At 43.5% G+C, this 57,671-nt stretch carries 54 protein-coding genes (2 of these 54 only partly in view); 27 read left to right on the top strand and 27 right to left on the bottom strand.

The features are described 5' to 3' along the window. The 3 genes from trhO to ACGTN9_RS01670 form a co-directional block, all read left to right on the top strand. A protein-coding gene (gene trhO, locus ACGTN9_RS01680) for an oxygen-dependent tRNA uridine(34) hydroxylase TrhO (protein WP_499589895.1) crosses the window boundary here: on the top strand, positions 1–413 show its 3' portion. Its footprint begins 538 nt before the window's first position; 413 of the gene's 951 nt are visible here — the last part of the coding sequence; its start codon lies off the left edge, out of view; its stop codon occupies positions 411–413. A gap of 832 nt (positions 414–1,245) precedes the next feature. Continuing rightward, complete coding sequence (locus ACGTN9_RS01675) at positions 1,246–2,658, top strand: amidase (protein ID WP_499589893.1); 1,413 nt, start codon at positions 1,246–1,248, stop codon at positions 2,656–2,658. A gap of 79 nt (positions 2,659–2,737) precedes the next feature. Further along, positions 2,738–3,607: an SDR family oxidoreductase gene (locus ACGTN9_RS01670; protein ID WP_499589891.1), complete on the top strand. Its 870-nt coding sequence runs from the start codon at positions 2,738–2,740 to the stop codon at positions 3,605–3,607. A 52-nt stretch (positions 3,608–3,659) separates the two neighbouring features. Here ACGTN9_RS01670 and ACGTN9_RS01665 read toward each other — a convergent pair whose 3' ends face one another. Genes ACGTN9_RS01665 through ACGTN9_RS01655 form a run of 3 tightly spaced genes read right to left on the bottom strand, consistent with a single transcriptional unit; the run spans position 3,660 to position 6,564 of the window. Further along, complete coding sequence (locus tag ACGTN9_RS01665) at positions 3,660–4,493, bottom strand: ABC transporter ATP-binding protein (protein WP_499589889.1); 834 nt, start codon at positions 4,491–4,493, stop codon at positions 3,660–3,662. Positions 4,494–4,507: 14 nt separating this feature from the next. Continuing rightward, positions 4,508–5,563, bottom strand: a complete 1,056-nt coding sequence (locus tag ACGTN9_RS01660; RefSeq protein ID WP_499589887.1) for a FecCD family ABC transporter permease — start codon at positions 5,561–5,563, stop codon at positions 4,508–4,510. Continuing rightward, a complete protein-coding gene (locus ACGTN9_RS01655) occupies positions 5,560–6,564 on the bottom strand; it encodes a FecCD family ABC transporter permease (protein ID WP_499590500.1) in 1,005 nt (334 codons plus the stop codon). Before ACGTN9_RS01655 ends, ACGTN9_RS01660 begins: the two co-directional genes overlap by 4 nt. A 202-nt stretch (positions 6,565–6,766) precedes the next feature. Here ACGTN9_RS01655 and ACGTN9_RS01650 point away from each other — a divergent pair, with 202 nt between their 5' ends. Beyond that, complete coding sequence (locus ACGTN9_RS01650; RefSeq protein WP_499589885.1) at positions 6,767–7,756, top strand: ABC transporter substrate-binding protein; 990 nt, start codon at positions 6,767–6,769, stop codon at positions 7,754–7,756. Between the two features lie 266 nt (positions 7,757–8,022). On the opposite strand, the gene argH is transcribed toward ACGTN9_RS01650, so the two are convergent. The 3 genes from argH to thiD form a co-directional block, all read right to left on the bottom strand. Further along, positions 8,023–9,447, bottom strand: coding sequence for an argininosuccinate lyase (gene argH / locus ACGTN9_RS01645; protein ID WP_499589883.1), 1,425 nt, complete (start codon positions 9,445–9,447; stop codon positions 8,023–8,025). After that, positions 9,444–10,703, bottom strand: coding sequence for an argininosuccinate synthase (locus ACGTN9_RS01640; RefSeq protein WP_499589881.1), 1,260 nt, complete (start codon positions 10,701–10,703; stop codon positions 9,444–9,446). Before ACGTN9_RS01640 ends, argH begins: the two co-directional genes overlap by 4 nt. A gap of 167 nt (positions 10,704–10,870) precedes the next feature. Further along, entirely contained in the window at positions 10,871–11,674 is an 804-nt protein-coding gene (gene thiD / locus ACGTN9_RS01635) for a bifunctional hydroxymethylpyrimidine kinase/phosphomethylpyrimidine kinase (protein ID WP_499589879.1), read from the bottom strand. A 137-nt stretch (positions 11,675–11,811) separates the two neighbouring features. Between thiD and ACGTN9_RS01630 the strand changes: the two genes are divergently transcribed. The 6 genes from ACGTN9_RS01630 to ACGTN9_RS01605 all read left to right on the top strand — a co-directional run bounded on the left by ACGTN9_RS01630 (position 11,812) and on the right by ACGTN9_RS01605 (position 18,734). Then, positions 11,812–12,963: a conserved virulence factor C family protein gene (locus tag ACGTN9_RS01630; protein ID WP_499589877.1), complete on the top strand. Its 1,152-nt coding sequence runs from the start codon at positions 11,812–11,814 to the stop codon at positions 12,961–12,963. 94 nt (positions 12,964–13,057) lie between these two features. After that, positions 13,058–13,486, top strand: a complete 429-nt coding sequence (locus ACGTN9_RS01625; RefSeq protein WP_499589876.1) for a BrxA/BrxB family bacilliredoxin — start codon at positions 13,058–13,060, stop codon at positions 13,484–13,486. 338 nt (positions 13,487–13,824) lie between these two features. Continuing rightward, positions 13,825–14,763, top strand: a complete 939-nt coding sequence (locus tag ACGTN9_RS01620) for a PD-(D/E)XK nuclease family protein (protein WP_499589874.1) — start codon at positions 13,825–13,827, stop codon at positions 14,761–14,763. Positions 14,764–14,870: 107 nt separating this feature from the next. Continuing rightward, positions 14,871–16,547 (top strand): M4 family metallopeptidase, encoded by a 1,677-nt coding sequence (locus ACGTN9_RS01615; RefSeq protein ID WP_499589872.1) that lies wholly within the window; start codon positions 14,871–14,873, stop codon positions 16,545–16,547. Between the two features lie 264 nt (positions 16,548–16,811). Next, on the top strand, positions 16,812–18,332 hold the full coding sequence (gene adh / locus ACGTN9_RS01610) for an aldehyde dehydrogenase (RefSeq protein WP_093042579.1): 1,521 nt from the start codon (positions 16,812–16,814) through the stop codon (positions 18,330–18,332). Positions 18,333–18,365: 33 nt separating this feature from the next. After that, on the top strand, positions 18,366–18,734 hold the full coding sequence (locus ACGTN9_RS01605; RefSeq protein ID WP_093042577.1) for a DUF779 domain-containing protein: 369 nt from the start codon (positions 18,366–18,368) through the stop codon (positions 18,732–18,734). Positions 18,735–18,787: 53 nt separating this feature from the next. On the opposite strand, the gene hutH is transcribed toward ACGTN9_RS01605, so the two are convergent. Together hutH and hutP are read right to left on the bottom strand one after the other, a co-directional pair. Then, the gene (gene hutH, locus ACGTN9_RS01600) at positions 18,788–20,308 is read right to left on the bottom strand and encodes a histidine ammonia-lyase (RefSeq protein ID WP_499589869.1); all 1,521 of its coding nucleotides are present in this window, start codon (positions 20,306–20,308) and stop codon (positions 18,788–18,790) included. Positions 20,309–20,404: 96 nt separating this feature from the next. Continuing rightward, positions 20,405–20,842: a histidine utilization transcription antiterminator HutP gene (gene hutP, locus ACGTN9_RS01595; RefSeq protein ID WP_499589867.1), complete on the bottom strand. Its 438-nt coding sequence runs from the start codon at positions 20,840–20,842 to the stop codon at positions 20,405–20,407. A 197-nt stretch (positions 20,843–21,039) separates the two neighbouring features. On the opposite strand from hutP, the gene ACGTN9_RS01590 reads away from it, so the two are divergent. Continuing rightward, positions 21,040–21,219 (top strand): H-type small acid-soluble spore protein, encoded by a 180-nt coding sequence (locus tag ACGTN9_RS01590; protein WP_499589865.1) that lies wholly within the window; start codon positions 21,040–21,042, stop codon positions 21,217–21,219. Between the two features lie 84 nt (positions 21,220–21,303). Here ACGTN9_RS01590 and ACGTN9_RS01585 read toward each other — a convergent pair whose 3' ends face one another. Then, positions 21,304–22,737 carry a PAS domain S-box protein gene (locus ACGTN9_RS01585; RefSeq protein WP_499589863.1) on the bottom strand — a complete coding sequence of 478 codons (1,434 nt, stop codon included), beginning with the start codon at positions 22,735–22,737 and terminating at the stop codon, positions 21,304–21,306. A gap of 141 nt (positions 22,738–22,878) precedes the next feature. Then, on the bottom strand, positions 22,879–23,661 hold the full coding sequence (locus ACGTN9_RS01580; RefSeq protein WP_499589861.1) for a carbon-nitrogen family hydrolase: 783 nt from the start codon (positions 23,659–23,661) through the stop codon (positions 22,879–22,881). 112 nt (positions 23,662–23,773) lie between these two features. Here ACGTN9_RS01580 and ACGTN9_RS01575 point away from each other — a divergent pair, with 112 nt between their 5' ends. Next, positions 23,774–24,946, top strand: a complete 1,173-nt coding sequence (locus ACGTN9_RS01575) for a pyridoxal phosphate-dependent aminotransferase (protein WP_499589859.1) — start codon at positions 23,774–23,776, stop codon at positions 24,944–24,946. A gap of 112 nt (positions 24,947–25,058) precedes the next feature. Here ACGTN9_RS01575 and ACGTN9_RS01570 read toward each other — a convergent pair whose 3' ends face one another. The 3 genes from ACGTN9_RS01570 to ACGTN9_RS01560 all read right to left on the bottom strand — a co-directional run bounded on the left by ACGTN9_RS01570 (position 25,059) and on the right by ACGTN9_RS01560 (position 27,914). Further along, positions 25,059–25,211: a hypothetical protein gene (locus ACGTN9_RS01570; protein WP_499589857.1), complete on the bottom strand. Its 153-nt coding sequence runs from the start codon at positions 25,209–25,211 to the stop codon at positions 25,059–25,061. A gap of 14 nt (positions 25,212–25,225) precedes the next feature. Continuing rightward, entirely contained in the window at positions 25,226–26,245 is a 1,020-nt protein-coding gene (locus ACGTN9_RS01565) for an AimR family lysis-lysogeny pheromone receptor (RefSeq protein ID WP_499589855.1), read from the bottom strand. 781 nt (positions 26,246–27,026) lie between these two features. Beyond that, positions 27,027–27,914 (bottom strand): vanadium-dependent haloperoxidase, encoded by an 888-nt coding sequence (locus tag ACGTN9_RS01560; RefSeq protein ID WP_499589853.1) that lies wholly within the window; start codon positions 27,912–27,914, stop codon positions 27,027–27,029. 142 nt (positions 27,915–28,056) lie between these two features. Between ACGTN9_RS01560 and ACGTN9_RS01555 the strand changes: the two genes are divergently transcribed. After that, entirely contained in the window at positions 28,057–28,767 is a 711-nt protein-coding gene (locus tag ACGTN9_RS01555) for a nucleotidyltransferase domain-containing protein (RefSeq protein ID WP_499589851.1), read from the top strand. An 86-nt stretch (positions 28,768–28,853) separates the two neighbouring features. On the opposite strand, the gene ACGTN9_RS01550 is transcribed toward ACGTN9_RS01555, so the two are convergent. From ACGTN9_RS01550 to ACGTN9_RS01540, 3 genes are all read right to left on the bottom strand, one after another. Beyond that, a complete protein-coding gene (locus ACGTN9_RS01550; RefSeq protein ID WP_499589849.1) occupies positions 28,854–29,684 on the bottom strand; it encodes an STAS domain-containing protein in 831 nt (276 codons plus the stop codon). Between the two features lie 619 nt (positions 29,685–30,303). Further along, positions 30,304–30,705: an HIT family protein gene (locus ACGTN9_RS01545; protein ID WP_499589847.1), complete on the bottom strand. Its 402-nt coding sequence runs from the start codon at positions 30,703–30,705 to the stop codon at positions 30,304–30,306. Between the two features lie 310 nt (positions 30,706–31,015). After that, the gene (locus tag ACGTN9_RS01540) at positions 31,016–31,774 is read right to left on the bottom strand and encodes a TrmB family transcriptional regulator (RefSeq protein ID WP_499589845.1); all 759 of its coding nucleotides are present in this window, start codon (positions 31,772–31,774) and stop codon (positions 31,016–31,018) included. A gap of 135 nt (positions 31,775–31,909) precedes the next feature. On the opposite strand from ACGTN9_RS01540, the gene ACGTN9_RS01535 reads away from it, so the two are divergent. Next, positions 31,910–33,067, top strand: a complete 1,158-nt coding sequence (locus ACGTN9_RS01535; RefSeq protein WP_499589843.1) for an MFS transporter — start codon at positions 31,910–31,912, stop codon at positions 33,065–33,067. A gap of 22 nt (positions 33,068–33,089) precedes the next feature. Here the strand turns inward: ACGTN9_RS01535 and ACGTN9_RS01530 are convergent, their stop codons facing one another. After that, the gene (locus ACGTN9_RS01530) at positions 33,090–33,560 is read right to left on the bottom strand and encodes a DinB family protein (protein ID WP_499589841.1); all 471 of its coding nucleotides are present in this window, start codon (positions 33,558–33,560) and stop codon (positions 33,090–33,092) included. 126 nt (positions 33,561–33,686) lie between these two features. On the opposite strand from ACGTN9_RS01530, the gene ACGTN9_RS01525 reads away from it, so the two are divergent. The 3 genes from ACGTN9_RS01525 to ACGTN9_RS01515 all read left to right on the top strand — a co-directional run bounded on the left by ACGTN9_RS01525 (position 33,687) and on the right by ACGTN9_RS01515 (position 34,958). After that, complete coding sequence (locus ACGTN9_RS01525; RefSeq protein ID WP_499589839.1) at positions 33,687–34,298, top strand: peroxiredoxin; 612 nt, start codon at positions 33,687–33,689, stop codon at positions 34,296–34,298. Positions 34,299–34,473: 175 nt separating this feature from the next. Then, positions 34,474–34,794 carry a nucleoside deaminase gene (locus ACGTN9_RS01520; RefSeq protein ID WP_499589837.1) on the top strand — a complete coding sequence of 107 codons (321 nt, stop codon included), beginning with the start codon at positions 34,474–34,476 and terminating at the stop codon, positions 34,792–34,794. 11 nt (positions 34,795–34,805) lie between these two features. Further along, complete coding sequence (locus ACGTN9_RS01515; RefSeq protein WP_499589835.1) at positions 34,806–34,958, top strand: hypothetical protein; 153 nt, start codon at positions 34,806–34,808, stop codon at positions 34,956–34,958. A gap of 47 nt (positions 34,959–35,005) precedes the next feature. On the opposite strand, the gene nagE is transcribed toward ACGTN9_RS01515, so the two are convergent. The 6 genes from nagE to ACGTN9_RS01485 form a co-directional block, all read right to left on the bottom strand. After that, complete coding sequence (gene nagE / locus ACGTN9_RS01510) at positions 35,006–36,940, bottom strand: N-acetylglucosamine-specific PTS transporter subunit IIBC (RefSeq protein ID WP_499589833.1); 1,935 nt, start codon at positions 36,938–36,940, stop codon at positions 35,006–35,008. 250 nt (positions 36,941–37,190) lie between these two features. Further along, positions 37,191–38,702 (bottom strand): UDP-N-acetylmuramoyl-L-alanyl-D-glutamate--2,6-diaminopimelate ligase, encoded by a 1,512-nt coding sequence (locus tag ACGTN9_RS01505; protein WP_499589831.1) that lies wholly within the window; start codon positions 38,700–38,702, stop codon positions 37,191–37,193. A 138-nt stretch (positions 38,703–38,840) separates the two neighbouring features. After that, a complete protein-coding gene (pabB, locus tag ACGTN9_RS01500; protein WP_499589829.1) occupies positions 38,841–40,580 on the bottom strand; it encodes an aminodeoxychorismate synthase component I in 1,740 nt (579 codons plus the stop codon). 2 nt (positions 40,581–40,582) lie between these two features. After that, positions 40,583–41,185 (bottom strand): anthranilate synthase component II, encoded by a 603-nt coding sequence (locus ACGTN9_RS01495; protein WP_499590498.1) that lies wholly within the window; start codon positions 41,183–41,185, stop codon positions 40,583–40,585. Positions 41,186–41,301: 116 nt separating this feature from the next. Beyond that, positions 41,302–41,487 carry a YjzC family protein gene (locus tag ACGTN9_RS01490; protein ID WP_499589827.1) on the bottom strand — a complete coding sequence of 62 codons (186 nt, stop codon included), beginning with the start codon at positions 41,485–41,487 and terminating at the stop codon, positions 41,302–41,304. A 172-nt stretch (positions 41,488–41,659) separates the two neighbouring features. After that, positions 41,660–42,037: a DUF2512 family protein gene (locus ACGTN9_RS01485; protein ID WP_499589825.1), complete on the bottom strand. Its 378-nt coding sequence runs from the start codon at positions 42,035–42,037 to the stop codon at positions 41,660–41,662. Between the two features lie 354 nt (positions 42,038–42,391). Here ACGTN9_RS01485 and ACGTN9_RS01480 point away from each other — a divergent pair, with 354 nt between their 5' ends. The 10 genes from ACGTN9_RS01480 (at position 42,392) to ACGTN9_RS01435 (ending at position 55,400) form a co-directional block, all read left to right on the top strand. Continuing rightward, complete coding sequence (locus ACGTN9_RS01480) at positions 42,392–43,504, top strand: M14 family zinc carboxypeptidase (protein WP_499589823.1); 1,113 nt, start codon at positions 42,392–42,394, stop codon at positions 43,502–43,504. 93 nt (positions 43,505–43,597) lie between these two features. Continuing rightward, positions 43,598–44,680: a lipocalin-like domain-containing protein gene (locus tag ACGTN9_RS01475; RefSeq protein ID WP_499589821.1), complete on the top strand. Its 1,083-nt coding sequence runs from the start codon at positions 43,598–43,600 to the stop codon at positions 44,678–44,680. A gap of 246 nt (positions 44,681–44,926) precedes the next feature. Beyond that, a complete protein-coding gene (locus ACGTN9_RS01470) occupies positions 44,927–46,303 on the top strand; it encodes a M28 family peptidase (RefSeq protein ID WP_499589819.1) in 1,377 nt (458 codons plus the stop codon). 223 nt (positions 46,304–46,526) lie between these two features. After that, complete coding sequence (locus ACGTN9_RS01465) at positions 46,527–47,723, top strand: M20 metallopeptidase family protein (protein WP_499589817.1); 1,197 nt, start codon at positions 46,527–46,529, stop codon at positions 47,721–47,723. Between the two features lie 4 nt (positions 47,724–47,727). Beyond that, complete coding sequence (locus ACGTN9_RS01460; protein WP_499589815.1) at positions 47,728–49,026, top strand: amidohydrolase; 1,299 nt, start codon at positions 47,728–47,730, stop codon at positions 49,024–49,026. Then, on the top strand, positions 49,019–50,302 hold the full coding sequence (locus tag ACGTN9_RS01455; RefSeq protein ID WP_499589813.1) for a M20 family metallo-hydrolase: 1,284 nt from the start codon (positions 49,019–49,021) through the stop codon (positions 50,300–50,302). Before ACGTN9_RS01460 ends, ACGTN9_RS01455 begins: the two co-directional genes overlap by 8 nt. Next, entirely contained in the window at positions 50,232–51,572 is a 1,341-nt protein-coding gene (locus ACGTN9_RS01450; protein ID WP_499589811.1) for a hypothetical protein, read from the top strand. Before ACGTN9_RS01455 ends, ACGTN9_RS01450 begins: the two co-directional genes overlap by 71 nt. A 96-nt stretch (positions 51,573–51,668) precedes the next feature. Then, positions 51,669–53,192: an AbgT family transporter gene (locus ACGTN9_RS01445; protein ID WP_499589810.1), complete on the top strand. Its 1,524-nt coding sequence runs from the start codon at positions 51,669–51,671 to the stop codon at positions 53,190–53,192. Between the two features lie 171 nt (positions 53,193–53,363). Further along, the gene (locus ACGTN9_RS01440) at positions 53,364–54,971 is read left to right on the top strand and encodes a mechanosensitive ion channel (protein WP_499589808.1); all 1,608 of its coding nucleotides are present in this window, start codon (positions 53,364–53,366) and stop codon (positions 54,969–54,971) included. A gap of 147 nt (positions 54,972–55,118) precedes the next feature. Further along, positions 55,119–55,400, top strand: coding sequence for a hypothetical protein (locus ACGTN9_RS01435; RefSeq protein WP_499589806.1), 282 nt, complete (start codon positions 55,119–55,121; stop codon positions 55,398–55,400). A gap of 223 nt (positions 55,401–55,623) precedes the next feature. On the opposite strand, the gene ACGTN9_RS01430 is transcribed toward ACGTN9_RS01435, so the two are convergent. From ACGTN9_RS01430 to ACGTN9_RS01415, 4 genes are all read right to left on the bottom strand, one after another. Beyond that, positions 55,624–55,701 (bottom strand): putative holin-like toxin, encoded by a 78-nt coding sequence (locus ACGTN9_RS01430; protein WP_419177281.1) that lies wholly within the window; start codon positions 55,699–55,701, stop codon positions 55,624–55,626. 118 nt (positions 55,702–55,819) lie between these two features. After that, positions 55,820–56,866, bottom strand: a complete 1,047-nt coding sequence (locus tag ACGTN9_RS01425) for an ATP synthase beta subunit C-terminal domain-containing protein (protein WP_499589804.1) — start codon at positions 56,864–56,866, stop codon at positions 55,820–55,822. 122 nt (positions 56,867–56,988) lie between these two features. Next, positions 56,989–57,231 carry a hypothetical protein gene (locus tag ACGTN9_RS01420; protein WP_499589802.1) on the bottom strand — a complete coding sequence of 81 codons (243 nt, stop codon included), beginning with the start codon at positions 57,229–57,231 and terminating at the stop codon, positions 56,989–56,991. A gap of 94 nt (positions 57,232–57,325) precedes the next feature. Next, positions 57,326–57,671: the 3' portion of an aldo/keto reductase gene (locus ACGTN9_RS01415; protein ID WP_499589800.1), read on the bottom strand. Its footprint extends 479 nt past the window's final position; the window shows 346 of its 825 coding nt (coding positions 480–825); the start codon falls outside the window, past its right edge — the gene reads right to left on this strand; its stop codon occupies positions 57,326–57,328.

Here is a 57,671-nt window from a genome sequence, read left to right as displayed (position 1 = left end):
ACTGCACTGGCGGCATCCGCTGTGAGAAACTGACAGGTATCCTGATGAAAAATGGTGTGGAAGACGTCTACCAGTTAGATGGCGGTATCACGACTTACAGTAAGGATCCAGAAACAAAAGGTCGTTATTTTGACGGTAAAATGTATGTGTTTGATGAGCGGATCTCCGTGCCTGTCAACCACACAGAAGAAGAGACAGTCATCGCTGAATGTGAACACTGTGGTAAAAAAGAAGACCGCATGATCAACTGCAGCAATCCGATTTGCAACCGTCAGTATGTGTGCTGTGAAGAATGTGAAATTGAACAGCATGCCGCTTGCACTACGGAATGCCGCGAACATCCGGAAAACCGCTGGGACGTGGACAAACAGAAACAAATTGATAAATACGATCGAATCCAAACGCAAAACTAAATCACTACTTGAACACTTCTAACGACGTTGGTCTCTATCAGGCCAACGTTTTTTTATTTATAAGTGAAGTGATCGTTTCCCTTCCCCCTTTCCTGCAGGCTCCGTGTTGATTTTCCAAATAAGCTCCCTATTGCTGAAGACTCAGTTTCAAGATTGATGGGGCCGTTACCAGGAGAGGAAAGGGATGGGCTGGGAAACGACTCGCTTTCCTACGGGGGACCTGGCAAGCTTCCTCGGGCTAAAGCCCTGTGGGATCTTGCCTAGCCCCTTCTCCCGCGGGAGTCTCGCCGTTTCCCTGTCCCTCCAGCCAGATTTGTACTAAACGGACCCTTCAAGAAGAGAAAGAATGTACAACTGAAACCCTTCTTCTTGATGCATTTATAAAGGAACTAAAGTCTTTTTTCTATTATCATGTTCGGTTTCCACAAGTAAGATTTCGAGACCTTCCTATAGCAAGGTCCGGTGGGGAACGACGAGACTCCTCGAAAATGCTACGCATTTCCTTCGTGCGTGGGTTAAGTCAAGGAGCAAATTCAAAGTCCTGCGGGATGAAAATGACAGGTGAGACCCCAGAAGACGAAGTCTGAGGAGGCTCAGCGCATGCCCGCGGAAAGGGAGTCGTTCCCCACCGGACCCTTATTCAGACAAACATTTCTGAATCATTATACAGCCCTATTGTTAAATAATACTTTATGGAATATCAACAACTTTAACAGAGCCTTCCTGTAAAATAATGAATGGGACCTTTTCCTTTAACATTTGATAGTTGCTATATACACTTAGATAGGAAAGTCATTTATGTAATATGAATAGATTAAGGAGGTTTTGTTTGATGCTGGATATCGCTCACCTGGATGCTACAGCTCAAAAGCAATTAATAGAACTGAAAGAAATCACGGCTTATGAATTAACCGAGCATTACATAGAGAAAATTGAAAAGTTAAATCCTGAATTAAATGCTATCGTGCATACAATGTTCGATGAAGCACTTGAGCGGGCAAAACAGTATAAACCGAAGGCCACCTTGTTCGGTGGCCTCCCCTTCCTTATTAAAGACTTAAATAATATTAAAGATCACCCGACCAGCTCTGGTTCGAAACTGATGGACGGATTCATCGCTAAAGATGACGATATTTTTGTGAAACGTTACCGGGACGCTGGGTTAAATTTTCTCGGAAAAACCAATACTCCTGAATTCGGGTTTCTACCAACCACTGAACCGAACCACTTAGGATCCACAAAAAACCCATGGGCTTTGGACAGATCTGCCGGTGGTTCCAGTGGAGGTGCCGCAGCGGCGGTCGCTTCCGGAATGGCTCCTTTTGCTCATGGAAGTGACGGTGGCGGATCAATACGGATTCCTGCTTCCGCATGTGGGTTATTCGGTTATAAACCTTCACGAGGACAAGTACCCTTTGCCATATATATGAATAATTTCGGTGTCAACCATGCCCTTACCAAATCAGTCAGGGACAGCGCAGGACTGCTGGACATCATTAAAGGAGCAGGGCCGGGAGAAAGCTACCCTTCCCTTGCCAAGAACACCCCTCTTCTTTCTAATATTGATAAGGGTCCTGGGAAGCTTAGGATAGCAGTAGATCCTGATTGGCAGGGGCGCGTTTCTTTATCTCAGGAGGTCAGAAATGCGGTCGACCATGCCATTCGTCTGCTTGAATCTCTTGGTCACGAAATCGATTATCAGCCTTTGCCATTTGACTTTGAAGCTTTCGCGAACCACTTCATAACGAGCTGGATTGCCGGCGGCTCCCTGTTGATCAGACATATGTCTGAACTGGTAGCTACACATCCAACAAAAGATAATTTAGAGCCGATTTCATATCACGTCTACAATCTCGGGTCCAAATTTTCTGCTTCTGATTATGAAGAAGCAAGGGTCATGCTTATGCGGGAATCCCAAAAGATCCATCACTTCCATGAACAGTATGATATCCTGTTGACTCCTGTATTGAATGGATTACCGGCAAGTCTTGACACTTTTTCAAATGGGAATGATGCTACGAAAGATATGATGTATAACTTTACAGATATATGCAGCTTTACGCCGATTGCAAATGTAACCGGCCAGCCTTCGATGAGTGTCCCTTTATATTGGACAGAAAATGGACTCCCCATCGGGGTGCAGTTCACGGGCAGACTTGGTGAGGACGATAGGATGTTTCAACTGGCTGCTCAGCTGGAACGCTCACAGCCCTGGTCCCTCCGTTATAAAAGCTTGCAACTGTGATAATTTTCGCAGTTTGTTTACTGTATTCCTTTAAGTGGTAAAGTTCACTACCTGAGAAAAAATAAAGGAGGCAGTATTCATGAAACCGACAGATCGTCAAACAGAAGGACAACCGAAGCAGGTACAGGACAGACAGCCTGGCTTCCGGGAAGAAATGGATCCAAAACCGATTGTAGAAGATGATGATTATAAAGGCAGCGGAAAGCTGAAAGATAAAGTAGCATTAATTACAGGCGGAGACAGCGGCATAGGTCGTGCCGTGGCGATTGGATATGCCAAAGAAGGCGCCCACCTTGCTATTGTCTACCTCGATGAACATGAGGATGCGAAAAGCCTGAAAGAACGGGTAGAGCAAGAAGGCGTTAAGTGTCTCTTGATCTCTGGGGATGCCGGCGAAGAACAATTCGCCAAGGACGCCATTCAACAGACAATCGATGAATTCGGGAAACTGAACATTCTCGTCAATAATGTAGCGGAACAGCATCCCCAAGCCAGTCTGGAAGAAATTTCGACAGAGCAGATGGAGCGTACGTTCAAGACCAACTTTTATTCCTACTGGCATTTCACAAGAGCAGCTGTTCCTCATTTGAAGCAAGGGGACGCCATTATCAATACGACTTCGATCAATGCTTATCGAGGAAACAAAGAGTTGATCGACTATACGGCTACGAAGGGTGCTGTCGTCGGTTTCACACGCTCGATGGCACAGGTGTTGGTAGATAAAGGGATCCGTGTCAATATGGTAGCCCCTGGCCCAATCTGGACCCCTCTTATCCCGTCCAGCTTTGATGAGGATAAAGTAGAAGTATTTGGTACCAACACTCCGATGGACCGTCCTGGTCAGCCGGTCGAACATGTTGGCAGCTATGTTCTGTTAGCTTCTGATGATTCTTCTTACATGACTGGTCAGTGTATCCACATTAACGGCGGCCATTGGATGAGCAGCTAAAACAAAAATAATGCCCCAGGAGAACAGCTCGTTCTCCTGGGGTATTTACTGTTTATGATGAAATTTGGCTGGTTTGTTTTTGAGCTGCTGCTTTAATAAGACAGCGCCCTTTTCCGTGCGGGATACACATAGGTGTACCAAACAAAGGATCCTCCCTGACATCACAAGTCATTTCAAAAACATCCTGAACCATTTTACACGTTATAATATCCTCCGGCTTTCCTTGCGCATAGACTTTTTTATCCTTCAAAGCGACGATATGATCGGCATACCTGCTTGCAAGGTTGATATCATGTAATACCATCACAATCGTACGACCATGATCCTGATTTAAATCAAATAAAAGGTCCAGAATTTCAATTTGATGTGTCATATCCAGATACGTTGTAGGCTCATCCAGTAACAACGTGTCCGTGTTCTGGGCAAGTGTCATGGCAATCCATGCCCGCTGTCGTTGCCCGCCAGATAAAGAATCAACTGAACGTTCTTTCAGTTCAAGCATGTTCGTTGCTTCTAAAGCAGTCTGTACAGCTTCTTCATCCTGCTTTGACCATTGGCGCGCCCAGCTTTGGTATGGGTAGCGTCCCTGCTTCACCAATTGAAGCACAGTCAGTCCTTCTGGAGTAACGGGGCTTTGCGGCAAGATAGCCATCTTCTTTGCCACTTCCTTGGTGCGCATCTTTGAGATATCTTTATTATCAAGAACAATATGACCGGACTGCGGCTTTAGAAGTCTGGCTAATGAACGCAGCAATGTGGACTTTCCGCAGCCGTTTCCACCAATCAATACCGTTACTTCCCCTTTAGGTATCGAAATATCAAGGGAATCGATAATAAGATCTTCTCCGTATCCTAGCGACAAATCATTGGCAATCAGCGTTTTCATAATAATCTCTCCTTTTATGACTGCTTGCTTTTATATAGCAAAAAGATGAAGTAAGGCGCTCCGATCGCTGCTGTAAATACTCCAGCCGGGACTTCAAGCGGGGAAAATACCGTGCGTCCCACCAGGTCAGCACCCAGTACGACGATCGCACCTACTAATGCTGATACTGGTATCAAGGCGCCGTAAGACGAGCCTACCAAACGCCTGGCAATATGGGGAGCCATCAATCCGACGAAGCCAATTCCGCCAGCAAAGGCAACAGCAGCACCAGTCAATGCCGTGCACACTGCCAGGAAAATCAACCGGTCCCTTTGAAGATGGGCCCCAATGCCTGCAGCAGCTTCTTCCCCTAATTCCTGAGCATTGATTCTTCTTGAAATAATTAAAGAAACTATAAACAAAACAAGAACAACAGGAACCAATATTTTAACTTCTGCCCAATTGGAACCATATACACTTCCAGTCAGCCATATATTTGCCTGGGAAGCACGGAAGATAGGCCCCAGAATCATAAACGTCGTTATCAATGCCTGGGTCAACAAGGAAATACCTATCCCTATCAAAACCAGTGTCATGGGCGCAATACCATTTTTATAAGCAAGAATGTACACCATAAAACCGACAATGATAGCTCCAATGAAAGAAGCTAAAGGCAACCACTGAAGACTTACTGTCAATGCATTGTCCTCATTACTGAACATGGCCAGGAATGCGACAACAGCTACCCCTGCACCACCTGTGATTCCTATAATATCCGGTGATGCGAGTGGGTTTCTGATCATTCCTTGTAAAATTGCCCCACTGACCGATAACGCAATACCCACAAAAAGCGCGGTTAAAATTCTTGGCATACGGAATGAGTTGACTACCATCTGATTTATTTCATTTCCCTGCCCTATCAAAACTTTGATCACATCCAGAGGATGAACAAAGATTTCACCCAGAGCAGCTGAAAATAAAAACAACGTGACTAAAGTGAGAAGAAGCAGTGCGGATACGATCATCGACCTGGGATCGAAAAGAAACGAGATCCAATCATTTTTTGTACGAAATACGCGATATCTGCTCATGTGCTTTTCAATCCTTTACGGGCAATGTAGATAAAGAATGGTGTCCCGATAATTGCCGTCATGACACCCACCGGAACCTCCTCCGGCATAATGACATACCTTGCAGTGATATCGGCAGCCAATAATAAGATAGCTCCTAATATGCCTGCATAAGGGATTACCCAGCGATGATCCTGCCCTACGATCGATCTTGCAAAATGAGGAACCACGATTCCGATAAAGCCAATAGGTCCTGCAATCGCTACTGCTCCACCGGCTAACAGTACAATCAAAATACCTGCTACCGCTTTGATCCAGCCGGTCCTCTGACCCAGCCCCTGAGCTACATCCTCCCCCATAATCAAAATATTGATATGACGGGAAATGAGTAGCGCTCCAATCCATGCAGCTGCAAGATATGGAAATACGGAAGAAAGGTATTCCAGACTCCTCCCTTGAACAGAGCCGGCCAGCCAGAATAACACTTCATCCAGAGCCTTTTCATTCAAAACGAGCAGCCCCTGGGTAAAAGAAGAGAACAAAGCCGCAATGGCAGCACCGGCTAATGTAAGTCTTACTGGTGTTAAGCCTTGCTGGCCAACAGAGCCAATTACGTATACAGTGACAGCAGCAACTGCCGCACCTGCAAAGGACACCCAAGTCATCCCCTGGAGGGAAATGGTCTGAAAATAGGAGACTGCAAGCACAACGAACAAAGAAGCTCCGGCATTGATACCGAAAATCCCAGGAGATGCGAGCGGATTTCTTGTAAGTGCCTGCATTAATACTCCGGCAACCGCTAATGATGCTCCCACAACACTGGCAATCAGTGCCCTGGGCAACCGGACGTCTTTTATAATGATATGTTTATTAGTTTGTTCAAAATGAAAAAAAGCTTGGTATGCTTCATTTAGTGTTACGTCTGTATAACCTAAAACGATACTGCCGCAGATAAATAAGATAAGCAGCAGAAGTCCGGCAAGAATACCTGACCATCTCGCACCGGCTGTCCTCAACACCATAATTTTTAATCCTCTCATTATACAGAAACTAGTATATTCCTACACTTTCAAGTCTATTTGACCTATACTCAACTGTCAATGATTTTGAGAATCATTTTCATTTATGTCACAAAATGTTTCAAATTTCCGTTGACTAAGGGGGAAAGATTAGGTAAGCTACTAATTGTGAATGATAATCATAATCAATTAGGGAGTGGAAGGTATGTTTAGGAAATACTTACCTGCATTTATGTTAATGTTGGTTTTATCTCTTGTATTAGCAGCTTGTGGAGGGTCTTCTAACGAAGATACAAAAGAAGATCAAAGCAATAATAACGAGGGAAGCGAAAGCACGGGAGATTTTGAACCATATACCATAAAACATGCGATGGGCGAAACTACAATCGAAGAGAAACCTGAGCGTGTTGTTATACTTACGAACGAAGGTACAGAAGCTTTGCTGGCTCTTGGAGTTAAGCCAGTCGGAGCAGTAAAGTCCTGGACAGGCGACCCTTGGTATGACCACATCAGTGATCAAATGGAAGGTGTCGAAGTCGTTGGTGATGAATCAAACGTAAACATAGAAAAAATTCTTGAATTAAAGCCTGACCTGATCATTGGTAACAAAATGCGTCAGGAAGACATCTACGATAAGTTGAATAAAATTGCCCCTACCGTATTCGCGGAAACATTACGCGGAGAATGGCAGACAAACTTCATGACCTATTCCAAGGCATTGAATAAAGAAGAAGAAGGTCAGCAATTGATTGATGAATATGATCAGCGATTGGAAGATTTCGCAAACAAAGCCGGAGACAAGCTGGACCAGAAAGTATCGGTAGTACGTTTCATGCCTGATCATGTCCGTATTTACCATAAAGACTCTTTCTCAGGTGTCATCCTGGATCAAATCGGTTTCAAACGTCCTGAATCCCAGCAGGCTAATGACTTTATGGAAAAAGCAACAAAAGAGCGTATACCAGCCATGGATGGAGATGTTCTTTTCCATTTCACTTATGAAACAGGAGATGGGGCTGCAAATAAAGTAAAAGAAGAATGGATGACCGATCCATTATTCCAGAACCTTGAAGTGGTTAAGCAAGATAATGTCCACGAAGTAAGTGATGCAATCTGGAATACTGCTGGCGGATACCTCGCTGCTAACGAAATGGTCGATGACCTTGAAAAAGTATTTCTGGAAGAAGAAAAATAATGATTAATTAAAGGCTGCTCCCCTCAGGGCAGCCTTTCTTTATGGAATGGAATAAAGCATAAGAAAAACCGCCCTGCCGTATGCTGCCGGACAGGGCGGTTTTACTAGACAATTCTTTTAAGTTCTAGACACCAGTATGAGGTTACTGGACATTTTCGGAAAAATACTAGACATTAGGGAAGATTTATTAGACAAAACCGTGATTTTACTAGACACTTCCTGCAATTAACTAGACTAATCACCCGATTACCAGACAACCTTCACAGTCAGCCATCGAGCTTGACTGCAGACTGCAAGGACTGGACCCAGCTTAAGCTGGCTGTAATTGATTGTTCTGCATTTACAATCTGTTCTTGCACGCGGTTCTTCGCCGGACCGCCGGTAACATTCCGGGCTTCCACGACTGATTCAGGTGTCAGCGCTTCATAGATATCTTCTTCAATAGCATTAGAGAATTGATGGAATTCTTCCAATGATAGATCAAGAAGATAGCAGCCTTTATTGATACAGTGAAGCACCACCTGACCGACTACGGCATGGGCTTCACGAAAGGGCACATTCTTCCCTACCAGGTAATCAGCAAGGTCGGTAGCATTGGAGTAATCCTCTGCCACTGCTTTATACATCGCCTCTTTGTTGACATGCATCGTTTCAATCATCGGAGCAAACAATGCCAATGCTCCTTTCAAGGTTTCAGCTGTATCGAACATGCCCTCTTTATCTTCCTGCATATCTTTATTATAAGCGAGCGGCAGTGACTTCAGCGTCGTCAGCATGCCGATCAGGTTGCCATATACCCTGCCTGTTTTTCCGCGGACAAGCTCTGGAACATCCGGGTTTTTCTTTTGCGGCATCATACTGCTTCCCGTACAAAAGGCGTCATCCAGCTCAATGAAGTTGAATTCCGTGCTTGACCATTGGACAAGCTCCTCCGATAACCGGGACAGGTGCATCGAAATCATTGATGTGTTAGATAAAAATTCAATGACAAAATCACGGTCACTGACGGCATCCAGACTGTTTTCACAAAGACCGTCAAACTGCAGTTTATCTGCTACTTGCTGACGGTCAATCGGGAAGGTCGTGCCTGCAAGGGCTCCAGCACCAAGGGGCATCTGGTTGATGCGCTTGAAGCTGTCTTCCAAACGGTCGACATCACGCTGGAACATGAAGACATACGCCATCATATGATGGGCGAACGACACAGGCTGAGCCCGCTGCAGATGCGTATAGCCTGGAAGGATCGTATCCAGATTAGTTTTCGCTTGGGTAAGCAAGGCTTGCTGTAATTGAACAAGCTGTTCAACCATATCGACGACAACCTCACGCAGATAGAGTCGCATATCAAGAGCAACCTGATCGTTACGGCTTCTTCCGGTATGAAGCTTGCCGCTGAGCGGCCCGATTTCCTTGCTCAACAGCTGCTCGACGTTCATGTGAATGTCTTCATGTCCGACATCCAGCTCCACCTTGCCGCACTCGATTTTATAATCGACTTTATTCAGGCCTTCAATGATGATAGCCGCTTCCTGGTGGGTAAGAATCCCACAGGAAGCGAGCATATCTACATGTGCCATACTGCCGATAATATCGTAACGCGCAAGTTTTCGGTCGAAATTGATCGATGCTGTATATTCTTCTACGAGTTGATTGGTCGCTTTTGTGAAACGACCTCCCCATAATTTAGTCACGACTTAACCGCCTCTTTCAAGTCTAATTTAACTTTATCTAAAGAGCTGCCTGTAATTTTTTCACCCTGGGTGACCGATGCATGGACTTTCGTCGGCAGTCCCCACAGCTTGATGAAACCAAGTGCTGCTTCATGGTCGAAGGCGTCATCCGGATTGTAAGTGGCCAAATTGAAGTCATATAGAGAGAAGTCGGATTTACGTCCGATCACCTGTACCTGGCCTTTATACAACTTAACCTTCACTACGCCGGAGACGTGGGTCTGGGTCTCTTCAATGAAAGCCTTCAAGCCGTCCATCAATGGAGAATACCATAAGCCCTCGTATACCATTTGAGCGAATTTTTGTTCCACGATCGGCTTGAACTGCGCAACTTCACGAGGAAGTGTCAATGATTCTAATGCCTGATGGGACGTGATCAATGTCGTTGCGGCAGGAGTTTCATAGATTTCTCTTGATTTGATGCCGACAAGACGATTTTCCACATGGTCGATACGTCCGACACCATGCTTGCCTGCAATCTGGTTCAAGTTCAGAATCAAATCTTCCAATGGCTGCTGCTCGCCATTGATAGCAACAGGCATGCCTTTTACAAAAGTGATTTCCAATTCTTCCGGTTCATCCGGTGCGTTTTCTGGTGCAGTTGTTAAATCATAAGCTTCTTCCGGCGGCTGTGCCCAAGGATCTTCCAGTACGCCACATTCGTTACTTCTTCCCCACATATTCTGATCGATGCTGTACGGGTTATCGACATCGACTGGTACCGGAATACCATGTTCTTTCGCATAGGCGATCTCTTCATCTCTGGACATCGCCCATTCTCTGACAGGCGCAACGATTTCCAATTCTGGATTCAGTGCTGTAATCGCGACATCGAATCTGACCTGGTCGTTTCCTTTACCGGTGCAGCCGTGAGCGACAGCGACTGCCCCCTCTTTTTCAGCGATTTCAACGAGAACTTTCGCGATCAATGGACGCGACAACGCAGATACTAACGGGTACTGTCCTTCATACATGACGTTCGCCTTCAAAGCTGGCAACAGATAGTCTTCCGCGAATAAGGCCTTTGCATCTACGGTATAAGATTTCAATGCCCCGACGTCCAACGCTTTTTCCTTAACAAAATCAAGGTCTTTCCCTTCCCCTATATCCAATCCGACAGCGATAACTTCATAGTTATATTTATCCTGCAACCATTTCACCGCTACCGAAGTATCTAATCCACCTGAATATGCTAATACTACTTTTTGTTTTTCCATGAGTGTCAGCTCCCCTTTGCTGTTTGTTTTCCTCGTTCTTTTAAGATATGAATTATTATGCATTATTAAGTATATTAATTCAACAGTTAAACGTGATTTTTTTCAAAAACTTTTTAAGTGGCATAAAAAAAGCGCGCAGTGACGGGGTTCTGCGCGCTAAATTACATCTATTTAGTTTTATTCCGATAAGCAGCATGATTGGTAGACCCGATTCCCCGCTCGAAAGAAAGGGCATAACGGATCGCTTCGGTTACAAATTCTTTCGCGAGGCCGACTGCATCCTCTATTGAATTACCTTTAGCCAGTTCAGCCGTAATTGCTGCAGCATACGTGCATCCTGCTCCACTCGTATGGATGGTATTCACTCGTTCAGAACGGTATTCTGTAAAGTTTCCTCCGTCATATAAAATATCCACTGCCGGGTAATCAGCGAGAGCACCGCCTTTGACCAGTACATAACCCGGCCCTAATTGATGCAGCTCTTTAGCTGCCTGGTACATATCTTCAAGGGTTTCGATTTTATCCCACCCTAAAATCTTAGCTGCTTCCATTGTGTTAGGCGTGATAAGCTCAGCAATTGGAAAAAGATGATCTTTCATCGTGTTAATGGCATCATCCTTCAATAATTGCGATCCCATTTTCCCAATCATGACTGGATCGACTACAATATTGTCTACTTTTACTTCCTTTAATATAGCAGTGACATGCTCAATAATCTCTTTAGTAAACAGCATACCTGTTTTCAGCGCATCAACCCCTACATGCTCGAATCCCGCGTATATTTGTGCCTCAATCGCCTCGAGCGGTTGCGTGAATATCCCCTGCTCTGTTCTGGAATTATTAGCAACGATTGCAGTAATGGCACTCATACCATACACTCCCCGTTCCTGGAAGGTTTTCAAATCTGCCTGAAGCCCCGCGCTCCCTTGTGCGGCTGATCCAGCAATCGTCAATGTCCGAGCGATAGTCATAGTGAAAATCCTTTCTCATTTTTTCATTATCATACTACGCCTGCTGTTATAAACCAATGATGAGGCTCCGGTAATGGATAGCAGCGCTAATCTCTGTTAAAATCAACATTAGATTAATGTAAAAGGGGGACATAGATATGAAAATTGTGTCGATTGAACCGACGCCGAGTCCCAATTCGATGAAAATAAATTTGGATGAAGAGCTCCCGGCAGGCGACACCTATAATTTTAAGCAAGGTGATGATCTGCAGGAAGCACCAGATCATATAAAAGATCTCCTCGCTATCGAAGGCGTTAAAAGCCTGTACCATGTCATGGATTTTATCGCGCTGGATCGAAATCCACGCGCTTCGTGGGAAAATGTGCTGCCACAGGTAAGGGAAGCACTGGGTACCAAGGAAGAAAATGAGGGTCAGGAAAACACCCAGCAGCAAGCTGCACAAACAGAAGATGCATTTGGCGAAGTAAAAGTCTTCGTTCAGATGTTCCGAGGTATACCGATGCAAGTGAAGCTTGATGATGGTAATGAAGAGAAACGTGTCGGACTCCCGGAACTATTCAAAAATGCAGCGATGAAAGCTTCACCAGCTTCCCCTAATATGGTCATGGAACGAAAATGGGTTGAACAGAACCCTCGTTACGGCGATATGGAAGAAATCGGTCAGGAAGTCGCAGAGGAACTGGCTGCCAGCTATGATCAAGCACGTTTGGATGCACTTGTTGAACGTGCTTTCGAAGAAGGAACCGAAGAAAAAGCAGAAGCACCAAGCCAGGACAAGCAAGCGGATATTCTGGAAAGTCTTGATGCTTCTGACTGGAAAGTACGATATGCGGCTCTCGACCGGATGAACCCGTCCTATGAAGACCTTGCAATATTGGAAAAAGCGCTTCATGATGAAAAAGGTTCTATCCGTCGCCTGGCGACTGCCTATCTTGGTATGATTGAAGAGCCGGAAGTCCTTCCTTACCTGTACCAGGCGTTGCAGGACAAGTCGGTCACGGTACGGCGAACAGCTGGTGACTGCTTATCCGATTTAGGCTTCAAAGAAGCGATGCCTGAAATGATCGCTTCCCTATCGGACCCGAATAAACTTGTCCGCTGGAGAGCAGCCATGTTTTTATATGAAATCGGAGACGAAACGGCAATTCCAGCATTAGAAGAAGCCATCAACGACCCGGAATTCGAAGTACGCATGCAGGTAAAAATGGCACTGCAGCGAATCCAGGGCGGCGAAGAAGCAAAAGGCTCCGTCTGGCACCAAATGACAGAAGCCCGAAAAAACAATTGATTTTATATGCTTGGAAAATAATGATTATAATTACGCTCTTTACGCTATCAACAGCAAAAAATAATTATATTTATCATTTAAAGGAGGATTTAACATGAATGCTTATGAAGAATATATGAAACAAATGGCACAGCCGATGCGTGATGAATTGACAAACGCAGGTTTTAAGGAACTGACGACTCCTGAGGAAGTCGATGAATTTGTAGCTAACACAAAAGGTACAGCACTGGTCGTTGTCAATTCCGTTTGCGGATGTGCAGCAGGTCTTGCCCGTCCGGCAGCGCGAGAGTCGTTGGCCTTTGAAAAAACACCGGAACACCTTGCCACTGTTTTCGCTGGTCAGGACCGTGAAGCAACAGCACGTATGCGTGAACATTTCGAAGGATTAGAGCCTTCTTCCCCATCGATGGCACTAATGAAAGATGGAAAAGTCGTTCATTTCATTCCACGGGAAGATATCGAAGACTTCGAAGTAGAAGAAATCGTGGATAACCTGACAAATGCTTACGACAAGCATTGCTGAACTGTTGCGTGATTGCCATTTATTTTGCGAATAAGATCTTCGGATAACCGCACCCAGCCAATTGACAATCCCCCTCTCGCGATATACCATTATAGGTATATTGCGAGGAGGGGTTTTTCGTGAGCGAAGAGAACAAGAAGCATTGTTACCAGGGCTCCTGACAAATTTCCAAAACCGATGATGGTCAAAAGGCGAATAACGGCGGCAAGCCAAAATTCCCACCGATATGACCAGGCACCATCGGGATGCTCCTGGTAGGAGTATATATTGTTATCATGCAGCTGATACGCTGAAGAGGGGCCTCCGTGCCCCTCTAATTACATATTCGGAGTGATTCCATGTTCGAAATAAAACCCCATCCAGAATTATCCTGGTCCATTTCCCGCCACAAAACTCTGCTCGAATGTCCCAGAAAATATGGCTACGACTATTATGCTTCCCATAACGGCTGGCTTCGGGATGCTGATTCCCTGGCACGTCACACATACCGGTTGAAAAAATTGACCAACCTGGAAATGCTGTTCGGAAGTATTGTTCACGATACCATCTACCAAGTCATTCAATATTATTTGGATAAGAGGCAAATCCCTTCTGAACAGAAGTTGATCGAACGTATACGACAACAGCTAAATCAGGGTTTCATAGATTCGACACGCCGGGAGCATCTGTGGCATGATAAGCCGAAACATTATACCATGCTTCATGAAATCTATTATAGCCAGCACGATAGGCTTCCTGAAAATAAAATAGCTAAAATTCAAAAACGGCTTGGTACAGCTATGAACAACTTCCTGACAAGCCAAACATTCCAGGATATCCAATCTCCGGAAAATATCCGTTTTGTCGAATCAGAAGACTTTCGGTATATGATGGTCGGCGATGTCAAAATATATATTGTCATGGACCTTGTCTATCGTGACCTAATAGAAGATAAGTGGGTCATCGTTGATTGGAAAACCGGTAAAGCATCTGCAGAAGACCGGAATCAGCTGGCGCTATACGCCCTCTATTTAAAGCAGCGCTATAACATAGATTCCCTGGATAAAATCGTTATACGCAATGAGTACCTGCTGGAAGGCTACCATAAAGAACACGCATTGAATTCAGCTGACTTGATCAATGTTCAAAACCTTTTTGGAATGAGTATACAGGAAATGTCCAAGTACCTGATTGATGTTGAAAAAAATGAGCCCGTTGATATCAATCAATTTCCGATGTATCAGGAAGAGCGTAAATGTGCCAGATGCAACTACCAGGAACTTTGTTTCGGATTATAGTATCATAGATTAGGACTTTTGCATTACAAAAATAGTTAAAAATATTCTGACTTTTATTCCTCCTCTCTTTTATAATTGGTATTAAACCATCTTGAGGAGGAATTTTTTTGAATAAAAAACGATTATTACCAGTATTGGTTTTGTCGACTACGATGTTCGCCGGAACGATAGCACCTCTCCCTTCGGAAGCTGTACATAGTGAAGCCTCCACAGAAGCGATCACAGAAAAACACGGCCTCAATAACGGAAACAAGCCTTTATTTGTCATCGAAAAGCAAGCAGAAAAGCATAAGGCCAGCAATGCTGCTACTGCTCTTGAACATTTAGAAAAAAACACCAGTAAATATAAAATTAAAAATCCAAAAGCAAGCTTACTAGAAAAGAAGACAGAGAAAGACGACTTGGGCATGACACATGTGCGTTTCCAGCAAAGTAAAAACGGGATTCCAGTAGAAGGAAGCGAAGTGATTGTCCATTACAATCAGGACAATGCCATTACTTCAGTAAATGGAGAATTCAATACTGCTGTTGAAAATGCAGAGGTAACTACCGAACCTGCTATATCTCAGGAACGAGCATTAGCTGCAGCTAAACAGGCTGTAAAGGCTCCAGAGAAACTCGATTATGCACCATCCAGCGAGCTGGTCATTTATCCTTTCGATGATAAGGCCTATCTCGCTCATAAAGTGAATGTCAATTTCCTTGGTGAAAAGCCAGGTAACTGGTATGTATACGTAGATGCCGAAACCGGAAAGGTCATCGATCAATATAACGCCTTGATGCATGCCGATGGCTACCTGCCGGCGAAAGGATCTGGAACCGGTGTCTTAGGAGACCATCGCAAACTGCATGTTTCACATAAAAATGAAAAGACTGGGGATGGAACAAAATTTTATCTTCAGGACAACTCGCATGACGGTTTAGACGGCATCTATACATATGATCTCGCCCATCAATGGGGAGGACTTCCGGGTGAAGTACATTCTAAGGTGGGATCTGCATGGAATGCGGAGTACGATCAGCCTGCTGTAGACGCTCATTACAATTCAGAAAAAGTGTACGAATATTATTTGGAAGAGCATGACCGCAACTCAATTGACGGGGAAGGGATGGCGATCAAGTCGAGCGTCCACTTCGGTGAAGATTACAATAATGCATTTTGGAACGGACACCAAATGACTTATGGGGATGGAGACGGGGAATTTTTCGTCCCATTATCTGCTGGTCTTGATGTCGCTGCCCATGAAATGACCCACGGCGTCATCAGCCATTCCGGAGGATTAAAATATCAATTCCAGTCCGGTGCCTTGAACGAAGCTTTTGCAGATATTTTTGGTGCCCTTGTTGATGAAGAGGATTGGGAAGTCGGTGAAGATATCATGGCAGAAGCTGCAAAGGAATCCGGCAGAACCTCGCTTCGAAGCTTGAGTAATCCTAGTAAATATCCAGTTGGGGCCACATATGCTCCATACGGGGATGGCAGTGGCATGTATCCATCCCACATGGATGAGTATTATGATCTTCCGAGAGACCTTGATAATGGCGGGGTACACATTAATTCTTCGATTATCAACCATGCCGCTTATTATACAGGTGAACAAATCGGTAAGGATAAACTGGGACAAATCTATTACCGTGCTCTCACTGTTTATTTCACTCCTGACACGAACTTCAGCCAGGCGAGACAAGCACTGATTCAATCTGCGACTGATATTTATGGTGAAGGCAGTGAAGAAGTCCAGGCAACTGAATACGGACTTAACCAAGTAGGCATTACCGAGTAAATGGACAGCATACCCCGGATACCTCCAGCTTTGGAGGGCTCCGGGGTATTTGTTTGTAAGATAGCATTGCCCAAATGTAAATCTAATTTCTATGTGATAGATTTCTTCATTCGCAGGACTAAACGCATCGGCATAAATGACTAATAATTGACAATTTTCTGATAGAATGATAGACTCAAATCTGAATCTGATGCTTTTCTTACTTTCAGATTTTTTGTAAACGGTTACAAAAATTGACCTATTGAAATGGAGGAATCAATTAAGATGGTTTATGCATTTCCAAACACAGAAGGATCGATAGTAGAATTCAAGAAAAAATATGATAACTACATAGGAGGTAAATGGACAGCACCTGTCAAAGGACAATACTTTGAAAATGTCACACCCGTAACTGGACAAGCCTTCTGCGAGGTTGCAAGATCGACAGAAGAAGACGTCGAGTTAGCGCTGGATGCTGCCCACGCAGCGAAGGATTCCTGGGGTAAGACCTCGGTAACAGAGCGTTCATTGATTCTCAACCGCATTGCTGACCGTATGGAGGAAAATCTCGAAAAGCTTGCGGTAGCTGAAACCTGGGAAAACGGTAAAGCCGTGCGTGAGACATTGAATGCCGACATCCCACTTGCTGTTGACCACTTCCGTTACTTCGCTTCCGTCATTCGTTCCCAGGAAGGATCAATTGGTGAAATTGACGGAGATACGGTTGCTTACCATTTCCACGAACCGTTAGGTGTCGTAGGACAAATTATTCCGTGGAACTTCCCGTTATTGATGGCAACTTGGAAGCTGGCACCCGCTTTGGCAGCTGGAAACGCTGTTGTGCTTAAGCCTGCTGAACAAACGCCGGTGTCCATCCTGTATTTCTTTGAAATGATTGAAGATCTGCTCCCACCAGGGGTTGTGAATATTGTAAACGGGTTCGGTCTGGAAGCCGGTAAACCGCTTGCCTCCAACCCGCGTATCAACAAAGTCGCCTTTACAGGTGAAACGACGACAGGCCGTATGATTATGCAATATGCTTCACAGAACATTATTCCGGTAACGCTAGAGCTTGGCGGTAAATCACCGAATATTTTCTTCGAAGATATCATGCGTGAAGATGATGATTTCTTTGATAAAGCAATTGAAGGTTTGGTCATGTTCGCTCTTAACCAGGGTGAGGTTTGTACCTGTCCTTCCCGCGCGTTAATTCAGGAGTCCATTTATGATGAGTTCATGGAGCGTGCAATTGAGCGGGTCAAACAAATTAAAATCGGCAACCCGCTTGATCCGGAAGTGGCTATGGGGGCCCAGGCTTCTTCTGAACAGATGGAAAAAATCCAATCCTACCTGCAGATTGGTAAGGAAGAAGGGGCGGAATGCCTCGTTGGCGGTGAGCGCAATAAACTGGAAGGCGATTTAGCAGAAGGGTACTATATCCAGCCTACCGTCTTCAAAGGAAATAACAAGATGCGTATTTTCCAGGAAGAAATCTTCGGTCCGGTACTTTCTGTAACCACGTTCAAAGACCAGGACGAAGCGATGGAAATTGCCAATGACACCTTGTATGGACTTGGTGCTGGTGTCTGGTCAAGAGATATGAATACTGCCTACCGTTTCGGCCGTGGTATTGAAGCTGGCCGGGTATGGACCAACTGCTACCATGCCTATCCTGCTCATGCAGCTTTCGGTGGTTATAAAATGTCAGGTGTCGGCCGTGAGAACCATAAGATGATGCTCAGTCATTATCAGCAAACGAAAAACCTGCTGGTCAGCTACAGTCCAAAGAAACTTGGCTTTTTCTAAAATCAAGCGATTTTGAAAAGGAGCGTGAATACGATGGTTGAACGCGTAGTGGCAACAGATTCCGCTCTCCAGCTGATCGAAAAACTGAAAGAAAAACATGGTCCGCTTATGTTCCATCAATCGGGCGGCTGCTGTGATGGCAGTTCCCCGATGTGCTATCCGGATGGGGACCTGATCATCGGAGCTCAGGATGTGCTGCTTGGTAAAATTGGCGACACGCCATTTTACATCAATAAGCAACAATATGAATACTGGAAACACACACAGTTGATCATTGACGTGGTAGATGGCCGTGGAGGTATGTTTTCACTGGAAGGTGTGGAAGGCAAAAGGTTTCTGAGCCGTTCCCGCGCTTTTACAGATGAGGAATACCAGGAGCTTAAATCAGAAGGAGCACTCTAAGCGCACAAATAGCAGGCAAGCTGATATCAGCTTGCCTGTTTTCTTTTTAGCCATTAATTAGTAGGAACAGTTTGGGAGGTTAAATCCCAGACAAAATCGCCCTCTTTTAACCAGACAGCCAGGCGTTCAATATCATTAGCAAACACTCGGTCTTCCTCAATCGATGGAATGAAAGTCCGTACTTCCTCATACAAATCTCTGGTTGCAGCAGCCATGTGCTCCACTCCCCTGTGTTCGACCGCCTGCATGGCACAAATCAGTTCAACCGCAAGGACACGGCGTAAATTAGCGATGATCTGATACGCATGACGCGCAGCGATTGTTCCCATACTGACATGATCTTCCTGATTAGCAGAAGAAGGAATCGAATCGACGCTTGCCGGATGGGCAAGTGTCTTGTTTTCCGAAACGAGCGATGCAGCTGAATATTGCATAATCATCGCCCCGGACTGCAAGCCTGGATTCGGACTTAAAAAAGGCGGCAGGTCATTCAGCTGTGGGTTAACAAGCCGCTCCACCCTGCGTTCTGAGATATTTGCCAATTCTGCCACAGCTACTTTCATGAAATCCATCGCCAGCGCAATCGGCTGCCCGTGAAAATTCCCGCCAGAGACGACCACTCCTCCATCTTCAAAAATTAATGGATTATCCGTCGCGGCATTCGCTTCTATTTCCAACTTGTCATGGACATAGGCAAGACTTTGCCAGGAAGCTCCATGGACTTGTGGAATGCAACGGATCGAATAAGCATCCTGCACCCTTTTCTCCCCTTGCCTTGTGGTCAAATTACTATCAGCCAGCAGCCTTCTCATTCGTGCAGCAACGTCCACCTGTTCACGATAGCCACGCGCCTCATGAATGGCAGGGTGGAAGGCATCCATGATGCCATGCAATCCTTCCATCGTCATGGCTGCAATCCATTCACTTTGCATAGCCAGTCGTTCCGCTTCAATAATATTGATCGCTCCCATCGCGGTCATCGCCTGCGTACCATTGATGAGTGCCAGCCCTTCCTTCGCTTTAAGCTTTATTGGTGCTAACCCGATTGTTTCCAGGGCCTCTGCAGCCGGCATTTCTTTTCCTTGAAAATAAACACGGCCTTCCCCGATCAATACAAGTGCCAAGTGAGACAGCGGTGCTAAATCACCTGAAGCACCCAGTGATCCCTGGCTTGGGATGACAGGATGAACTCTTTCGTTCACGAGCTGGCAGAGCCGCTTCACCACTACTTCTCTCACACCTGAAAACCCTTTTAGCAACGTATTCAACCGCAGCAATACCATGGCACGTGCTACGACTTCGGGGAATGGATCTCCCACGCCACAGGCATGCGACCGTATCAAGTGCAGCTGCAGCTCATTGACATCCCCTTCTTCAATCGATACATCACTGAATTTTCCAAAACCGGTATTAATCCCATAAACCGTGCGGTGTTCCTCGACAATTTTTTCGACAGCCTTCCGTCCCTTTCGGACAGCTTTTAAACTATCTTCTGAAATGCTGACTTCTTCCCCATCTATACAGACACGCTTGATATCACTTATAGTTAATGATTTTCCATTTAACTCTACCATCATCCTCACTCCTTTTTTGAATATGAAAAAGGAGACGACAATGGCATATGAAAGCCAATGTCGCCTCCTATCAACTGATTACTTTAGGCAACGTTCTTATATATGATTGATTCCTAAGCCCATCGTTTCGTGCTCGAGCCCTTTCACAGGTGCTCCGATCGTACCGTAAAAAGCAACGGCGATCCATTCTCCTTCTCCATTACGGTCATAAGGTTTACCCCTTACCACAGCGAACTTCAAACCAACTGTACGCATCATATCACCGATGGCTATCTGCCCTCTGGTTACACCCTCTAATGCTTCCAGGATGGCATGGTAAAGTGAATGCGTTTCCCGGTACACTTCCTCGGATATGATCTGTTGCCGCTTTGCAGCCGTTTCTACAGCCGAAATCACTTTTTGCATGTTCATTGACCCGGCACGGCCGAGGCAGAACTCCACATCCTCCAATTGTGTTTCAAAAGGGGAAAGCTCCTCCTCATCAAGCGTTGCAAGCAGCACAGCTAACTTACCGATTTTTACCCGTTGACTCATAGGTACACCAAATTTCTTTTGTAAACTTTTCTAGTCACTAATAGCTACTTTAATTGTAATCGTTTTCTAAAATGTCTGTCAATCACTAATTGGAAATTTTAGTAAGGTAGCGTGTTAAACGATTGGTGAGATTATTCAAATCTGCATAAATTTCCATTAGGTAATCAAACTAATGAAAAATAAGTTGAGGTGGAACTATGCAAACACATCGAGCAATAGAAATAACAGAAGCACCTACTATGATTGACGTCACATATAATGGCGTGCCGATTTATATCCAGCATGTGGATGAAAAAAATGAAACAGCAAGAATTTATCCATTAGATAGTCCAGAGGAAGAAATGGAAGTAGGTCTACGAGGGTTGCAGGAACAGTAAATACATCGGCCACTTAAGGTGTTAAGTTGATGGGATGAAAAAAGCGGGTCCTCCTGAAAGGTACCCGCTTATTCTACTGACTTGTTATAAAGGAAAGGCGATAGCTATGGTTGTACCTGCGCCAACTTTACTTTCAACCATCAATTTCCCGTTGTGACTCTCGACAATATTATTTGTAATCATCATTCCAAGGCCTGTGCCATCCGACTTCGTAGTGAAAAATGGGGTGGTAATTTTCCTTAGCTCTTCTTCTGTCATCCCGCATCCTTCATCCGCAAAGCTAATTTTCATTTTGTCCTTACATTGATCGATTATGATACGAAGACGCCCGCCTTCATGCATCGCTTCAATGGCATTTTTTATAATATTTATAAATGCTTGTTTCAATTTATTTTCAATCCCATGGACCAAAGGTAAGGAGGTATTTTCTTCAAATTGAATCGTAACCTTATTACTTGCTGCATGGGCATGCATCAAACTGATCGTCTGTTTGAGGGCGACATGGAGATCAATAGGCTTCATATCTTCTTCAGAAGGCTTGGCCAGCGTAAGAAATTCATTGACCATCAGGTGGATACGATCTATCTCTGAGAACATAAGGCTTTCATATTGCGTATGCTCATGCTTATGCTTACTGATGTCGAGTAATTGAATGAACCCTTTCAATATCGTCAAAGGATTTTTGATTTCATGGGCGATACCCGCTGCGAGCTCACCGACAAGGTTCATTTTTTCATACTGCTGAAGCAAATAGTTGCTTTTCGTCTCAAACTCTTTTTGAGCTGAATTATTCCGGAAAACGGCTTGCATCGCTTTTCTTCCCTGGTATTCGATGATAGATCCAGTACTCGAAACATCCATTGTTTCCCCGGAGGGTAAGACAAGCCGAATATCAAAAATCCCGCCCACTTCCCCATTTTCTAGAGCTTCGACTAACTTTCCCCGGTACCATAACCAGTCTTCTTTAAAAATGAAATCGGATAATGGCTGACCGATGACATCTTCCGCCTTGACCCCTAATGTCTCTGTAGCTGCCTGATTGATATATAAGATCTGCTCCGCGTCATGAATTGCCATAGCATCAGGAGCACCTTCCACCAGTTTACGGAATTCCCTTTCCCGGATCATAAGTTCTTCTTCTTCCAGCTTCCGTTCAGTGATATCCTGCAGCTGGATGATCAGATGAGATTCCTTCGATTCATCCTTGTAAACAGAAATACTTAGCCGGCCCCATATCATTCCACCATTATTTGTATAACAACGCTTTACTATTTCAAAAGCTTCTATTTCTTCCTCGGCCAGCCGCTGGAATTGACAAGCTACCAATTTGAAATCCTCAGGCGGTGTCAAATCCATAACATTCTTTTGCAATAGTTCTTCTTCCGTAAAGCCCAATATCTTACAGAACGATCGATTTACCATCATAAAGTTTCCATCCATATTTACAATTGCCATACCTATGAACGCCTGGTTAAAAGCATTCATGAATGCCCCTTGCGTTTCTATTTTATCCAACATGAGAAGAAACCCCTTATAAAATGTATTATCATCATTATAAACGATTCGATATGAAATTCCTGTAAGAATAGTAAAAAACTCACACGATTTTTTTAAAAAAGCCGGCTTGGAGTAATCTTTCCAAGCCAGCTTTCTCCTGTATTATCTATATCGTTTTGGTCTCCGATCATCGAAAATAGGAATTCTTTTCCTTATTTCTTCTACTTCACTCAAATCAACTTCACCAGTCACAATTTCCTCTTCGTCTCCTCCTTCGGCTATGATCCCCCCCCAAGGGTCAATGATCATCGAATGACCGGCAAACTTATTTTTAGGATCGGCACCGATCCTATTGCAGGCAACCACATAGCATTGATTCTCAATCGCTCTTGCCTGGAGCAGTACACGCCAATGATTGACACGAGGAGCTGGCCACTCCGCTACCACGAACAATGCTTTTGCTCCCTGTTGGACAGGCTTACTCATCCATTCTGGAAAGCGGAGATCATAACAGATGAACCCGGCTACAGATTCCCCATCCAATTCAAAGCCACTTTCATCTTTCCCTGCTTCCAGGTAGAGATGTTCATCCATCAGCTGGAATAAATGCAGTTTGCTGTATTTATGGATAAGCTGACCGTTGCGATCCACAATCAGCAATGTATTCCGGACCCCGTCCCCTTCTTCATTGGCGACAGATCCTCCAATTAAATGAACCCGATGTTTAACCGCTTGTTCTTGTAAAAATTCAATTGAACGTCTGGCTTCTTTGTCAGCAATTTCATCCAGACGAGTCAAATCGTACCCAGTGGTCCACATTTCTGGCAACACTACCACATTAGCCTCGGATGCCGCGTTTGCTATCCATTTTTCTGCTTCCTTATAATTTTTCTCCGGATCTCCATAAGCAATATCCATCTGTAGACATGCTACCTTCCATTTCATCACTATCATCCCCCATTCATTCCTTTACAAATGTTAATTTTCGTTATACCATTTTAACCATTAAATTGAAAGAAGTTTAAGAAAATTCATGTTAAAGGATGGCTCATCTATTATGAAAACTTTCCCTCATTCTGATATGTTAAAGCAATTGCCGGAACAATTTTTTGCTGTTTTAGCTAACCGTATGGAAAAAGCGGTTGCAGAAGGGCACGATGTCATCAACCTGGGACAGGGAAGCCCTGACAAACCTACTCCTCCTCATGTAATCAAACGGCTGCAGGAGGCTTCAGAAGAAATAGAAAACCATAAATACCCGCCATTCCGAGGCAAGAAGAACTTGTTAAATGCTGTCGCTGAATTCTACCAGCGTGAATACGGGGTCGATATCGACCCGGATACCGAAGTGGCTTTATTGTTCGGTGCAAAAGCCGGTCTTGTCGAGCTTCCACTTTCCCTTATGAACCCCGGTGAAACAATGCTCGTCCCGGATCCCGGTTATCCAGATTACTGGTCCGGTCCAGCCATGGCTAATGTCCCGATGCACAAGATGCCATTATTAGAAAAAAATAACTTCCTGCCGGTTTATGACGATATTCCAGAGGACGTGAAAAAAGCCTCAAAGATGTTGTTGCTCAATTACCCAAACAACCCGACTGGCGCAATGGCTTCCGAGGAATTTTTTGATAAAACCATTGAATTTGCTGAAGAAAATGATCTATGTGTCGTACACGATTTTGCTTATGGAGCGATCGGTTTCGATGGTAACAAACCGGTAAGTTACCTGGAACGTCCTGGCGCCAAAGATATTGGAATCGAAATTTATACGATGTCAAAAACCTATAACATGGCAGGCTGGCGGATCGCTTTTGCCGTAGGTAATCCTTCCGTTATAGAAGCAATCAACATTATCCAGGATCACTTTTATTGCAGTATATTTGGAGCTGTTCAGGATGCCGCTGCCGAGGCATTGACCTCCTCTCAGGAAGGTGTCGATGAGCTCGTGGAGCTTTATGAGGACAGACGGAAAGCGCTGGTCGAAGGAGCGCGGGAAATCGGCTGGAATGTAGCAGCACCGGAAGGATCATTTTTTGCATGGCTGAAAGTACCAGAAGGGTATACATCTGCTTCATTTGCCGACATGCTGCTTGAAGAAGCAAAAATATTGGTCGCCCCGGGCATCGGCTTCGGAGAGCACGGAGAAGGATATATTCGAGTAGGACTGGTGCTGGAAAAAGAACGTATCCAGGAAGCCTTGGAACGTATAAAAAAACTGAATATCTTTTAGATTTCAAACCAAAGGCGCAATCGCCTTGCTCACACTTATAGAGCTGGATGCTAATCATTGACTATTAAAATTTCCTATATAATAAAAAAAGTAGCAAATTGTGCTGCTTTTTTTATTTCCAGCTTCCCATACCACCGTCTCCCGGATCATGGTTTACCATTACTTTACTATCCATATGGAGCAGGACGTCACTTTCAGGGTTGTCCACCACGCCAATAGTGCTAAACAATGAAAGTAGTAAAGCAAGTACCATTAGCTTTTTCATTACTTTACCTCTTTTCATTTCAAATATTTTAAATAATAGTAAGGCAAGCGGGCAAAAAAGTGATCTCCATACTCATTTTTGAAGCGTTGATAGGCTCTATTAAGCAACAACCGATCATTACGTGCTACTCCTAAATAGGTTTCCTGGAAAGGAGTCAAAGATGAGAGAGATGATAAGAATTCTTCAGCTTCCTTCATTCTTCCCTCGGCGATTGCCAGATGGGCCGCTTCCACTGGATCAATTGTTTTGACACCCTCTGTTTTACGATGGAAAGCAGCAATAAATGGTAATGATCTTTCTCTCAATTCGTAAAGAGAGGAGGTCAACTTGCTGTCTTCTGCAATCTGTATGGAGGTATCCAAATAATGCATTGCTGAACTATAGTCATCGAATACTTCTATCAATGCAAGGTGATGATACATACCGGATTGTTTTTCTGAAGACAACGTTGAATTAATAACCCTGTAGGCATATTTTTTTGCGATCATCCCCATGTTTGATTTCCAGTGATGTTGAAACATCAATTCATCAAAACGAAGCTGAAAATAATACTTAACCAGCGGTTTATCGATGTAATGCATCGCCATATAGATATCATCGATATAATTATCCAGGCTTCCAAACTGCTTGCTATCATAATGATGGTAAACAAGCATAAATAAACGTAATGTCTCTGCCGCAGCTTGATCCTGTTTCCAATTCCTCAATCTTCGTACTTCCTGCCTGGACATAGGCCATCCAAATTTCCTTTTATATAGCAGTCGATAAAAAAGATCATAAGGTGCTGTTATTTTTCCCGTTTCCAGCAGCACCTGAACTTCTTCAAAAAAACCATTCATATATAAAAATTCTAATGCGACGACCTGTTCTTCCGGTGGAAAATTGGCATGCATGCAATAATTTTTGGTCAGGTCTGCTGCCTGCTGCCGGGAGTGCTTTTTAAGCAAATGATGATAGATATTGTAAATACTGGAAGGGACAGTCATTTTCAAACGGTCAATACGGCTGGGTTCAATTACTTGATAGTCTTCCACTTTCACACCTTCTACTCTGAATGATTTTTGTTGAAAGAAAAATCAGACAATAGCATCTATATCTACCTATCCTTTTTCACATCAACGAAGCAGGGTTTCTTATCCGGACTCCATAAAGATCCAATAGTTTACAGAATTATTTGATATATCTATTATATAATGATTCCTTGATAAGTTCCATTTAATAGAACGAAAGCTCTATTAAATCAGTATCGATGTTACAGTTAAGCTCCCGATTGCTAAATACTCAGTTTCGAGATAGCGGGGCCCGTTACCGTAAGAGTAATGGGATGGTTCGTGAAACGACTCGCTTTCCTGCGGGGGACCTGGCAAGCTTCCTCGGGCTAAAGCCCTGTGGGATCTTGCCTAGCCCCTTCTCCCGCGGGAGTCTCGCCGTTTCCCTTCCCATCCAGCCAGTTTTGTAATAAACGGACCCCTCGTGTGTGTAGTTGAAATCTTCATCTTGAGCTATTTATTAAAAGTGTAAAGCCTACTTTCAAAATTATCATAGGATGATTTACACAAATATGATTTCGAGAATTTCCTATGGCAAGGTCCGGGGGGAACGGCGAGACTCCTGCGGGATGAAAATGACAGGTGAGACCCCGGAAGACGAAGTCTGAGGAGGCTCAGCGCATGCCCGCGGAAAGGGAGTCGTTCCCCACCGGACCGTTATTCCCCAAACATCTCGGAATCAAGTCTTCGACTTTATATCCCTTTAGTTGAATAAGGCATTTGTGATATATCAAAAAAAGAGGGTAGTATTGGCTACCCTCTTCAACTAGATAAATAGTTTAGGAGATGATGTGTTCACCTCTCGATCTGTGCTCTTGTCATCTATTAGTAAAGAATTACAATTCGGGTCATATTCAAAAGGTATGGCCTGTTCATATGGTGGAGGAACCAGCGAAGCATGCCTGTTCTCTCGATAAGGAGTGTCAATTTTCCTTCCTTGACTGTCTCGTTCCTTTCTAAGTTGTTCCACTACAATGTTGCCAATTTGACGACCCAGCATTAATCCTTGATCATTATCCACTGGAAAATGCACCCCTGCATAAAGACGAGATTTAGCGTCTTCTTCAGCCAGCTGACGGAGTCGTCTTTCTTCAGCTGGAAAGAAATAAGACAGAATCACTTCAGCAGCTCCTGATACTGTTGCATGACCGGAAGGGTACGTTGGATGTTCCGGAGTACAAATAACTGTCGCAAGTTGGTCATCAAGCTGATTCGGCCGGGCGACAAGCCACTTATATTTCAAATACCAGGTGACTGCCAGAGCATCATTCAGGCCAGCAAACAAAGCCCCTAAAATCCTGCCGGCTCGTGGCGCTTCTACGTTATAAGTGTCAATCAGGCGGTCGGCAATAGGAGTCCATTGTTTAGAAGGTGGTCCGGAACCCCAATACTTAGCAATAATCTTTTCTTCTTCTGTAAGGTTAGCCAGGGTACGTTTCACCATTTTCAACTGACGGTACCACCGGATTTGCTCCGGTTGTTCGATCGCAAATTGAACCGATCTCCCATCTAATGTTGCAAAGCCATCTTCCCCTTTTCGTAAAAAATAAGTGTTCCAGGAACCAGCATAAGGCTCAACCCCCTTCTCAGGAGGATAATCTTCCCCCGCATAAGGAAGATCTGTCCATAATGGATAGGAATTATTTTTCGTCATCCATTTCACCTCGATTCTTCTGTTCTTATAATCAGGTTATGTAATATTCTGCAATGAATATAGGCGTTCTTCCTGAATTATGTGGATTAACGCTTTTTTTTTAGACGAATAACATAAACACAGTTAAAGGAGGGGATGGAAAGTGGACAATTTTATAACTCAGACTGCTTCCCGGTTCATTGAAAACTACTTTCCCGATGCGCAGGTTGTATTTATCGGAGGGAGTACCGTCGATGGGAACATTACATCAGAATCAGACATTGACCTTGTTATCATTGACAATAAGGAGCCCTCTTCGTCATTAGAATGCCACGTATATGAGGGATGGAAGATAGAAGCCTTCCTTTATCATCCCAGCTCCGTCAGTATTCACTTTGAAGCGGCAAAATACAAAGGACTTCCGACCCTGGTGAAGATGTGCGCAGAAGGTAAACAGATTACCGGTGATAAACAAAAAGGGAAGGAAATTAAAGACGAAGCCCAGCGAATTTACAAGGAAGGTCCTTCCGCCTGGACGCAGCAGCAAATTGATCATGCACGCTACACGATCACCGATTTGTTATCCGACTTTAGAAGTGCTGCCAATTTTGAAGAAGAGGTCTTTATTGTACATGAGCTGATCAGTTGCTTATCTGAACTCATTCTCAGGGGGAATAAACAGTGGATTGGATGGGGGAAATGGTATGCCAGAGCACTCAGAAGCTTTGATCCTGAGTTAGCTGGGCGAGTAACAGCAGCACTTGAAACCTTTATCGTCAAAAAGGAAAAAGAGGGTTTCTGCGATCTTGTGCACGAACAACTCAAAGCCTTCGGCGGTGAAAAGTTTTCTGATTATCGGGAAGAAAATTTATGAATGCAAACGGTGTATAAGAAATAACCTTCCTCTTGAATAAAACTGCCACGCCCGATAGTTGGGCGTGGCAGTTCATCAATCATGCATCAGGGTTTTACAAGGTAGTCCTCCAGAGCCTGCTGCAAATTCCCTTTAATTTCAGCCTTATCTCCAAAGTCAATTTCCCCATCGATCATATTTCTTACAATGGCTGCGCTCATTCCTGTAATGACAGACTTACAGCCCATCATAGAGATGCCATCTAACATTTTCATCAAGTAATGGCTAATTTCCTTCTCCATTTCAGCCACACCAGAGAGGTCGATAATCAATGTTTGAATATGTAATCTCCCTACTTCTATGAGCACCTTTTCCTCAATCGTTTGATAACGTTCTTCATCGATTTCTCCAATTAAAGGAAGAATGCAGACATTGGATTGTATGGGAATAATCGGTACTGAAAGATTCTTCACTAATCTTTTTTGAGATTCGAGCAGTTTATCTTTATATTCGGAAAAGCTAAGGAAGAACCAATTGAGGAATTTATCGATCTGGTCGTTGATTCGTTCCTCCAATTGATAAAATGCCTCTCGATTTGCAGGCGTTTCACTCAATCGTTCGTATTCATAGAGGAAGTTCCATATCGTTCTCCGGATCGCCTGTACCCATTCCAGTTTGAATGAGAGTGTCAGCGAATGTTTTGCCCATATGACCCCTTCCTGTTTAGCAAAAGCTATTACTTCTTCGTCTTCCTGCCTGACAACGTGCAGGGTCAGTTTATGTGCATTTTGCAATAAATCGATATTACCTTTCACCATAATACCTTGAATTTCATCTCTTACATTGACAGCTTCGTTTAATAGGTTCTCTTCGAACTTATCATGATTGGCTGTGATGAAGTCTGTGATTCCTTGACCTTCTTTATACCTCAAACCCATGCAAAACCCTCCTTTTTATGTTAGAGCTTAGCTTTATATTATTTGGAAATATATATTAACAATACATCTATAGTATTAACATAAACTATTTTACCAAATTAAAGCTTCGTTATTAAATGATTAGCTGTAATCATGGATACACTAAGAGAAAAAGAGGTGTGGCTATGTGGACAAATGTTCTGTTGGGCATGCTTATTCCCTGGGTAATACTCATTTATCTCTATAAGAAAAGCCCTCTTCTAGGCATACTCATGTATCCTGTAGGTGTCTCAATAGCTTTTGTTGCCAATGATTGGGGCTTCCAATTATTTTGGGAAGTAGAACCGGTCTACAACAACCCTTCCTTATCTGCGATACCTATTAGTGTGGGCTACTTTCCCATGATTACTACCTTATTTGCCTTTATAAGGGAAAAGAAACTCGTAAACACTTGGAAGCTTATTTTAACTTTCTCTATCCTTACCACTTTTTTTGAACTCCTGGTTCTTTGGTCGGGAAAGATCCATTATCTTAATGGATGGAATATACTATGGACGTCCTTCACCTATTTAGCGGGATTTGTAGTAGTCAATATCTATATAAAAATGTTAAAAAAGCATCATGTTCCTATTTGACCTGCTTAATATCGCAGCTTTTCCCGCTTATTTTCCGGCTGCTTCAACCAGTAACGAATTCCTTTGTAAGCATAGGGTTCATCAGCAAAACGAGGAATCACATGAAGATGGGCATGCGGGATTGATTGCCCCCCTGCTTCCCCTGTATTCCACCCCACACTGAATCCATCCGGCGAGTAACTCTCCTCTAAAATGTTTTTGGCTTGCAGCAGTAAAGATCTCGTATCCTTCCATTCTTCCTCAGTCAGTTCAAAAACATTTTGATGATGTGCTTTAGGGATGATCAGCCCGCTCCCTTCCAACACGGTTTGTTCAGACTTTTTTTGAATATAATAACATGTGTCATTTTCCAGGATAATCTGTTGATCCCCATCTTCTACGATGTTGCAAAATAAACAGTCACTCATTTCAGTCATCCTCCCATTTGCTGAAATCTGTTAAAACACCATGATTCCTTATCTTTTTACATTTTTTGAATATTTGTAAGTGCTTTTGGGGCATTTACTTTCTCGCTTTTATGTATTAACGTATAACTCAAAGGGTGACCTCCCTTTTGTATATTTCACTTTCCCATGCCCTCTGAATGACAGAGGGCCTTTTTTTGTGACAAAACTTTTTTACATTCAGGCGTTGTTAAATAATACGATGGTTAAAGGATCTTTTTCCGCCAGGATATACAGTCCGAGGGAACAATATCGTTTGTATTGTTATGAAAAGTCAGTACCTTAATTTCAGTAGTACCTTCTTTATTTCCTCGTCTCTCATGACTGTGTCTTTATATTTTTGAGTAATCTCCGTCAGTGCCACATCATGATAGAAAAACTCCGTAAAGAATTTGACCAGCGGACCGGATTGGGTTCGTATTGCCTGCCACCTGGAATCTTCTACGCCTGCAAACAACATTTCTTCTTCATCGACTATTAAGATTCTGCTCCGTTCAAGTGCTTCATGATGGGTATCCGGAATCAACGTAGAAACCCCTGGGATAATCGTTTCCATTTCCCCGATGACATGGATATTCACTATTAGACCTGCTTGGTACTTATCCTCCAATAAAGCAAGGTTAGAGGAGATATCATCCGCCCACCCAGAGATAAAAACAGAATGTTTCGCTCGTTCCAATAGTTCCTGTAATACGGCCTGGATCGACTGATCTTCTTTCAATGTCCAGACACGGTCATCTTTCGGTGCCTGCTTGCTTTTCGCTTCCCTTAACTGCTCGATATTCGCTTCAAAATCCGCTTTCAGCTTCTGAATCGTCGTTTCAACCGGAAGGGCAGTATAGAGCCGCTTCTTCCCCGTAATCGCCTCTAAAATCATTCCTTTTTCACTTAAACGATGGAGAACTTCATATACTTTCGCACGCGGCACTCCCGATTGCTTGACGATTGTTGTAGCATCGAGGGGCTGATCGACTGTGATCAAGGATTGATAAACTTGACTTTCATATTGCGTGAAACCAAACTGTTGCAGCATATTTACGAGCTCCTTGCTTCCTGTTTATTGCTTTCATCATAGCACAGAAAAATAAGGTTGTAATTTACACTTGTTTTTCTCCTTTTAAGTAGTTACTATTGTAGTGGTAACAATAACGAAAGGAAGTCATTTATTATGGATAAACGAGTATACTTACTGACGATCGTCTCATTTATTGTCGGGATGGTCGAACTGATCATTGGGGGCATTTTAGATTTAGTAGCAGACAGCTTACAAGTCAGCCTTGGACAAGCAGGGCTGCTTATCACTATATTCTCGCTTGTCTTTGCGATTGCGGCGCCTATTTTACTAACGGCTACAGCAAAAGTCGAAAGAAAGCGACTTACATTAATTTCCCTTGCCGTTTTTCTTTTCGGAAACCTAATTGCAGTCCTCAGTCCATCCTATCTGGTACTGTTGCTAGCAAGAATCGTCTCTGCAGCGAGTGGCTCTTTATTAGTCGTACTTTGTGTCACCATGGCTTCCAATATAGTCGAAGAAAAATATCGTGCCCGCGCGATCGGTGTTGTCTTCATGGGTATCAGCGCTTCCCTTGTGTTGGGTGTGCCGATCGGATTGATGCTTGGTAATGCCTTTGGATGGAGGGCCCCATTCGTACTGATTACACTATTAACGGTCATTTCCATGATGGGAGTCTACTTCTTCATGGGTAAAATCGAACCGAAGCCAGCTATCCCAATTAAACAACAATTGGCTACCTTAAAAAACAGAAAAATTCTTTTTGCACAATTGACTTCATTCTTATTTTTGACGGGGCACTTAGCCTTATATGGCTATTTGACTCCATTTTTAAAAATGACAATGGGGCTGAACGGGACATGGGTAAGTATCATTTATCTGATTTTTGGGGTGGCAGCTGTCATCGGTGGTGGAGTCGGCGGTATGTTATCCGACCGCTTCGGTACCAAACCTACGATCATCGGAATTATTGTTGTCTTCGGATTATCGATTTTCGCAATTCCATATACCACCTTCTCCCTGCCGCTTTTCTTAGGGGTCATGGTGATCTGGAGTATGCTTAGCTGGGCAATTACGCCAGCCATGCAAAGTTATTTGATTCAATCTTCACCAGAAACGTCCGATATCCAGCAAAGCTTGAACAATTCAGCTCTTCACTTTGGAATCGCGTTTGGATCTTTTATCGGGGGTATCGTCATTGAGCAGGCTTCTGTAGAGTATAATGCAACTACCGGGGGATTTTTCATCATCATTGCCTTGGCAGCAGCAATATTCTCGATGGCCAAACAACCGAAACCCGCTCTTTCCCACTAAATAATAAATGCCAGGCACCCAATCAAAGGTGTCTGGCATTTTTGTTCGCTTTGTTTATCATACTAATAGCCGATAAATGCAGGCTTTCATGCGAGATGTGGAATAAAAACATCTCTCCCAGCGTCCGCATATGCAAGAAAGGCTCCTCCAAAGCGGAATCCAGCTTATTTTTGCTAAGCTCGATCAATTTATCCGGCTGCTGCTCCAAGTGCATGATCAGCTCCTGCTTTGCAGGAGGATTTCCTTTCCAGTCTTCAGGCCGGCTATCTCTTGGAAACATAAGATGATAACGCAATGGAAGCATTCGCTCCTGCTTGAGATGGGTACAAATCGTATGATCCCAGCCAACGAGAATATGCCCGGCATTCCACCTGATATTATTGGTATGGTGACCCGGTATCTCATCCCACTGTTCTTCCGGCAGTTCCCTTAAGAGTTCTAACAGCCATCCCCTCCACATTTTCCACTGTGCAAAAACCTGCTCTTCGTTCATTCAAATTCCTCCATCCGTTTTCATCTATATCCTAATTCGGTTCCTCCAGCCTCTTTTCCTCCTTTGTTCATGAAGAGGCAACCCAATGAATAAGATGTAAAAAAAGCCGTGAATCGAGGTGAACTTATGGACTTGTCCGTAAATGATTTCAATGCCTGTGAGCTGCCATTTTGTGCTCAGACCAATGACACAGCTCCCTCCTTCCAGGCAGAGGCCTATGATAATACCACCAAAAAAATCATCCCGATCAACTTGGAAAACTACCGGGGAAAATGGGTGGTGTTGTTTTTCTATGCCAGCGACTTCACGTTTGTCTGACCGACAGAATTGGCAGCGGTCGCTGCTATTCATCCGTATCTAAAACAACTGAATACGGAAGTGTTAGCCATCAGCACCGATAGTGTATACGCTCATAAAGTATTTACAGAAACATCACCATCTGCTTCCCAGGTCACATTCCCCCTTGTAAGTGACCGGACACATTCTATCAGTAAAGCCTACCGGGCCTTCAACCCAAAAACGGGAGCCGCTTTTCGCGTCACCACCATCATCGACCCGGAAGGCGTCATAGCTGCCAAGCTGGTCAACCCGCCAGAAGTCGGCCGTAACGTACCAGAGATTTTGCGATTGATACAAGGGATTCAATATGGAAGAAGAACAGGCGAAGGCGTTCCGGCGAATTGGATGCAAGGACAGCCAGGAATCAAGCGTGACCCGAGCATGATCGGTAAAATTTAAGGGGTGTATAAAGCCCGGATGATACCTATCATCCGGGCTTTTTATATGCGAAAAAATGATTTGCTATAATAATGTCAGTTGCTTAGATACATGAGGAACTGTGAACCTCCTGTAATGTATAAGAACAACAAAGATTTAATGAATACATTAAGAGAATCATAAAGGGGGACTATTAGTGGTCGAAAATTTCAACGAATTGAATCATGAATACTTTATGAAAGAAGCTTTAAAGGAAGCTGAAAAGGCGGGCAAGCGGAACGATAAACCGATTGGTGCCGTAATTGTCCATAACGGCGAAATCATCGCAAGAGGGTCAAATAAAATTACGAGTTCTAAAGATAATATCGCTCATGCGGAAATTGATGCCCTGCATAACAACGCGGGCTATTTGCAGAAACATGCCAGGGAATGTTTGCTCTATACTAGCGTCGAGCCATGTATCATGTGTGTCTCTGCCCTTATTATGGCAAACATCAGGAATGTTGTTTTGCCGTAGAAGACAATTATATGGGTACGGAAAAAATGATTAAAAATCTCCCTTACATTGATGAACGGCTGCACAACTATCTTGGTGGCATCCTGACTGAAGAATCTGCTAACTTGATTAAAACTTACTCTTCTTTTGATGCAGAGGTAATTTTAGAAGGCTATAGACCGTAAAAATAAAAAGCCGGGATTCCACAAAATCGGATTCCCGGCTTTTTGATTTAACTTAAAATGTTTCTTTCGTTGATATTAACGTCTTTTACTTCTGTAACAGATACCTTTTCTCCTTCGTTTAAATTCGTAAATACGATTGGGGAAATGGTGGATGGTACATTCGCTTTCAAATGCTCGAGATCCGCCTGCAACAGTTTATCGCCTTTTTTAACACGTTGACCTTCTGTTACATACACGTCAAAACCTTCACCCTCAAGCTTTACGGTATCCAGTCCGACGTGTACCAAAATTTCATGGCCGCTGTCAGCTTTGATGCCGATCGCGTGCTTTGTCGGGAAGACATTGATGACTTCCCCATCTACTGGAGATACAAATAACCCATCAGCAGGATCGATGGCAAAGCCTTCGCCCATCATTTTTTGAGCAAATACTTCATCAGGAACCTCACTCAAATTCATCAATTTCCCTTTTGCCGGCGAAACAATATTCGCTTTATCCAATGCAGGCAATCCAGCGCTTCCGTCAGACCTTGTGTCCTCCTGGACCGCTTCTCCACCAGGAGCCTGCATATCATTGTTATCCATTCGTTTACGCATTGCTTCTGCCAGGAAATCAACGGTTGTACCGACGATAACGTGCAAGTTGGTTTTGTTAAGCTTCATCACACCATTGGCGCCTTGACGCTTCAGCGCTTTTTCATCTACCGCTTCCATATCATTCACTTGGAGACGAAGGCGGGTGGCGCAATAGTCCAATGTCTTGATATTTTCTGGTCCGCCAAGCGCTGTTAGGTAATGATACGCTTTCTTATCATAATCTCTGCCTTTGCCGCTGGAAGGCTGACCGACTTGCTGGTTCTCCTCTGCAAGTTCTTCGTCTTCATCCTCCCGTCCTGGTGTTTTCAAGTCCAGTTTTACAATCAAAGCGTAGAAAATGACAAAGTAGATAACCGCAAACACTAAACCTTGAATAAACAGCATAATCGGTTTGTCTGCGATACCGAAGTTCAATAAATAATCAATGAATCCGGCAGAGAAGCCGAACCCATGCCTGATATCGAGCCAAAGCGATACCATCATCGAAAGTGCTGTCAATAAGGCGTGAACCACATATAACAATGGAGACAGGAACATGAATGAAAATTCAATAGGTTCTGTTACCCCTGTAAGGAAAGATGTAACTGCAATACTGAATAACATCCCTCCAACGGCAGCTCTGCGATGCTTTTTCGCTGCTGCATACATAGCAAGACAGGCAGCTGGAAGACCGAACATCATGATCGGGAAGAAACCAGCCAGGAAGCTTCCAGCACTAGGGTCTCCCGCCAGGAACCTGCTAATTTCCCCACGTACAGCTTCATCTGCACCTGGAGGCATATAGGAACCGAAATCAAACCATACAACAGTATTAATAACGTGGTGCAAACCAATTGGTATCAGTAGTCGGTTGAAGAAACCATAAGCACCTACGCCGAGCGCTCCTGCGCCAAGCATCCATTCTCCCAATCCATTGATAGCTGCCTGGATCGGCGGCCAAATGAAACCAAAAACACCGGATAACAACACCATCACAATTGCCGTGATGATTGGCACAAACCTCTTTCCACCAAAGAATGAAAGCCAATCTGGAAGTTGGGTCTGGTAAAAACGATTGTATAATAACCCTGCAATGATACCCGCTATGATACCCCCAAAGACTCCCATACTTAAATCATCACCAAAGGACTCTACCCCTCCAGTTAAGACGAGGTAACCTACAGCCCCCGACAAGGCTGCCCCTCCGCTTCCATCTTTGGCAAAACCCATAGCAACACCAATGGCAAAGATCAGTGCCAGGTTAGCCAGGATTCCGTTCCCTGCCTGTGCAACAAACGGAATGTTCAACATGTCTTCCGCACCTAGCCGTACAAGCAATGCAGCTGCTGGCAGCATGGCAATCGGAAACATTAACGACTTACCAATACGTTGCAAAAATGCTAACATATCTTTTTTCCTCCCTTTTTATGTAGTAAAAAAATTGAAACCGCTTAATTAGATTATAACACCCGCTTATATAGACGTATAGACCAGATAAGGAAAGTTTAAGGATGTCCAATTATTATATATAATTAGCTCCTCCCTGAAAAAATTCCTTTAAGAGAGAAAATTATTTTGCATCGCGTGTCCAACTCGTTTGTCATTTTTGCTGAAAATAAAAAATCCACCTTACTATAAGGCAGATTTCAACATGGACTCATTCATTACAATTGGTATGAGATTTTTCTTTCGATAGATATTGTTCAATTACTGCTGTTTCTGAATAAGGGACATTCTCACCTTTGATGACCTGGTAGCCCCCAAAACCGATTCCCGTTAACAATACCAAATCCCCTGAGTGAGCTATATCGAGAGCATAATGTATAGCTTCTTCCCGGTGGAGAAGTGCATGGGTGTTAACAACAGCGTTTTTGGTGAACCCCTCCAGTACATCATTTAAAATTTCCCGTCGATCGAAAAAGCCAGGATGATCAACCGTGACGACCACCTCATCCGCATACCGTTCTGCAACCTTGGCCATCAAAGGTCTTTTATTAGGGTCACGAAGTCCTACTCCCGTTATCATCACAATCAGCCTTCTGCGAGATAATTTTGATGCGACCTCTAACACCTTTTCTAACGCATCAGGAGTATGGGCATAATCCATGATAATCTGATAAGGGAGCTTAGAGGCGTAATACTGTTGGAAGCGGCCTTCGGGTCCTTCCAGACAGCGCAACCCTTCGAGAACTTTTTCAATTGAAATACCCATCTGAAGGCATCCTCCGATTGCTGCCAAAAGATTTGAAACATTATATTTCCCATAAACGGGAGCTTGTACAAAAAAAGAATCATTCCATGCACGCAGTGTAAATACGGACCCTTCCGTTGTAATTTTTATGTGATCAGCACTGATATCAGCTTTACGGTTATCAATCCCATAAGTCAATAATGGGCCTGTAAACTGTTGGATGATATCATCTGCCATCCCGGCATCATCCCTGTTAACTACTGCCTTTTTACTCTGTCTAAACAATTTGAGCTTAGCTTCTTTGTAGCGTGCCATCGTACCGTGGAACTCCAGGTGTTCCGGCGTCAAGTTAGTATGGACAGCTACATCATAGGAGATATCTAACAAACGCTTTTGCTCTAAAGCGATTGATGTGGCTTCCATCGCTACGGCCTTTAGCCCTCTGGACACAAAATGGCGTAGTACACGATGAAGGTCGGGCGCTTCTGGAGTAGTGGGAACAGATTGCTTGAACTTCGTTTTCTTTTTTTCATCCCAAATTCCTGCTGTGCCTAAAGAACCGGCAGGGATAGCAAGCGCATTCAAAATCGAACGTATATAAGAGGTGACGGTAGTTTTACCATTTGTTCCTGTTACACCGACCATTGATAAATTTTCGGTAGGATGATTGTAAAAAGAGGCTGATAATTGCGAAAGAGCGGCTTTTCCGTCGTTCACTTTTACAAAAGTGAGGGAAGGGTGATCTCCTGCGTATTGTAACAATTGATCGCTGTTTGACCCGATTATGCCTACTGCTCCTGCATCGATAGCAGCGCGGATATATCGGTGGCCGTCTGTATTTTCACCTTCTATACAAACGAAAAGATACCCTTCCTTTATTTCTCTAGAGTCATAGGCGACCCCTTTCACCACCTGCACACCAGGTCCTAATATCAATTTTGGCTTCAATATCTCCCTGAAATCCAGATTTTTCACCATGACGTTCACCCTCTATTTAATATTGATATGGACTTTTTACCCTCTCCCTCGCATATATAAACAAAAATTAAACATATATTATACATACATTAAACAAAACAAAAAAAGACACGATCAATGTCGTGTCTTTTCATTATTTTACGTGATCATCTGTACAGGGAGCCAGCCTCTTACTCCGTTTATCATCCAAATCGAATCTGCTTCATTAAGATCCCTCTTATGGATCACCCGCTCCGTTATAACGAGCTGTTCTAACAGTTCTTGACGGAAGGTTCCAGCAAGAAGTCCGCATTTGATCGGGGGAGTGTAATATTTTCCTTGCTTCTCTATCACAAGATTTCCGATCGTAAATTCCGTCAGTTCTTCTTCTTCATTCCAAAGCAGCACGGAAAAAGCATCTGCTGGAGCAGAACGGCTATGTTCATCATAAACTTCGCGGTGAGTTGTTTTGTGATATAAAAAAGGATTTTTCTTATCGACTGGAGTTTTTGCTAAAGAACAAGTGACCGATTCGAGCTGACTGATTGCTGTCGTCCCCACACTCACATCACCATTTCTGTTTACAAGCAGCCGAACTTTAAATGCTCCCTGCGTATGCTCACTGGCAACGTTTTTCAACACTTGATTAACTTGACCATCATCTATGGTATAACCAAAATAACGGGCTGAGGATAGCAGACGGTCGATATGTCTCTGAGATAAAGGAAAGTGACCGTCTTGTAGTTTGAGTGATTCTAATAAATGAAACGGTGTCCTTTTTTCCTTCAGCAGACCGGCTTTCGCCATCAATTCTTCGTACTCCCCTTCTACTGTAGAGTCCCATGTAATACCACCACCTGCTCCGTAAGTGGCTGTTTCTGCTTCCTTATCAACCAAAACTGTCCTGATCGGGACATTGAATATCGCTTCCCTGTCAGGAGTAATTAAGCCGATAGCTCCGCAGTAGATATGCCGGGGGGATCTTTCGAGTTTGGAGATATAATTCATCGTACTTATTTTAGGAGCACCTGTAATCGAACCACAAGGAAATAAGGCCTGGAACCAATCATAAATCGTTGCAGCAGAGTCTAATTCTGCTTCAATCGTAGAAGTCATCTGATGTACCGTCGGATAAGATTCTACTTCAAACAACTTTGGCACCTTTACCGTTCCCGGCCTGGCAATCCGGCCGATATCGTTGCGTAGCAAATCGACAATCATGAGATTCTCTGCCCTGTCTTTTTCAGAAGTATAGAGCTTCTGTTTAAGCTGCTCGTCTTCTCTCATACTTCTTCCTCTTGTTCCTGTACCTTTCATTGGCTTGGTCTTTATGCTGCCCTTGCTGACCTGAAAAAAGAGTTCTGGTGATGCAGATAAAACACGATATTTGCCTATATTCAAATAGGCAGCATAAGCAGACTGCTGATTTTCCTTCAGCTGCTGATAAAAAGCATAATCATTTCCTTGAAATTGCGCAGTCAGCCTGGCTGTATAATTGACTTGATAGGTATATCCTTCTTCTATCGCTTGTTTGATAGTGGAGATTCCCTGGTGATATTCTTCCTTATCCGTATCCAGTTTCCAATCGGAAATTCGATAGTCAGGCAGGGACTCAGTCCGGGAATTTGCATCGACAGGATTCTCAAAAATTCCAAACCAGACGAGTGGAAAATCATCATTTGTCTGATGGACATGCATGGCAGAATCGAACCCAGGGGCAGCTTCATAAGAAACAAACCCTGCTGCATAATACCCTTCCTGGATTGCCGCTTCTATTTCATGAAAAGCTGCTGGTACTTCTTGTATACAGAAAACCTCAATAACTTTGATTGGTTCCGTAAAACAGATCGGCTGCTCATTATCTGTTTCGATGAAGTCGAACTGTAAGAACGTTTCCATGATTACACCTCTTCCCGTAACGATCTCATTCCCCAACGCTTTGCGTTACGGTATACATTTTCAAGCATGTGGAATCCAGCATCGGAAAGAATAGATTCTGGATGGAATTGCAGCCCTTCGACTGGATATTCCTTGTGCCTGACACCCATGATAACTCCATCCTTTGTTTCGGCAGTTATATCCAGGCTTTCTGGCATACTGCTCCGCTTCGCTGTCAAAGAATGATAGCGCGTCACCAAGGTGGGGGACGGTATACCCCTGAACGCCCCCAGCTGATCATGAGTGATATAGCTTACTTTCCCATGCATCGGCTTTTCCCCCTTAATGACTTCTCCGCCAAAAAACTTAACGATAGCCTGATGTCCTAAACAAACCCCTAAAACCGGAATCCTGGTATAAAACTCTTCCAACAGTTCTCTGCTTGTCTGCGCGTCATCGGGATTTCCAGGTCCAGGGGAAAGTACAATCAAATCCGGTTGGAGCTGGGCAATTTCCTGAGGAGAAATTTCATGATTCTGGTAGACGCGCACTTGTTTGTCCAACTGACGAAAATATTGCACCAGATTATATGTAAATGAATCGTAGTTATCTATGACTACAATCAACTTGTCCACCACTTTCTTTAGATATACACACCTTTCTTAATTATAACCCCGGCTGAATATAAGTCTCAAACGTAAAAAAACTCAAGAGCAATTAATTACTCTTGAGAGGAAATAGATTATTTAATTTTAACCCAATAGGCAGGCTTTCCACTTTCTGGTGCCGCCGGGAATTCTTCATCCTGTGCTACTCGTATTACTTTATTCTCTTGCTCCTGTGAAAAACCTTCAACAAGACTGTCAAATCTGTATTGTCCTGTTTCAGCCGCCTTATCACCAGTTTGAAAACGTTCTTCTTCAGCCAATCCGCTCACCTCCATGGAAATATGCTGCTGATTGTTTTTATCTTTGCCGATTACCACGAGTTGTAAACCTATTTGGATAGGGGCGATCAGGATTACAGGTGTGGAACATTTGTTAGCAAGTCTTCCTCTCGAAGCTTACTCCCGGCCAACCAGCCCCGCTATTTATTACGAACTAGTATTTGTGGTTTTCAAACGGATATTTACGATGCAGGACAATCCTTGCCATATATTTATGAAAGAAATATTCCCCGACTGCCATCGCAGCAGCCACTATTGCACCAGCAATTATCAGGGAAGCCGAGTTGTTTACTAATACAATCCCAAGCAGCCAAACGATTAGGAAAACAATAGCGAAGTCAACGATCGTGGCAATTTTATTCCCGGCTTTAGGAAATACTTTCAGGTCCCCTAACGGGTAGGACAACACACCAATCGCAACCGTCAAAATAATGACCTCACTCCAGGTCATTTGAAAGCCAATACCTAATATAAGAAATACCGCAGTAAAGGTCATTAAGCTTTTAATTCCTATCGCCTTTAAATGTTCCATCATCGACCTCCTCGCTCTTTGCTTTATGTAATTTTTTCCTGTACATACCTATTACAAACATAATCTGATAAATGGTAAAAAATATGTAAACTCTCAAAAAAATTGTAGTATCATTGTAAATTCGTATCAAGTTATAAAAGGATTAGAGCAAAAACACGGTTAAATTCTCATTACTATTCAAAGCTGCCTTTTATATTAGAAGGCAGCTCATATTTTATTAGGGCTTTTGACTGAAATAGATAGGTGAAAAGATTCCCTCACATGGTTGTGTTTTTTTGAAAAATCAGATAATACAACTTAATTGCGTCAGTATTCTGCTATAATTTTACTAATTTACATGATGGAGGGATTCTTTTGAAAAAACTCATCGGCCTGTTGGCCATGTTTGGAATGTTACTTGCTTTCACTGTTCATCCGAATGTCTATGCCAAATCTGACACAGTTCCCGGAGGACCATCTACGGAAGGGAAAACGAACATCAACAGTATCATTACATACGAAGAAATGATTAAAAAGCTCGAAACCATTGAAGCGACCAGTAAAGGAAAAGTAGAAGTCTTTACACTGGATGATTACGGCACATCAGAAAGTGGCAACAGTATTTACGTTGCTAAAGCCGGTAATGGCGAGAAGAAGATCTGGGTGCAAGCTCAAATACACGGAGATGAAAAGCTTACGACGGAAGCAGCTTTACAACTGTTAAAAACGTTCGCAAGCAACGGCTCTTATGATATCGAAACGATTCTCGATGAAGCCACTATTTATGTCATTCCGATGTATAATCCGGATGGTTCGATCATGAATAAACGGCAAACCTATCTAACAGAAGAAGATAGATACCTTGATTTGAACCGGGACTGGGCAGTAGATAAATTCGAAGCGAAAGAATCAAGGGTAGTATATGAATACTGGACAGATTTAAAACCTGACTTTGCAGTGGACTTGCATCACCAGGGATTCAAGACAGTATATGGAACAAACGAATCCACTTCCTTCTCACTGGGGATTTCCCTTGCTCCGGACGGTCCGACACTTCCTGGCATCAAGGACGGTTTGTATAATACCATCACGAAACAGATGCAGGCATATGTGTACGATTCGATGATAGATTATGGTTATACGCACATCGACCAATATCAGGTCGGCGGTGGAGATGAAAAGTATTTCATCGACATCAGAGGCGGGGTTGTTTCCGCTATGATGTTGGGTACGAACTATAATAACCTTAATGACGACGGACATAGCAACCCAGCCATATTTTTTGAAACAAAAGGCAATACAAGAGAAGGAAATCTCGGTCAGAAATCTAATGGCTATTTAACAAAGCAGAACTACCAGGCACTGAAATCACTTCTCTACGGCATTGCCACCGATGAAATCTATGATGTCGATCCAGACCGGTGGAATGATATCCCGGCTTACCCGAGCGCAGGCTATTTAACAGATTATGAAACTAGTGGTTATTAAACGAGAAGCTTCCGGTTAATTCCGGGAGCTTTTTCATTTGTTCCAAAAACGTGGGCTCTGCATACCTTACTAAAAACAAAAGGTGTGTACGATATGGAAGAACAACCAGAAATCAGGCTCCCGGAAGATGCCGGCCCCCACGCTTCCTCTAACATTGAATGGTGGTATGCGTTCACTTTTTTGAATAGCAGCCGCGGCAGCAGATATGCTTTGATGACTTCTTTTTTTCAAGTCGGAGAGTCAGCATGCAGCAAAGGTCATTACCTCATTTATACCTTAATCGATCTGGATAATAAAAAGCAGAAAAATCAATCACGAATCGATAACAAATTGAAACGGAATATGATGTTCCTTTATCTCCCTTTTTATTTGCTCCTCCACCCTTTCGATACAACTATGTGGCGTCTTTATAAAAGCATGTTCGCCGGCAGGATTCCCCGTCCCCATGGACTGCTTCGCAAGTCTGTTATCAAACAAAACCCGCTGCGGCTTATGTATGGAAAAAATAGCATGACTTTTGAAAAAGAAAAGGAGGACTTTCACCTGCTTTTATCTGAAGACGGCATCACTGCAAACCTTCACTTCGAACCGAAAAAACCTCATGCACTTATCGGGACGGATGGAAAACCGGATGACTTGTACTATTATTCTTTCACACGAAATAAAGTATCAGGTAAATTGCACACCCATAAAGGGATAGAATCGGTGAGTGGTGAAGGATGGTTTGATCATCAGTGGGGAAAAGATTACAGCCTGTTGAAAGGAACCGGATGGAACTGGTTCGGGCTGCGGCTGGATGATGGACGTGAACTGCTATTGAATGAAATGCGGAGCAATGATGGTGAGACGTCTTCCCAAATGGCTAATGTAATCGAAAAAGACGGTACAGTAAGGTTTACAAGAAATGTCTCCTTCCACCCCATTGAGCACTGGAAAAGCGTGAAAACAAACACCCGTTACCCAATTGCCTGGGAGATCAGTATTCCGGAGTTCAATATCGAGATCCAAACCACTCCATTCTTTTCTAATCAGGAAATGCTGATTATCGGCCCGCTGCAAGGGATATGGGAAGGTGCTGTATCCCTCACAGGTAAAGAGCACCGTTCCAATGGAACTGTTAATCATTTAACCGGAGAAGGGTTTATGGAACTCGTTGGATATGCTTTTTCTTCTTGATTCTGGATAGCTGCAGAAATGCAGCTTTTTTTATTGTTCCGTGACATTTATCCCCCACTAGGAACTAAGCTTTAATTTTTCGATCAGCTTCTACACTCTTCTTAATTAATCGACAAGTTTTTCAGGATAAAAGTAACAGATCAGTTAAGTTTATTCCATTTTATGGAATATAAGAAATTTACTTACAATTAAAAAAATAGGATAATGACCTTGTCTAGTAAACTATCAGAACAAGGGAGGATATTTATGTACCGTAAAACTTTAACCGCTATCCTAGCAGCTGGACTGGCTTTAAGCTCGGGGATTTTACCGGCAGAAGCAGGAAACCACGCTTCAAATGAACAATCGGATCATGCCTTCGATAACAAGGTAGTCAAGAAAATCGATTCAGAAAACATGTATCAGCACATCGAAGTATTATCACAGCAGCCGCGTGAAGCTGGCACAGATGGTGAATGGCAAGGAGTCCAATACATCAAAGAGCAGTTTGAGAGTTTTGGTTATGAAACAGAAATCCAGCCATTTGAATTCAATAAAGGGTTCGAACGCGGGACTCCATCTATCGTCCTAAATGGGAACGAGTTTGCCGGGGATGTCCATACGTTCACAGGTTCGGTCAATGCTGAAGTCGAAGCGCCACTTGCCTATGTCGGACTCGCTTCTGAAGGTGAAGTTGATGATGAAGTAGCAGGAAAAATCGCTTTGATTGAGCGAGGTGAAATTTCCTTTTATGACAAAATTCAAAATGTCCTGGACAAAGGTGCCGTAGGTGTCATCATGTTCAACCGGGAAGGAACCACGGGCAACCAATTCGGCGGGATTTATGAAGGACAAGACATCCCGGCAGTTGCTATTACTCGTGAAGCTGGGCTGGAATTAGTCGATCGTCTAGCCACGGAAGAAGTAACAGCAACCGTTTCCGTCGAGGGTGCCAGCTATATTAAAGGGACAAGTCATAATGTCATTGCTAAAAAGAAGCCACACCCTAATAAAGACAACGGACAAATTGTCATGGTCGGGGCCCACCACGATTCGGTAAGTGTTGGTCCTGGAGCTAACGACGATGCTTCCGGTGTGGCTGCAGTTTTAGAGTTAGCCAGAGTCATGGCAAACACCCCTACGGATACCGAGCTTCGATTTGCTACGTATGGAGCCGAAGAAAAAGGGTTGGTCGGTTCCTATAACTATGCTTACTCTCTAAGTGATGAAGAAGTACAAAATATCGTTGGCCACTTCCAGCTCGACATGGTTGGAAGCCGTGATGCTGGAGAATTGATCATGTTCACTCCAGACGGAGAAAAGAATCTGGTGACCGACTATGGTGCTGCAGCCGGTGCCCGCGTCTCTGAAACTGTTCCATACGGACAGCTTGGCCGCAGTGACCACGTTCCATTCTATGAGCGGGGAATTCCGGCGGCTTTGTTCATCCACGCTCCCCTTGAACCTTGGTACCACGGGCCAGAGGATACGATCGATAAAATCAGCAAAGAAAAACTGCAGGATGTTGGAGAAATCGTAGGTGCCGCGGTTTACCAGATTGCGAGACCGGATACTCCAGCGTTAGAGAATGCCAACGTTGCTCCAGAACCAGTAGAATATGACTTCGATGACCGCCCGCTTTAATTTCTATAGCTGGAAACGAATGCAGGAAATTGGTGAACTGGTTGGTGCATCCGTATATGAACTGGTAAGAAAGTAGTTTCTCCTCCCCTCCTTGTGAGGGGAGTTTTTATTTGTTTTCAGAAAATTTTAAATAAAAGGGTGACATTTATCTATAATTTGTTATACTGTTTTTAACGGAATATTTAAGGAATATTTCCTTAAATAAAAAGGAGTGACAACAACTATGAAATCCACTATCGAAACTTATATAGATAAAGTAAAAGATGAAATTATAGATGTTCGACGGCACTTGCACCTGCACCCGGAATTAAGCGGAGAAGAATTTAAAACGTCCGAACTGGTACAAAAAACACTGGAATCCTATGGAATCGAGTACCAAACCGGCTTCGCAGGAACAGGTGTGCTTGGCATCATAAAAGGCAGCAACCCAGGTAAGACTGTTGCCTTACGTGCTGATATGGATGCTTTACCTATCCAGGAAATGAATGACCATCCTTACATTTCAAAAGAAAATGGAAAAATGCATGCTTGTGGACATGATGCCCATACTTCTATGCTTCTCGGTGCAGGTTATGCGTTAAATCAAATGCGAGAGCAAATAAACGGTATCGTATTGTTAGTATTTCAGCCCGCCGAAGAAAACGCACCTACTGGAGGGTCTAAACAAATGATGGAGGATGGCGTATTTTCGGAATACCAGCCCGATGTCATTTACGGACAACATGTCTGGCCCGGCCTGCCTGTAGGCGAAGTCGGTATAAGAGATAAAGAGATGATGGGGGCATCGGACCGCTTCAAGGTAACAGTTACCGGACGTGGCGGCCATGCTAGTATGCCCCAGGATGGCAATGACGCAATCATAATTGCCAATCAAATGGTCACCAGCTTGCAGACCATTGTCTCCCGCAATGTCAATCCGCTTGATTCGGCAGTCCTCACAATCGGAAAGATTGAAGGCGGTTACCGCTACAATGTCATTGCTGATAAGGTGACGTTTGAAGGGACTATTCGCACTTATCTTCCGGAAGTGAAACAAAAAGTCAAAAGCCGCTTTCACACCATATTACGGCAGACTGCGGAAGCTTTTGACGGTTCGGTAGATATCGAATATTTGGATGGGTATCCGGCAACGATCAATACGCCGGAATGGGCACAATTAGCGCGCAACTCTGCTAAAGACCTGCTCGGCGGGGATGCTGCACCTGAAGTGGCTCCATCTATGGCTGGAGAAGATTTCGCCCGCTTTTTAGAAAATTATCCAGGCGCCTTTATTTGGCTGGGAACACAAATTGAAAACAAAGAAGAACAAAAGCCTCTTCATGATCCGAAGTTCAAACTGGATGAACGAGCATTACCGATTGGCAGCTCTTTTTTAGTAAAGCTGGCAATAGATACTTTAGATGAACTGGCAAGGAGGTGATGACATGACTGATAATTTCACTGAAAAAATTACTCCCCTGCTGATGGAATGGCGCCGTACCCTCCACCAGCATCCTGAACTAGGTTTCATGGAGTATTACACCACTTACCGCATTGGTAAGGAATTAGAAAAACTCGGCTTCACTATTCACGTCGGAGTTGATGCCCTTGAAAGTAAGTCTCGCATGGGCGTTCCTGATGAGCCATTATTAACAGAACATGAAAAAAAAGCGCTTCATTGGGGAGTCGAAGAAAGTTGGATGGAGAAAATGCGCGGAGGGAATACAGGGGTCGTTGCAATATGGGATACCAAAAAGAATGGCGAGCATATCGGCTTTCGGTTTGATATCGACGCCCTGCCAATAAAGGAAACAGATGCTAAAGACCATTTCCCTTCTAAGCACGGCTTTCGGTCTCAAGAAGAGGGCGTTATGCATGCCTGTGGTCATGATGGTCATACCACCATCGGTCTTGGAGTAGCCCATTTTATCGCTCAGTATAAAAACTCTTTAACAGGGCGCTACACACTTATTTTTCAACCTGCGGAAGAAGGCGGCCGTGGGGCGAAAGCGATTACGGATAAAGGCTGGCTCGATGATGTTGATCAATTTTATACCGGTCATATCGGGATCACCCCCTATCCTGTCGGCACGATAGCAGCAACGACGAAAGGTTTCCTTGCATCTACAAAATTGAATGCACACTTCAAGGGTGCCGCTTCTCATGCCGGGATGAAACCGGAGGAAGGAAAAAACGCACTCCTTGCAGCCACAACAGCCGCCACGCAGCTCTATGCTATCCCTCGTCACAGCGGTGGTTCCACTCGCATCAATGTCGGCAAAATGACTGCCGGCAGCGGGCGTAATATTATCCCGGAAACTTCCTATTTAGAAATCGAAACCCGGGGAGAAACGAAAGAGTTGAACAGCTATATGCTGGAAGAAGCAAAACGTACCCTTCATGCAGCAGCTGCGATGCATGATGTAGAGGTTACCTTGGACTCTGTAGGAGAAACGGAAGAAATCAAATGTGATGATTCATTGGTTCCTTCTATCACCAAAGCCTGTGAATCCAGCTCCTATATTAAGGAAGTTCTCCCATATGCGAAGGTTTCTGGTTCGGAGGATGCCAGCTTCATGACCAACGCAGTACAAAAAAACGGCGGGAAGGCCACATACATGCTCTTTGGTACAGAGCTTCCTTATGGTCATCATCATCCGTGCTTCGATTATCAAGAAACAGTTGTTTCTGTAGCTGTTGATGCATATATTCACATTCTAAAAGGAGGGATGTCACATGAGTGAAGATACCCATTGGTTAGAAGAAAAGCTATTGCAGTTGAACATGGTAAATGCCATGGATCAACCAGGCGGATTCACCCGGCTTAGCTACAGCCCGGAAGAATCCCGTGCTCATGAAGCTTTTCGACAAGTAGCAAAAGAGCTCGACTTACAAATAACTAGCGATGAAGCAGGCAACCAATGGGCTGTTTGGAAAGTGGACAGTTCGGCTCCTACCGTTGCAGTAGGATCCCACCTCGATACAGTCAATGCAGGCGGTGGTTATGATGGAGTAGCCGGTGTTCTTTGCGGCCTGGCTGCAGTTAAGCAAATGAAGGATCAGTCTTTTACACCAAAGAAAAATATTGCGGTCATTTGTTTCGCTTCGGAGGAATCAGCCCGTTTCGGTGTATCTACTATCGGAAGCAAAGCAGTTAGTGGATTGCTGGATAAACAGGACCTTGAGACTGTCACCGATGAAGATGGTGTGACGATCAAACAAGCAATCGAGGAGTTTGGATTGGATTGGGGAACCATCGAACAAGCAGAAAAGGCACCAGATGTTTTGGAGAGTTTTCTGGAATTGCACATTGAACAAGGGGTACAAATTGAAAATAATGGAGCAGACATCGGGATCGTCCGAGGAGTAGCCTGCCCGATTCGTCTGAAAGTTACCGCCACTGGCATGTCCAATCATACAGGTACAACTCCTATGGACAACCGGAAAGATGCCTTTGCAGCTATCGCTCCCCTTGTTAATTTTGTCGAGCAGGAAGCCAACAAAATAAACACCAGACATGAAGTCCCCTTAGTAGCTACGGTAAGTACAGTTAAACTAAAGCCAAATGCCATGAATGTCATCCCTGGTGAAGTGGAACTCGGCATAGATATCCGCAGCGTGGATGACAGCTCCAAATATGAACTGACAGATCTGATAAAGTCCTATTGCAGAAAGGTCGAAACAAAGCGAGAAATAGCGATCAAAGTAGAGACACTAGTAAATAATGATTCTATCTTTCTTGCACCAAAGATTCAGGAAAAACTTCAGAAAATCAGTGAAAAGATTGGATATAAGGCACTGCTGATGGATAGCGGTGCAGGCCATGATGTTATGAACATGGCGGTCCGCTGGCCTTCTGGTATGATATTCATTCCTTGTAAAGAAGGAATCAGCCATCACCCTAAAGAATATGCAAGTATAGCCGATCTGCAAAAAGGAAGTAACATGATTGCAGCATATTTACAAAAAGAAACAGGTGATGACGATGAAAACAAGAATTGGAGTAATCAGTCCCGCTGATTCGATGCAACGAATTGAATATGTAGCACAAGAATTTGAAAATATAGAATTCGTCCCTTTTGTGTATGAAGAATTATCAGAAATTACTAACATTTTAACCACTCACAGGTATGAAGTCGATCAATGGTTCTTTTCCGGCGTCCTAAATTACACGTACGCAACGGAAAATCATTTGATTACGGAGGAAGAAGCGAGTTTCCCTCCCCTGCATGGTTCCAGTTTTTTCGGTATCCTCCTGGAAGCACAACTAACGAAGCAGACAGTTTTCCAGCAGGTAGGAATCGATACGATTTCAGATGAAGAAATTGAGAAAATACTTTCGTATTACAATCTCGAGAAATTGACTTATTATAACCATCCGTTTGAGGGTTATGACAAAATTCAGAACCTTGTCGATTTCCATAAAAATTTATATGAGCAAGGGAAAACCGAGGTAGTGATCACTTCTATCAAGGATGTATTTTTTCAGTTAAAGAAGATGAATATTCCAGTGTTTCGTGTAACTCCCTCTTATTTATCGATACGCATGGTCATTCAATTTTTAGAGGAACGGGCACATTCCAAACGGTATCGCAACTCACAAACGGCAATCATCGGCTGTCGTGTTCAATTTAATTTGGATAAACTCGATGACCTCTACTATTCCTTCAAGACTAAATATCAGGAATTAGACTTGAAAAGATCACTGTTGCAAGTCACTGAAAAAACTAATGGCTCCCTCATGCAATTAGGGGATGGTTTGTTTTTTATCTTCACGACACGAGGAGAAGTCAGCGAAGATGCTTATGAAGACTTACTGGATCTGATTGAAGAAATCAAATTACAAAATAATATTGAAGCCAGTATTTCTATTGGTTTTGGGGAAACCGTATCACAAGCAGAGCAGAATGTCCGGTTAGGCTTCAGGAACATGACCAAACAAGAACAAGCAACCATTCTATTGGTAGAAGAGGATCAATCGATCACATTAAAAAACAAACAAACCGAGGATCTATCTTACCAAACTGTCGAAACTGGTACTGCCTGGAGAGAAAAAATCAAAAATGCATCAATCAGCCCCGGAGTCGTTTCAAAAATCATAGCTTATGCAAAACAATACCATCGGGACCAATTTACTTCCCAGGATGTTTCACGTTGGTTGCAAAGCACAGAACGAAATGGGCGAAGAATTTTGACAGAGATGGAGAAAACAAAGGTAGTAGAACAATGCGGGGAAGCACAATCCGGCGAGAGAGGCCGTCCTCGTAAAGTATATCGATTCACTCAATAGTAATTTTATAAATTTTGTTGTCTGTTCATCCTATAATTTGTTTATTTACGGAAGATTAACGGTATTTTTCCAAATTTATGAAGGAAGGTGAAACATATGGCTACTCAGTCAAATGCTTCAGGAGGAAAAGGACTTAACCGCTTTTTGAATGTCATCGAACGTGCAGGTAACCGCCTGCCGGACCCATTCATGCTATTCGTGTATCTTGCTGTATTTGTAATCCTATTGTCCTGGTTCATTTCTTTATTCGATGTTTCGTTCCAACAACCTGGCAGCGAAGAAGTAATTACCATCAAAAGTCTTGTCTCTGCAGAAGGACTTCAATACATTCTCACTTCGATGCTGGAAAACTTCGTCGGGTTCAAACCATTAGGACTCGTATTGGCAATGATGCTCGGCATTGGCTTGGCCGATAAAATTGGTCTGCTGGAAACAGCTATTAAGAGCACCATTCTGAAAGCACCACCTGCTTTAGTAACTTATGCAGTAATTTTTGTCGGTATTTTAGGTAACCTTGCCTCCGACGCGGCTTTCGTTATCGTTCCACCACTTGCCGCAATGGTATTTTACACAGTGGGACGTCATCCACTCGCCGGTCTGGCTGCAGGCTTTGCCGGCGTTGGTGCCGGATTTACAGCTAACATCGTCATCGCTGGCACAGATGCTTTGTTATCCGGTATCTCAACCGAAGTGATGAAAAACTTAGATTCTAATATTGTTGTTACACCAGTCGATAACTGGTATTTCATGATGGTATCTGTAGTCGTTCTATCTATCACTGGTGCTCTTATTACCGAAAAAATAGTCGAACCCCGGTTAGGTAAGTATGAAGGAAAAGGCGGAGAAGCCTTGAAAGCTGCTACTGATCTGGAAAAGCGAGGGCTTAGGAATGCGGCTATTGCAGCTGTCGCCTATGTAGCCTTAATCCTTTTGGTCATATTTATTCCGAATTCACCACTTCGAAATGAAGAGGGTGGCATCATTCCTTCACCATTTTTAGATGGGATTATTCCGATTATCTTATTCTGGTTTGTGGCGGTAGGCGTAACGTACGGTAAAACGGTTGGAAAACTTGAAAGTTCAAGAGATATCTCTAAATTTATGAGTGAAGCAATGAAAGATATGTCCGGTTTCATCGTTTTGATTTTTGCGGCAGCCCAATTCATCGCCTACTTTGACTGGACGAACTTAGGGACCTGGATTGCCGTCAGTGGAGCGAGCTTCCTGGAGTCCATTGGGCTTACCGGAATCGCCGTCATTATCGGTTTTGTCCTGTTGACCGCTGTCATGAACTTATTCATCTTCAGTGGATCAGCCCAATGGGCATTAGAAGCACCGATTTTCGTTAAGATGTTTTATTTCTTAGACTATCATCCAGCATTCATTCAAGCAGCATATCGTATTGCCGACTCGTCAACCAATATTATTACTCCAATGAACCCTTATATCATCATCGTGTTAGCATTCATGAAAGAGTATGATAAAAAAGCCGGGCTCGGTACACTGATTGCCCTGATGCTTCCGTATAGTATCATTTTCTTATCCGTCTGGATCGTGTTGTTGCTCATCTTCGCCTTCCTTGGGATACCATTCGGACCGGGAATCGGTATGTACCTCTAAATTACCTGGTTAATTTTTCAGGGGTAATTAACAGAAAATTCATACCCGTATAGTAACTTAGCAACAGGGCTGGTTTTCCCGTTTAAGGGAATGCCAGCCCTGTTTGTTTAAAGCAAGCAGATAAGGGTAGTGTACCCTTGTAATAATTTTATTGATAAAGGAGATGAGTAGATGAACAACATTCAATGGTCAGGTTTTTTGGAAGGAATACCTAACCTGATAGTTGCACTATTAGTCTTACTTATTGGCTGGATGGTAGCCAAGGCTATTGAAAAAGGTGTCAAGAAAGGCTTGGAGAAAACGAGTCTGGATGACAAATTGTTTTCTGCTGAAAAAGAAAGAAGGAACGACAACAAAAAATGGTCCTCGGAGAAAATAATCAGTAAGGTTGTCTACTGGATTGTACTTATTTTTGTATTTGTCATTTTCTTTAATATCTTGAACTTGAACATTATCGCTGCACCACTTTCAGATATGTTATCTACTTTATTCGCAGCCATTCCTAACATCTTGAAAGCAGCACTTATCCTACTGGTTGCGTGGTTAGTCGCCAAAGCACTTAGCTGGGTGGTCGTCAAAGCCGGTGAAAAATTCGACCTCGGACATAAAATGGAGAGATTCGGCTTAGCAGATGATGAGCATTCATCACAACGAGGTATTCAAAGCGCCGCAAATATTGTCTTTTATTTAGTATTGCTTCTCTTCCTGCCAGCTGTTCTGTCCGCGTTGCAGATCACCGGTATTTCTGAGCCATTCACAAACATGATTGAATCGTTCCTGGCATTTATTCCAAAACTATTTGCAGCGGCACTCATTCTTCTGATTGGGTGGTTTGTCGCTAAGCTTGTACGGGATATTTTGACTAAATTCCTTAAGAGCATCGGTACAGAACGAGCAGCTCACCGTATGGGACTCGACAAAATTCTTGAAGGTACCAGCTTATCCAGAATCATCGGTACCATTGTCTATATTCTTATTTTGATTCCCGTTGTTATCTCCGCGCTGGAGCAACTTGAAATCAGAGGTATAACAGACCCTGCGATCAACATGCTTAACAACGTCCTGGCGATGATTCCAAATATCGCAGTTGCCATTGTACTTATTTTGGCAGGTATTTGGGTAGGTAAATGGGTCGGCCAGATCACAGCCAACTTACTCGAGCGCCTGGGTGTCAACTCCATGGCAAAAAATATGGGTGTCGGAAACTGGGATCCGGATGAGAGTAATTACAGCATTTCCCGGATCATCGGAGCCATCGTGCAAATCCTGATTGTCGTCCTGTTCACAGTTGAAGCTCTGCAGATTATCCAGCTGGAATTCCTTGTAGATCTTGCAACTGGCGTTATCGCTTATCTGCCTAGCGTTTTTGCGGCAATCGTCATCTTGTTCGTAGGTCTATATGTCGGGAACCTTGTCCAAAAGCTGTTGCATAACATCCTGCATGGTCCTGGCTATCGTATGCTGTCAGCTATTGCTAAATATACTATCTTTGCATTGGCGGTATTTATGGCTTTAGACCAGCTTGGTGTAGCAGACAGTATCGTCAATGCAGCATTCATCCTGATCCTTGGTGGATTGGCCATTGCGTTCGGTCTTTCCTTTGGACTTGGTGGACGCGAACTGGCAGCAAAGTATCTGCATAAATGGGATACTAAATTAGAACGAATCGAAGTTCAAAACCAGAATAAGTCCAGATTTGACCAAAATAATAACGACATCCCAAACAACCCTGGCACAGATCAGAATAAGCCATTTAATGATCCGGATAATCCACTTTAAATACTTCATCCAGAAAAAGCAGCCTTTATTGAGGCTGCTTTTTCTTTATTTTTAAGGACATCAAGTAACAAATTTGTCATTTAACAAATAAACCAAACTTTGATAAGGTAAAGAAAAGTATACGCTTACCCCTAAAGGAGGGTTACTTTGACACAGCTTTTCACCGCATTTATAGCAGCGATTTTGATAATTGTAGCCTTTTTTATAAACAGGTATTTTGCCAGAAAAGGCGAAATAACCAACAGCATGGTCTACCCTTCGATTGTGGTTGGGGGGAGCCTTGGTCTGATGATCGGAATCATTGGCAAAGGGTCACTGTCAGGCATCATCCTTACCATGGCGATTTTATCCTTGATCGTATTTATCCAGATGTTTGTCATTCACCGTATTTCCAAACTGATTGGACCGATAAAAAAAGAAACAAAATAACTAATCAGAAGCCAGCTCATTTTATAAGAGCTGGTTTTTTTCTTCTCTTCGCTGAACCAAAGGTTAAAAGCAAGTTAGCCTGCTTCTCAGCCTCTTCCCAATAGAGTAATGTCGCCAGCTATCCACTGATGAGCATATTACAAAATCAGTGCATGAATATATCGTGTAATATATTGCTTTTCGCAAAAAAATAACACGCCGGCTAAGCGTGCCAAGAGGGTTATCACTTGTCGAACTTTAGGACAGCGATTACAAACATGCCAAAGCTTAACATCAACGTCAGTACTTCAAAGGTGTTCATCTTTTATCGCCTCCTTATGTAAAGCCTTCCCAAACATATGTTTGTCCTATTCAATTTTTCCTAAAAAAAGAAAATTCCACTTAAAAAAGCCCCCCTTATCAGGAGGGAGGCGAATTAATCAATGAATTTTACCGACATAGCTGAGTTCTCTTACTTCTTTTGCATCATTGGCACCATCTAAAATCTTTCGAACATCCATTAACGTCTCTTTTAAAGTTACCGTTTCTCCTTTTTGCCCGGTGAATGCTTCCGCGACGTAAAATGGCTGCGTTAAATAGGCTTCCAGCAACTCTCCCCGTTTATAGAGAGGTGCTTCTGTTTCTGGTAAACTGTCTATCCCTTTGACGTTGACGATTGCACGCAGTTCACGGTACCTGCGCAGTAGTTTTTGAGCACGCTGCTGTATGGTGAGGTGTGTTTGATCGAGATGCGCGCCTTCTAATACAGAGGAGGTTGAATAAATTGGGTTGATGGCAGGAAACATATTTCTGGCAGCTAAATCAGCATCAAATTGTAACAGGGTTTCTAAAGGGCCATAAGGTAAATCTTCGTCTACCACTTCACCTTTTAAATCAACTAAGAAAGTAGTAACTGAGTCAACGCCTATATTTTGAAGACGTTCCTGCAAATCTTGAATATCACCCGTAAGGACGTGGGAACGGTCTGCGGCGAAAACAACCTCGGTCTTATTTGAAAGCTTTGCTATATACTCATATGCTTCATCAATTGAGTGAAACGTATGATCGATATACGTTGAAATGTCGTCTACTTCCGTATGTTTACCCTCAGGCTCCAATAAAATAGTTTGATGCCCTTGTTGTTTCAAGCGATGAAAAACCTCAGCTAATATTACAAGCTGCCCCATTCCAGGCCTCGCTACCAATCCTATCGTCCCACTTTTCGTCAACGGAGCAAACAAATCTAAAGCCTTGATACCCGTTTCAATCATTTCTACCTTCTCCCCTCTGATAATCAGTTCATCGAGACTACATTCAGCCAATGAAGCCAAAGCAACAAGCGTCCTTACTTCCGCCCTTCCGACAGGGATTTTCCCTGTACTAAGATTGGAAACCGTAGCAGGGCGTAATCCTACCGATTTGGCGGCACTTGTTAAATTAGGGACACGCCGTCTCAGTAAAGCCACGTTCAAACGTAAGTCTTCCACAAAACACACCCCCTGTTACTTTTAATAGTAATTTATATTACTCAATAAAGCAATATAAAATTACTCTATAACGTAATTATTTTTTCTCATAATAAAAGAACGGTCTTTTCGACCGTTCCCTCTTATGCTTCTACATTTTCTGGTTTGGTTAATATAATACCGATTAATGCGCCAATACTGATAATTCCGCCTATGATCATCACCAGACTTCCTGTCTCCCCATTAATTACAAAAGTGCCGAACAAGGATATCGCGATACTAATAAGAGAAATCGTATAGAACGCAGCAACAATCTTTGATTCTTTTACATAACCAGTAAAACCTAAAGTTCCTATTAATGTGAGTATCACTGCCACAAAAACCATGGGGCCACATCCTTTCCTCACTTAATGGTATGTCTTGTTGTTATGTTTTCCCCGGAAAGTCAGTTCTCATGCTTATATCTAACCTGAAGTGAATTTACCGAATATTCATTTCAGACGGCTTAGGACCTTTTCGCTCGTTACGGTCTAAGGAATCTATTTTTTCCATATCTTCCTTGTCCAATTCAAAATCAAATACCTCGAAGTTCTCCTCGATGCGAGAAGGTGTCACTGATTTAGGGATGACGATGGTATCGTTTTGTAAATGCCAGCGAATAATTACTTGAGCAGCACTCTTTCCGTGCTTATTAGCCACTTCTTTAACTGCTTCATTACTAAGAACTTCTCCACCCTGCATCAGCGGACTCCACGCCTCTACGTAAATGCCATGCTTCTTACAGAAGTCTTTCATTTCATTTTGCGCAAGGTATGGATGGCATTCG

This window comes from Halobacillus sp. B23F22_5 (assembly GCF_043497085.1).
Classification (GTDB): domain Bacteria; phylum Bacillota; class Bacilli; order Bacillales; family Halobacillaceae; genus Thalassobacillus.
This window is presented reverse-complemented; position numbering and strand designations above follow the sequence as displayed.

What these genes read in the sequence shown, in the direction of transcription:
- ACGTN9_RS01675 (WP_499589893.1), top strand. Translation starts at nt 1,246, where the DNA reads ATGCTGGATATCGCTCACCTGGATGCTACAGCTCAAAAGCAATTAATA.
- ACGTN9_RS01670 (WP_499589891.1), top strand. Translation starts at nt 2,738, where the DNA reads ATGAAACCGACAGATCGTCAAACAGAAGGACAACCGAAGCAGGTACAG.
- ACGTN9_RS01665 (WP_499589889.1), bottom strand. Translation starts at nt 4,493, where the DNA reads ATGAAAACGCTGATTGCCAATGATTTGTCGCTAGGATACGGAGAAGAT.
- ACGTN9_RS01660 (WP_499589887.1), bottom strand. Translation starts at nt 5,563, where the DNA reads ATGAGCAGATATCGCGTATTTCGTACAAAAAATGATTGGATCTCGTTT.
- ACGTN9_RS01655 (WP_499590500.1), bottom strand. Translation starts at nt 6,564, where the DNA reads ATGGTGTTGAGGACAGCCGGTGCGAGATGGTCAGGTATTCTTGCCGGA.
- ACGTN9_RS01650 (WP_499589885.1), top strand. Translation starts at nt 6,767, where the DNA reads ATGTTTAGGAAATACTTACCTGCATTTATGTTAATGTTGGTTTTATCT.
- ACGTN9_RS01640 (WP_499589881.1), bottom strand. Translation starts at nt 10,703, where the DNA reads ATGGAAAAACAAAAAGTAGTATTAGCATATTCAGGTGGATTAGATACT.
- thiD (WP_499589879.1), bottom strand. Translation starts at nt 11,674, where the DNA reads ATGACTATCGCTCGGACATTGACGATTGCTGGATCAGCCGCACAAGGG.
- ACGTN9_RS01630 (WP_499589877.1), top strand. Translation starts at nt 11,812, where the DNA reads ATGAAAATTGTGTCGATTGAACCGACGCCGAGTCCCAATTCGATGAAA.
- ACGTN9_RS01625 (WP_499589876.1), top strand. Translation starts at nt 13,058, where the DNA reads ATGAATGCTTATGAAGAATATATGAAACAAATGGCACAGCCGATGCGT.
- ACGTN9_RS01620 (WP_499589874.1), top strand. Translation starts at nt 13,825, where the DNA reads ATGTTCGAAATAAAACCCCATCCAGAATTATCCTGGTCCATTTCCCGC.
- adh (WP_093042579.1), top strand. Translation starts at nt 16,812, where the DNA reads ATGGTTTATGCATTTCCAAACACAGAAGGATCGATAGTAGAATTCAAG.
- ACGTN9_RS01605 (WP_093042577.1), top strand. Translation starts at nt 18,366, where the DNA reads ATGGTTGAACGCGTAGTGGCAACAGATTCCGCTCTCCAGCTGATCGAA.
- hutH (WP_499589869.1), bottom strand. Translation starts at nt 20,308, where the DNA reads ATGGTAGAGTTAAATGGAAAATCATTAACTATAAGTGATATCAAGCGT.
- hutP (WP_499589867.1), bottom strand. Translation starts at nt 20,842, where the DNA reads ATGAGTCAACGGGTAAAAATCGGTAAGTTAGCTGTGCTGCTTGCAACG.
- ACGTN9_RS01590 (WP_499589865.1), top strand. Translation starts at nt 21,040, where the DNA reads ATGCAAACACATCGAGCAATAGAAATAACAGAAGCACCTACTATGATT.
- ACGTN9_RS01585 (WP_499589863.1), bottom strand. Translation starts at nt 22,737, where the DNA reads ATGTTGGATAAAATAGAAACGCAAGGGGCATTCATGAATGCTTTTAAC.
- ACGTN9_RS01580 (WP_499589861.1), bottom strand. Translation starts at nt 23,661, where the DNA reads ATGAAATGGAAGGTAGCATGTCTACAGATGGATATTGCTTATGGAGAT.
- ACGTN9_RS01575 (WP_499589859.1), top strand. Translation starts at nt 23,774, where the DNA reads ATGAAAACTTTCCCTCATTCTGATATGTTAAAGCAATTGCCGGAACAA.
- ACGTN9_RS01570 (WP_499589857.1), bottom strand. Translation starts at nt 25,211, where the DNA reads ATGAAAAAGCTAATGGTACTTGCTTTACTACTTTCATTGTTTAGCACT.
- ACGTN9_RS01560 (WP_499589853.1), bottom strand. Translation starts at nt 27,914, where the DNA reads ATGACGAAAAATAATTCCTATCCATTATGGACAGATCTTCCTTATGCG.
- ACGTN9_RS01550 (WP_499589849.1), bottom strand. Translation starts at nt 29,684, where the DNA reads ATGGGTTTGAGGTATAAAGAAGGTCAAGGAATCACAGACTTCATCACA.
- ACGTN9_RS01545 (WP_499589847.1), bottom strand. Translation starts at nt 30,705, where the DNA reads ATGAGTGACTGTTTATTTTGCAACATCGTAGAAGATGGGGATCAACAG.
- ACGTN9_RS01540 (WP_499589845.1), bottom strand. Translation starts at nt 31,774, where the DNA reads ATGCTGCAACAGTTTGGTTTCACGCAATATGAAAGTCAAGTTTATCAA.
- ACGTN9_RS01535 (WP_499589843.1), top strand. Translation starts at nt 31,910, where the DNA reads ATGGATAAACGAGTATACTTACTGACGATCGTCTCATTTATTGTCGGG.
- ACGTN9_RS01530 (WP_499589841.1), bottom strand. Translation starts at nt 33,560, where the DNA reads ATGAACGAAGAGCAGGTTTTTGCACAGTGGAAAATGTGGAGGGGATGG.
- ACGTN9_RS01515 (WP_499589835.1), top strand. Translation starts at nt 34,806, where the DNA reads ATGGGTACGGAAAAAATGATTAAAAATCTCCCTTACATTGATGAACGG.
- nagE (WP_499589833.1), bottom strand. Translation starts at nt 36,940, where the DNA reads ATGTTAGCATTTTTGCAACGTATTGGTAAGTCGTTAATGTTTCCGATT.
- ACGTN9_RS01505 (WP_499589831.1), bottom strand. Translation starts at nt 38,702, where the DNA reads ATGGTGAAAAATCTGGATTTCAGGGAGATATTGAAGCCAAAATTGATA.
- pabB (WP_499589829.1), bottom strand. Translation starts at nt 40,580, where the DNA reads ATGGAAACGTTCTTACAGTTCGACTTCATCGAAACAGATAATGAGCAG.
- ACGTN9_RS01485 (WP_499589825.1), bottom strand. Translation starts at nt 42,037, where the DNA reads ATGGAACATTTAAAGGCGATAGGAATTAAAAGCTTAATGACCTTTACT.
- ACGTN9_RS01475 (WP_499589821.1), top strand. Translation starts at nt 43,598, where the DNA reads ATGGAAGAACAACCAGAAATCAGGCTCCCGGAAGATGCCGGCCCCCAC.
- ACGTN9_RS01470 (WP_499589819.1), top strand. Translation starts at nt 44,927, where the DNA reads ATGTACCGTAAAACTTTAACCGCTATCCTAGCAGCTGGACTGGCTTTA.
- ACGTN9_RS01465 (WP_499589817.1), top strand. Translation starts at nt 46,527, where the DNA reads ATGAAATCCACTATCGAAACTTATATAGATAAAGTAAAAGATGAAATT.
- ACGTN9_RS01460 (WP_499589815.1), top strand. Translation starts at nt 47,728, where the DNA reads ATGACTGATAATTTCACTGAAAAAATTACTCCCCTGCTGATGGAATGG.
- ACGTN9_RS01455 (WP_499589813.1), top strand. Translation starts at nt 49,019, where the DNA reads ATGAGTGAAGATACCCATTGGTTAGAAGAAAAGCTATTGCAGTTGAAC.
- ACGTN9_RS01445 (WP_499589810.1), top strand. Translation starts at nt 51,669, where the DNA reads ATGGCTACTCAGTCAAATGCTTCAGGAGGAAAAGGACTTAACCGCTTT.
- ACGTN9_RS01440 (WP_499589808.1), top strand. Translation starts at nt 53,364, where the DNA reads ATGAACAACATTCAATGGTCAGGTTTTTTGGAAGGAATACCTAACCTG.
- ACGTN9_RS01430 (WP_419177281.1), bottom strand. Translation starts at nt 55,701, where the DNA reads ATGAACACCTTTGAAGTACTGACGTTGATGTTAAGCTTTGGCATGTTT.
- ACGTN9_RS01420 (WP_499589802.1), bottom strand. Translation starts at nt 57,231, where the DNA reads ATGGTTTTTGTGGCAGTGATACTCACATTAATAGGAACTTTAGGTTTT.